Raw genomic sequence first — 44,259 nt, 5'->3', positions numbered from 1 at the left:
GTATATATGAGGAAATAGAAAAGTTGAGGAAAGAATTAAAATTTTATATTCTAAATACATGAAAGAAAATCGCGATTTGAATCTAAGAAAAATGGTCATACAGAAAGGAAAAAGAGGTATGGAAACGAAAGTTAAAAAAGGTTATGGAAAAGGCTGGGCGCTGATTCTTTATGGTTTTCTTGCATATTTTACTGCTACAGCTGTAGGTAGTGCGATGAATGCAGCATCTGGAACATTATCAGAGTTGAGAGGATGGAATGCAGCAATGTTGACCAGTTTTATTTCTCTTGGCGCAATCGCAAATGTAGTTGCCGGATTTGTATTTGGTAAGTTATCTACAAAGACATCCGCTAAAAAGTTAAGTATTATTTGTGGTATTATCTGGATCGCAGGCGTTGTTGGAATGGGTGTAACAACAAACCTTTGGTTGTTTGCAGTTTGCCTGATTGTTGCAAATGGTATTTCATGTGCACTTGGTTATCAGTTGGCACCGGTTATGATTGCAAGATGGTTTCCGAAGAGAAAAGGTATTATTATGGGAATTGTAACAATGGGTATTCCGCTTTGTTCCGGTGTTGCTACGATGATGTATCAGGCTGGTTATGCAGCTATGGGATCTCTCGGTGGTTTTGTTCCGTTTATCGCAGTATTTGTTGTAGCATTGATTATTCTGGTTATATTTCTTGCAGATAATCCGGCTGAAAAAGGATTTGTTCCGGATAATGGAATGCATATTGAAGGGGAAGAAGAAAAAGGATTTAATAAAGAAAGTATCTGGACAACAAAAAAACTTCTTGCGACTCCTCAGGTTTGGATTCACGGTGTGACATTGGGATTACAGCTTTTGTTTGCCAGCGGATTGATGGTACAGTTATTCCCAAGACTTCTTGAGATTGGATTCGATCCGGCAACAGCAGGAATGATGATGCTTGCATCCGGTCTTCTTGCTTTGCCTGGTTCTTATCTTTGTGGTGTACTTGACTCTAAGATCGGAGCAAGAAAAGCCGCTTATACATCTTATGTATTTGGAATTCTTGCAATGGTTCTGAACTTGACAGGTAATACTGTTTGTGTATGGCTTTCACTGGTATGTATCGGTATGGTTGTAGGTGGTGCAGCAAACTGGCCGGCATCTCTGTGTATCGAAGAATTTGGTGACAGCTTTGCAAATGGATATGGTATTATTCAGCCAATGATTCAAACAGTTGGAGCAGTTGGACCTGCATTCTTTGCTATCTTCTATGGAATGACAGGAAGCTACAGAATTCCGTATATCTGTGGTGCGGTGCTGATGTTAGTAGGATTGATCGCATTTGCACTTCTTGCAAAACCGGGATTTGTAAAAGCTGAAGAAGAGAAGTGCAGAAAATAAAGGGACAGGATTATGAACGCTTATAAAGTATTTACGGTAAACCCTGGTTCCACCTCTACAAAGATTGCACTGTTCGAGGGAGAGAAAAAGCTGTATTCTGCAAATGTCAGTCATGATGCTGAAGTGCTGGCACAATATAAGTCACTGGGAGAGCAGCTTACATACAGAAAAGAAACGATTGAAAATTTACTGAAGGAAAATCAGGTGGATCTGGAAGGCCTGGATGCATGTGTGGGGCGAGGTGGCGGTTTGCTCGCCATGGATGGCGGTACTTACGAGATTGACGAACTTGTGTTGGAACACTCTATCCGTGCAGCCAATGGAGTAATCCACCCGGCATGTCTGGGACCGAGCATTGCCCATGAGTTTGCAGAGACGTATGGTGCGAAGGCCTATGTAGTGAATCCACCGGATGTCGATGAACTTCAGGATCTGGCGCGGTTGACCGGTATCAAAGGAGTATATCGGGGAGTACATCTTCACGCATTAAATCTGAAGGAAACAGCGATTCGTCATGCAGAAACGATGGGAAAGAAGTACGAAGAATGCAATTTTGTAGTCTGTCATATCGGTGGAGGAATCTCTGTATCTGCTCATCGAAAAGGCAAGATGGTGGATGGATTTGATATTGTGGGAGGAGAAGGACCAATGGCTCCGACCAGATGCGGAAGTATTGCAGTTGCGGATCTTTTGAAATACTGTGCGGATAAAGATATCAAAACAGTGAAACAGCTTTGCACAAGAAACGGTGGGTTTGTCAATCACCTTGGAATCTCTGACGCAATTGAGCTTACGAAGCGGGCGGAAAACGGAGATCGGTATGCGGAGATGCTGTGGAATACCATGATCTATCAGATTGAAAAATGTATCGGCTCCATGGCAACCGTATTGCATGGTAAGGTAGAAGGCATTCTGCTTGGCGGAGGAATGGTGTATAATGAAGGGCTGGTTGCCCAGATCAAAGATACCTGCGAATGGATCGCACCTGTCAGTGCGTATCCGGGTGAGTTTGAGATGGAGGCTATGGCTTCCGGTGCAGCCCGTGTACTGGATGGAAAAGAAACTGTAAAAAAATATACAGGAGTCTGCAATTTCCAGGGATTTGATTTTGAAAAATAAATAGTGATTCATTGCAGAAGCGGGTGCCTCTAAAAAGAGAACCCGCTTTACTGCGTTGTGAGTTGTTTTTTATGTTTCCGAAAAGAAATCGATAATTTCGGTCTTTGTTTTTAACATCTGAAGGACTTCCATATCAATCGTATCATTGTAGAATGTATGTAAAAGTCGGAATAACAAAGAAGTATCATCCGGATGGAAGGCCGCCATAATGATAATTCGGATTTTATGAGAATTCCATATAATTCTGTGATCCAGAGTGGTGATTGATAGTTTCGTCTCTGTGGAAGGTATCAGAGAATGAAGGAACAGAATTCCGGGGTCGATGGCTCGAGTGGAAATGGATTCTCTTCTTAAAATGTCTGATAGATATTGAGGTTCTACCAGACGATTCTGTATAAAGTCAGATGCCATAAATTCAATAATGGAAAATCGGTCTGACAGAGATTCTTTTTCGTGCCAGAAAGCATGTTCTAATAATTCATTCACTGCTGTTTTTGGGGAAGAGCACATCTTTCCAATCTGCTTTTCCTGGATATATGATGACAGAGTCAGGTAGTCTTTTGGTGCCAAGAAATTGCTGATTTGTATCGTGTCTATTCCGGGATGATCCGTAATTGTTTTTCGAACGGTCGACAGAACAAGGTCGGTGTTTTGAAAGTCAAAGGCTGTTTTTGTATTAACAGGCAAAAGTGCAGTAATATCAAGATATTTATCAAATGCTCCCAGAACTTTCCTTTTTAATGCCCATGCGGCAGAAAGATTCAGATGACAGCATATAACAGTTTTCAGCTTTGCTTCCGGATGCGTCTCATATAAGAACTCCAAAGCACCGGAAATACAGTGGGCAAGATACAGAAGTTCCGTCTGGTTCATATAATATCCAAGATATTCCAGTGCCAGATCCTGAAACAGGTATGCAATTTCAAATTCTGTAAGAAGATTCTTTTTGGTAATGTTGGGATTCCCCTGCGTATTAAAAATATGTACCGGTGTCTGAAGGTAACGGAGGTATGACAGCAGCGTGATATAAAAATCATCATCGTCCGCAAAATCCAGATGAAAAACTTCCTGTATTTTTTTGAGATACGCATCGGCCATATTCAAAGTTCTTGGACCAAAATGCCGGGATAGGGAAGCTGAATCCGTGTTTGAGATATCAGGCAAATGCCCGGAAGCAATCCGCTGATAGATGTCATCTCGTTCCTCCTGATTAAATGCGCAGTGCAGCTGTCCTTCCAGTGCATCTAAAATGCTTGTGGCTGCAAGATTTGCCTGTGTATCCGGTTTGGGAACAGGAGAGGTACTGGGCAGAGGATGTCCGGAGCGGATACGGTGGTACATGATGGCAAGGGAGAGATTCAGAGAAACCAGAGTCGGATCCTCCATTGCAATGTTGTATTTGCTCAGGTGAAGAGGCACTTCATCCATAATATACTCCAGAATATCTTTATTTAAAAAATTATATCCATAATAGGTATTTCCGCTGGTATTGTAATTCCAGTCTTCGTGAAACAGGTGATTGAGAATATCACGCCGTTTTTTTTCGTTTTCTTCAAAAGAAAGATTGTCTTTTTTCTGTTCCAGTTTTATATAGGGCTCCGATAATACATATTTCATTTTTAAATGATGAAGGTCGTGTTCCAGCGTGGTATGGCTGACGAACATTTCGTCTTCCAGGTCGTACATGTTCAGTGGTTCATCTGTCAGGCACAGTCGGAATGCCAGATACCTGACACGGTCTTCTTTTGTAAAAAAAGCAGTATCTATCTGATTCATTTCCTGTATTTTTTCCGGGTTTTCAGCAGCATAGAGATAGCCTTTGCTCCGCTCAGACAGTATCTCTGCCTGATAAGGCCGGATATTGCGGTTGATTTCTACAACGTCGCTCCTGATAGTGCGCGGAGACACATTGAGCTGTTTTGCCAGTTCGCTTCCGGTAATATAGGTGGTCTGTTCCTGCATCATGTGAAGGAGCTTGCGTTGGCGAAGGGTTAAATTCAGTTTGTCCATAGCCGTAATCCTTTCTTGAAAAGTATAGATATATATTATCAAAAAGCATTGCCGTTTTAAAGAGGAAAAACCCAATTTGAGACAGAAGGGTCTGGAGATTAATATATAGATATAAAAAACAGGAGGTCATGAAAGATGAAATACGAAAATACCAGAAAAATAGTTTTAGATGCAATTTTGGACGCAGTTGATATGGGATTAATTCACGGCACATCAGGAAATATTGCCATGAGAGATGATAAAGAGGATGTAGTAGCGATCACACCAAGCGGAATTCCATACAAAGGAATGACAGCGGACCAGATTGCGATCGTAGATCTGAACGGTAAATGGCTGGACGGACCGTTCAAACCTTCATCAGAAGTTCCGATGCATACGGCAGCTATGAGAGCAAGAAAAGACATCAGAGCGACGGTACATACACACGGTATGTTTGCAACGATCGCAGCCATGAGTGGAGAACTCCTTCCAACGACTCCTCCGCAGGCAGAGTTCGTACCGGTTGGAATCGTTCCGTTTACAATGCCGGGAAGCGATGATGTGGCAGAAAAAGTGGTAGAAGCTCTTGGAGCAGAAGGAAGAGCAGTGTTGATCAAGAATCACGGAATGTTCTGCTGCGGGAAAGATATGAAAGCAGCTATGTCAGCTACGATTTACACAGAGGAAATGGCTCAGACCGCATACTACGCTAAGATCGCAGGTGTGTTCCAGCCAATGCCAGAAGAAGCAGTTAGGAAAATGAAAGAGTTGATCGCAGCAGACCAGGCAGTATAGGAGGAGCGGTATGAGTTTTAACTTTTTTGTAAAAAGCAATATAACGTTCGGAAGAGGTGCCGTAGAGAAACTTCCGGAGATTCTTGCAGGATATGGCTTGAAAAATATCATGGTTGTCTATGATCAGGGAGTAAAGGCAGCCGGCATCGCAGAGAAAGTGATGGAACAGGTGGAAAAAGCCGGTGTGAAAGCTACCATCTTTGACGGAGTCATTCCGAATCCTACCAATGAAGTGGTGGAAGAGGCAGCAGCGATTGCAAAAGAAGCACAGGTTGACGGTTTTGTGGCAGCAGGAGGCGGAAGCAGTATTGACCTGGCCAAAGCAATCAATGTTCTGATGACAAATCCCGGAACTATCGGTGAATATGGTGGAATGGGAATGGTGAAAAACCCATGTCTTCCATTGATCGCTATTCCTACGACGGCAGGAACTTCCAGTGAGATTACCAATGTAAGTGCACTGATCGATACAGAGAAAGTGATTAAATATGTTGTAATTGACAATAATATTGTGGCTTCAGACGTTATCGCTGACCCGGATTTTACAAGAACCGTTCCGGCAGGTGTTACTGCAGCAACAGGTATGGATGCAATTACACATGCGGTAGAGAGCTATATTTCCAACATGGCGACTCCGCTGACGGAGTACAATTCTCTGAAAGGGCTGGAGATTCTTCATAAAAATCTGGCAAAAGTTGTAAAAGACGGTTCTGATATGGACGCAAGAGAACAGATGATGCTTGGCTGTATTATCACAGGGTTTGGTTTCTCCAATGCGAACCTGGGACTGGTACACGGAATCGCTCATACATTGAGTGCACATTTTGGTCTTGCACACGGTATGGCAAATGCAACCGTGCTTCCATATGTTATGGAATATAATGCAGACAGTTGTCCGGAAAAAATGGTTGATCTGGCAAGAGCAATCAATCTTCCGGTAAGCGGTAACCTGGATGAGGATAAGCTTCTGCTTGCAAAAGAGTTGAAGAATCTGACTGCAGAACTTGGAATCAAGACCCTGTCAGAGCAGGGAATTGAAAAGAAAGACTTCGATATGCTGGCCGAGGATGTATTAAAAGAGCCTGTGTTGGGATTTAATCCACGTCAGAACATTACAAAAGAAGATATTCTTTCCATTCTGGAAAAGGCATTTTAGTGATAGAAGGGACAACAGCAAAGTGAGTAAAGGAAAGAAGATTAAAATAATTATTTCAATCGTGGCAATTTCATTCATTCAGGGATTACAGTACTGTGTCTCACCGGTACTGGGGCAGATACAGGAAAATTACCCGGATGTAAATATCAGTCTGATACAGATGCTGATTACGGCACCCGCACTGATGTCTATGATCGTCGCGGTATTGTCAGGATGGCTGGTCGTAAAGATCAGTAAGAAGAAACTGCTTATCTTTGGAAGTCTTGTGGCTGGCGTCACCGGTTTCCTCCCGTTCCTGTCGGATAGTTTTGGACTCCTGTTCTTTGCGCGGACATTTTACGGAGTGGGACTGGGACTGGCAACGGCTTTAAATACGGCAGTGGTGGCAGAATTCTTTGAAGGAGACGAGAGAGTATCTGTTATGGGAATTCAGGCTGCCAGTGTGGGAGCAGGCATGGTTGTGGTAACGACCGTAGGCGGAATGCTGGGAGCAGGCGGTTTCCGAAATGCATACCTGATTAATGTGATTGGATTTATTTCTATGCTATTGATTTCATTCTGCCTCCCGGATACCGGAAAAGCGAAAGTAAGCAGTACGGAAAAGATTAGGCTTAACAAAGAAGTATTCAAAATATCTGCGCTGGGAATGATTGAATTTTTATTTTTGATTACTTTTACAACGAATATTGCAATGCACTTAAGTGGAAGCCTTGCGGGAGATACCGCGGCATCAGGAAATCTGACCGGTATCTTCTCCGGTTCCCAGATTGTGGTGGGACTGATTCTTGGAATGATCACGAAGGTGACAAAGAAATATACACTTCCGGTTGCAATGCTGAGTTTCAGCGCAGGTGCTTTGCTGCTGGTTCTGTTCCCGTCTAATTTTGTGATGCTTTTGATTGGTGCGGTTTTCTGTGGCTTCTCTCAGGGAATGTTCATTCCACAGGCAATGGTAGATGTTGCAGGAGCTGTAAAGCCGGTGGCAACCGCGATGGCATCCGCATGTTTTACATGCGCAATGTGTTTTGGACAGCTCGTTTCTCCGACTGTCCTGAATACGGTTTCAAAGATTGTTTTTGGAGATATCACAACAACGAATGTATATCTGATTTCCGCAGTTGGAATGACGGTGGTTGCAGTATTTACATTTATCATGAAAGCAAGAAAGGAAAAGTAGAGATGAAAAAGAAATTAGCACTTTGTACTCCAATTCCGGAAAAACAGATGGAGTTTATTAAGGAACAGTGTGATATTACAATCTGTGGGGAGTTAAAGCACGGAAAAGGTAATGTTACAGAAGAGATGACAAAAGAAGAATGTATGGGACATGAGCTGGTAGTACTCGGGGATGAGTATGCAGGTGCAGATACGATTAAGGCATGGGCCGAGTCCGGTATGAAGTTCATGGGTGTGGCAAAAGGTACACCGGCAACTGTTGATTACGATGCAATCAGTGAAGCCGGTCTGGAGTTATCCTACACACCGGGAAGAAACCGTGTTGCAGTAGCAGAGTTCAACATTGGTCTGATGATCGCAGCAGCAAGAAATCTGACACTGAGCTGTACAGGTCTTTCTAAGGGGGAGCATGTGGGTGAGCCTATGGAAGATATCTATGATGTACCGGATGTAAAGAATGTAACATTTGGTCCGTTAGACGAGAACCATCCATTTGTAGACTACGGCATTGGTTTTGAATTGTATGGAAAGAAACTGGGTATCGCAGGATATGGTGCAATCGGACGAGAGGTTGCAGTAAGGGCGATGGCATTTGGAATGGAGATTCTTGCATACGATCCATATATGCCTGCAGAAAGAATTGAGTCTGACGGAGCAAAAGCAGTTGACCTTGATACCATGCTTGCAGAGAGTGACATGATCAGTATTCACCTTCCGGTTCTTCCATCTACAAAGGGTATCGTCAATAAGGACTGGTTCTCCAAAATGAAACCGACTGCATATGTAATCAATACTGCACGTGCAGCAGTCATTGATCAGAAAGATTTTGTAGAAGCACTTATGAATAAGACCATTGCAGGGGCTGCAATCGATGTGTACTGGAAAGAACCGGTACCGGCCAATCATCCGCTTTTATCCATGAGAAATGTGGTATGTACACCACATATGGCAGGACTCACTACAGATGTAGATAACTGGTCCGGAACCATGATGGGAGAGGAAGTAACCGCTTATCTGAAAGGTGAACCAAGAAAATATATCTGGAAGGTAAGAAAATAATAGATGCATAATCAGTGGGCTGTCTGAACAGCCCATTTTCAAAAGGAGAAAGTTTATGGGAGCAAAATGTTGTAAAGGAAAAGAAAAATATCCACATCTTTTTTCCCCGATCAGAATCGGGAACATTCGTTTGAAGAACCGTATTATTGCCGCTCCGACTAGCCCGAGCATGATTACAACGGAAGGTCATTTTACACCGGAAATGATTACTTATCTGGAAGAAAAGGCAAAAGGCGGGGTGGCAGTCGTAACATATGGAGAATCCATTGTACATTCATCTACAGGAAAATCACATAACAAACAGCTTCAGCTGGATTCCTTTGGTGTTAAACAGGGAATGGCGGAGGCCGCACGTGCCATTCATAATGCAGGGGCATATTCGAATATTCAGCTGTCCCACGGTGGAAAATACGGCGGACTGGTCAGCGTAGGCGGAGATCAGGATGGTTGTGAGGTGGCATATGGACCAAGCCACGAGATGACACCTGCAGGAGAGGTGCAGGAGATGCCGAGAGAACTGATCTTTGAAATCATTGATTCTTATAGAAAAGGTGCAAAACTGTGTAAAGACTGCGGGTTCGATATGGTACAGGTACACGCGGCACATGGATGGCTGTTTTCTCAGTTCCTGTCACCGGTTATGAATCAGAGAACAGACGAATTCGGTGGTTCATTAGAGAACCGCGCAAGATTCCTTATGATGGCACTGGATGCAGTCAGAGAGGGAGTCGGACCGAGATTCCCGATTGAGATCCGTATCTCCGGTGATGATCTGACGGAAATCGGCCTGGGTATGGAAGATTGCGTGAAGGTTGCACAGATGGTAGAGAATAAAGTAGACCTTTATAACGTATCCTGTGGAAATCATGAAGATCCGGATATGTTCTGCCGTACTCATCCGTCTGCATTCTATAAGAGAGGTGTCAATGTATACCTGGCTGCAGAAATCAAAAAGCATGTAAGCAAACCGGTTGCCTGTGTTGGCTCTTTAAATGACCCGGCACAGATGGAAGAAATCATCGCAACAGGACAGGCAGATATTGTGGAGATCGGAAGAGCACTTCTGGCAGATCCGTATCTGGCAAAGAAAGCCCTGGAAGGCAATGCGGATGATATTACACCTTGCTTAAGATGTTATGAATGCTTCGGAGAGACTTCTAAGAGTGAGACGGTAAAATGTACTGTTAACCCGACCATGGGACAGCAGCTTCCGGAAAAGAACAGAACAGCAGCACCGGAACGTCTGAAGAAAGTCCTGATCGCAGGAGGAGGTCCTGCAGGTATGGAAGCAGCCATCACTGCGGCAAACAGAGGTCATGATGTTACTCTGGTAGAAAAGAATGATAAACTGGGCGGTAATCTTTACCCGGCAGGAGCACCATATTTCAAAGAAGATATTATCAAACTGTGTAAAGTTATGGTGAAGAGAGTGGAAGAAGCAGGTGTGAAGGTAGTTCTGAATACAGAAGTGACACCTGAGTATGTAGAATGCTTCAATCCGGATGCATTATTTGTTGCAATCGGTTCCAATGAACTTCGTCCGCCGATCAAAGGCATGGATCTTCCACATGTTATTATGGCGATTGACGCGGAGCTTCATCCGGAAAAACTGGGAAGAAAAGTTGCCATCATGGGTGGAGGTCTCGTTGGAGGCGAGGCAGCAGTATCTTTCCATCATGAAGGAAAAGAATGCGCTATCATCGAGATGAAGAGTAAGGTTGCCGAGGAAGTAAATTCCTTCTATAGAGGAGGACTTATGCCTGAGATTGAAAAATCAGCAACATGCTATGTAAATACAAAAGTAAAAGAGATCATTCCGACAGGAGTTCTCTGTGAGAAAGATGGCGAGGAGTTTATTGTTGAGGCAGATTCTGTTGTATGTGCTCTTGGATTCAGAGCTCCGTATGACAAGGTAGATGCTTTGTGTGATAAGGTTGATGAGTACTATATTATAGGAGACTGCAAGAACGTCGGACAGATCTATCACGCAACAAATGAAGCTTACTACGCAGCAATGAGGTTGTAATATGAATCAGAAAAGACAGATAAAACTGACAAAAAAGCGATGGTTCATCCTGCTCGCCAGCTGCTTGATTAATCTGTGTATTGGTTCTTTATATGCCTGGAGTGTATTTGCTGTTCCTGTGGCAGAGCATATTAGCTCTGCTACAGGAACAAATTTAAATACATCCAATCTGGCAATCGTATTTACAATTGCAAATTCAGTTGGTCCGGTTACACTTATCTCCGGTGGATTTACCAATGACAGACTGGGACCGAAGTGGGTCATATTTGCGGGAGGACTCCTGTTTGGTGCAGGAATGATTCTCTCGGGGATGGCATCCGGTCTTCCGATGCTGATGATTGGATATGGTCTTGGATGCGGACTGGCAATGGGGTTGGTGTACGGATGCACCATCAGCAATTCTGTGAAATTTTTTCCGGATAAACGTGGTTTGATCGGAGGAATCGCAACGGCTTCCTATGGAATCAGTTCTGTGCTGATCCCGCCTGTGGCCAATGCACTGATTCGTAGAGTTGGAGTCATGAGTACATTTAAAATTCTGGGAGTTGCTTTTATTATCGTTATCTGTGGCGGGGCTTTTCTGATTGAAAAGTGCCCGGAAGATTTTGTTCCGGTCGGATATCAGCCGGAAGTTTCAAGTGGAAAAGCTGCCGAAAAACAGGTAAGAGACAAGGAATGGAAAGAAATGCTGGCAGACCCGGTGTTTTATATTATGATTCTGATGCTCACCTGCGGAGCGGTATTTGGGCTTATGACAATCTCTCAGGCATCTCCGATTGCCCAGGAGATGATCGGTATGTCGGTTACTGCTGCTACAACGGCAGTTTCCGTGCTGGCGTTATTCAATGCTGCAGGACGTGTGGCAGCAGGATATCTTTCGGATAAAATCGGAAGGATTCAGACACTGACGATTATGTTGATTGCTGCAATGGCAGGATTGTTCCTGCTCTACAGTGCAGGAGAAGGAGACGTAGTAAAATATTATGCCGGCGTTTCAGTTGTAGGTTTATGCTTCGGTGCATTTATGGGCGTGTTCCCGGGATTTACAGCTGACCAGTTCGGTGCTAAGAACAATAGTGTAAATTATGGAATCATGTTTATTGGATTTGCATTTGCAGGTTATCTTGGACCTACGATTATGAGTGCCCTCCATGAAAGAATGAACAGTTACAGTCCGGCCTTTTTATTTGCAATGGGGCTGGCTGTACTGGGAATTCTGTTATCACTATTATATAGAAAAATGAGTATCAGACGGGAAGTCTGAACACAATACAGAAAGGAGAAAAAAGATGGATAAGTTAAATATACTTCTGGTGACAGGGTTAGTGACCGCGGAACATCAGGGACGCGTTATGAAGGAAAAGCTTCGTGATCTGCTAGAGGCAACCGGACGTTTTAATGTAGTGATTGTGGAAGAATTCCGCAACATTACTCCGGAATTTCTTGAACCGTATGATGCGATTCTGATTAACTATGACGGAAAAACATGGCCGACAGAGCATGCACGCCGCTTCGGTGAGCAGACAGAAGCTGCAGTTTACGATTTTGTTGCAAAGGGAAAGGGAATCATCTTCTATCATTCCAGTATCTGGGTTGATCCGGATTGGCCGGATGAATGGAGAAAACTTTTGGGCGGATATTGTGCAATGGATAAAGGATGCCGCCGTTGCCCGAAAGATGATCATTTTGTTGAGGTTATGGATGAAAATCATCCGATTACAAAGGATATTGACAAAAAATGGATGAATGTATTTGATGACTTGTTCACACAGGTAATTATTCATCCGGAGGCCAATGTACACGTGCTTTGTTCTATTTACGATGATGTGGAAAATTATAAAGTGCCCGGATTTCCTCCGGCACATCATCCGGTAGATATTCCGGACGGTGATCTGAATAAGATGGAGGGAGTGAATCAGTACACACCGGTAATCTGGACCAATCAATATGGGGAAGGTCGTGTGTTCGTTACTTCTATCGGACATTGGGAAGCACTGGATCGGTTCAATTTCATCACGATGCTTGTCCGTGGAGCTGAATGGGCTGCATCCGGGGAAGTTACACTGGGCAGGCCGAACCGCAGCGGTGATAATCGTCTGAAGTTATTCCCATACTATTAAGGAATATTATAACTAAAATAAATCGCAGCAGACGCAAAGTTCATTTGCGTCTGTTTTTTATTGTATACCGGAAAACGGAAGCACTGTTCCTTAGAGGATTAATAATCTAAGGAACAGCGCTTCTGAAAAAGAGGGATACTATATATTTTGGAAATTTCTCAGGTCAGCGTCCAGATTTTTATACATGCTGATGTAGAAAGGATACATTTTATCATATACCTCAGCCCACTCTTCATTGGGTTCAATCACTTCTTTTACCTGAATCAGTCTGGACATTGCTTCTGTCAGGTCCGGGAATACGCCTACGGCATTACCGGCGATCAGAGCATCTCCGAAAGGCACATCTCCGGATCTCTCATCCAGAATGTAAATCGGCATGCGAAGCATGGAGGCTTTAATCTGTGACCAGGTGCGGCTCTTTGCACCACCGCCGGTAATGCGAAGAGAAGTTGCCTGTCCACCGGCATCCTTAATTGTCTCCATGACATGGCGTAATGCAAATGCAGTTCCTTCGAAAATGGAACGAATTATTTCTTCGCGGGTGGTGTCACGGGAGATTCCGATGAACATACCCTTTGCATGAGAATTCCAAAGCGGAGCCCTTTCTCCGTAAAGGTACGGGAAGAAGATTAATCCGTTGCTTCCCGGAATCACATCTGCTGCAAGGCGGTTCAGGTGTTCGAATACGCTGATGTTGTTCGATTCGGCATATTCTTTTTCCGGTTGTCCAAGCGTATCCAGATACCACTTCAGAGATGCGCCACTGGCACTGATCGGTGCATCGAAAATAAAAGGCATTCCAACAATGGAGCCTGGTTTTGCGACCAGTGGAAGCGTGGTGGGTGTTTGGTGCATACTTCCGGCAAAGACGAGGGAAGAGGTTCCTGAGGACTCTCCGGCATCTCCAATCCGGCTTAATCCAATCGCATACATAGATGCAATTGCGTCACTTGCTCCGGCTACAACCGGAATACCACTTACCAGTCCGGTTTCTTTTGCTGCTTCTTCGGTTACCGTGCCAATGATTTCATTAATCTGCCGGGGCTTCGGAAGAAGCCGGTTCAAATCGGCTCCGATTACACGGCTGATCTCTTCAGACCATTGTAAGCTAGTCATATCCAGACACTGGGATTTACCGGCCTGGTCGATATCCATTGTCATTTTGCCGGTCAGTTTATAATTGATATAGGAACTTGCCTGCAATATCTTATAAGTTTTTGCAAAAAGTTCCGGTTCATTTTCTTTATACCACAATATTTTATTTGGAAGAAATCCCGTGTCAGGCTGCCCGCCTATAATAGATACGTATCGGTCAAAACCAATCCGGTCAATAATATATTCCAACTGTTTGCCGGAACGTCCATCCATCCAGATGATGGCATTTCTAAGGGGAGTACCTTCTGCATCTACAGGAAGCATGGTGACTGTCTGAGAACTGACGGATATGCCTCGAATTCGCTTTACAATTTCACTTCCGGATTTTTGAGTCACTTCCTGAAGGATCTCAACTGTATTTTTCCACCAGAGATTGGAATCCTGTTCGGCATTGTTAGGTTCGGGAACGATAAGGGTGTTGGCTCTCGATGCTGATGCGGCTACATTGCCGTATTCATCCATGATCATTGCTTTCACATTGGTTGTCCCCAAATCCATACCAAGGAGATAATTATCTGCAATATTCATATTCTTTTCCTCCGTAATACTTCTTTGAATCATATAGTAGCAAAGTAGAACAGGCTGCTCAAAATCAGATTTGCCGTTATAAAGCGGAAATAAAAGAATTGTGAATATGCGGGAGAAAATTTATACTAACGGTGACAACAGGAGAATAAGGTGTTCTGTTTTAAACAGGAGCATTATTTTAATATTTCATGTATAAGGACAAGGAGGACAAATAATGAACAGAGAGGAACTTATGGCAAAGATTATCGAATTTGCAGCTATGGCTTTTAATAAAGATGCTGCAGCAATTAATGAGAACACAAACATTGCGGAAGAGCTTGGAGTTGCATCTTCCCAGCGTGTAGCAATGAGTGCTTCTATTGAGAATGACTTTGATGTAATGATTCCGGTTGCAAGATTTGGAAAATTCGAGACAATCGGAGATCTTGTTGATTTTGTAATGGATGAGATGTAAGGAGGACAACATGTTACACAACGTAAAACTTGGAAAAAATATGAGAAGTGTTTCCATCGTTGGAATTGGTGCAACACCTTTCTTCAATGGAGTACAAAACGAGACTTACAAAGGTCTTACAAATGGTGAGCTTTTTGGATATGCAGCACTGGACGCAATGAAGGATGCAGGAATCGAGCCAAGGGACGTACAGTATTTCTTCCATGGATCTGCAAACCCACATGTCCTGAATAACTGTATTACTCCGAACCTTCAGGTAGCAGACTGGTTTGGTATGAGAGGAAAAGGTTCTCTCTCTCACTCAGAAGGATGCTGTACCGGTTATATTGCGCTGGAGGAAGCAGTATTTGCGGTTGCCAGCGGTGCTTATGATATTGTTCTTACCGGATGTAGTGAACAGGGAACAGGTATGCCGGACGGCAATACTCCGGACCACATGCGTGTACCGTTGACTTCCGAAGTATTATTCCCGGATCTGGATTCTATTTTTGACCGTGCATACGGACGATATCTTGGCGGTGGCCCGGGTATGAATCATGATGATTGGATTAACTACTATGCAAAAGAAAACGGACTGACACCGGATCAGATTGATGATGTTCTGGCACATCAGGCATATCATTTCCGCCGTGCAGCAACACTTTGCCCGCGTGCAATTCGCCGTACACCATTTGAAGAGATGGCAAAAGAAGCAGGATATGATGATGTATGGGAATACATGAAATCCAGCCATAATCCGAAGATGACACAGTACTTAAGAACAGCAAGTGACTCCTGCGTAGCTGACGGGGCAGCAGCATGTATCGTAGTTCCGACAGAGATCGCACACAAATTTACAGACAAGCCAATCGAAGTGCTTGGTGTGGGTGCATCTGTATTAGACGCAATCGTTCCGCATCTTGAGAAGAAAGCAACTGCCGAAGCTGCACGCCAGGTGTTTGAACAGACAGGACTTACTGCTGATGATATGGATCTTTTATATGTAAATGACTTTATCGGATCTTCTGCATTCCTTGCAGCTGAGGAAATCGGATACCTTCCAAAGGGAGAAGGATGGAAATATGTGCTTGATGGAAGAATCGCATTTGACGGTGATAAACCTATGAACACAAATGGCGGCAGAACTTCTTACGGACACGCATTTGGAGCTTCCGGTATGGCAGATGTATTCGAGGCAGTTACACAGATGCGTGGAGAGGCCGGAGAACGTCAGGTTAAGAAACTTCCAAAATACACTTTCCTCAGAGGATTTGGCGGTGCGCAGAACGTTCGTGCAATCATTCTGAAGAGAAATTATTAAAAAGGAAAAAGTGGATTCGTAAATGAGGAGGTTTAACAATGAGTGCTGAGACAATGAAAGCAGAAGAAATATGGAATCCGGAACATATTGTTGAAAAATTCTGGAATGGATTAAAAGAAGGTGTTGTATATGCAAGAAAGTGTAAGGAGTGCGGAGCAATTGAGTTCCCGCCACATATCGCATGCAACAGCTGTGGATATCATGAAACAGAGTGGACAACTCTTACAGGTAAAGGTGAATTAAAGAGTTTTGTATTTACCGGTGTTTTAAATGCAAGACTGGAGCTGGAAGACCGTGGACTTAAGTATGTCTGCGGAGAAGTCCAGCTGGATGAAGGTCCGTCAATTAATGCGGTAATCCTTGGTGTGAATAAGAAAAAAGCCCGTGAGATCGATGGAAAACTTCCGGTACGTGTACGCCCGGTATTCTATGATATGGGAAGATACACAACCCTGTTCTTTGAACTGGATGAAGAATAAATTGTTGAGTGATCATAGTATGTATGGAGGAAAAACTCATGAATGTACTTGAGCAGATTTATGCGAAGGCAAAAGAAAATCCGCAGAAGGTAGCATTTCCGGAGGCTGCAAATGAGAAAATGATGCAGGCAGCTTATGAGACTGGAAAAGAAGGATACATCATTCCGTTACTTGTGGGCAATGCAGAAGAACTGAAAAAGCTTGCCAAAGAAAGAGGATACGACCCATCTGTATTTACTTTTGTGGATATCCATGATGAAGAGTATACGAATAAAATCATCAGTGAATATGTGAAACAGCCGGGAACCATTTTCAAAGAGAAGGCGCTTGGAAGGCGTATGCAGGATCCATTGTATTATGCAATGGCTATGCAGAGAGTTGGCGAAGCAGATGTTACATTTGCAGGAATCGACAATACAACAGGTGACGTGCTTTTGGCAGGTCAGATGATTATTGGCATGAAACCGGGAATCAGTACAATTTCCAGTATCGGACTTGCTGATATTCCGGGATATGAAGGAAGTGAAGGTTCTCTTCTGGCGGTAGGTGACAGTGCAGTCTGCACGAATCCAAGTGCCGAGCAGCTGGCCAGTATTGCCATCTCTGCGTGTGATACCGTGCAGGAGCTTCTGGGATGGGAACCAAGATGTGCAATGGTTTGCTATTCTACACTTGGCAGCGGTCAGGGCGAACTGATTGACAAGGTTACAGAGGCGTTAAAGATTGCAAATGAGCTTCGTCCGGATCTGGCGATCGATGGAGAATTCCAGCTGGATGCAGCAATCGTCCCTGCAGTTGCAGAGAAGAAAGTAAAGCGTGAAAGCAAAGTTGCCGGAAAAGCTAATGTATTGATCTGGCCGGATCTGAATGTTGGAAATACAGCAGTGAAGCTGATTCAGCAATTTGGTCATGCGAATGCATACGGACCAATGCTCCAGGGATTTAACAGTATTGTATGTGATTGTTCCAGAGGAGCACCGGTATCTGAGATTAAAGGAAATGTCGTTATCTCTGCAGTTCGTGCAGCTGAGAGCAAGAAACGAGCTTAATGGGCTCTCCGTTATCTTCATAGCAGACGGACAAAATCTGTCCATGTGACAATTGCGTCTGATAGCAGGAAACGGAGGAGTCTGAACAGATGACAGACAATTCATCCTTATCGTTAATAAAGGAAAAAGAGAAATCTGTAAGGTTGGTATCGACACCAATTCCGATTTTTTTCACATATGCTTCTTTCAATGTCCATAGGCGATAAAACCATTCCTGTTTTTGGGGAATGTCATCACCGTTGGAGTGAAGGAAGCATTTTTCCCTTTCAGATAATGCGCGGTTAATCAAAACTTCGGGGAAATATCCAGGGCATTCAGCGTCAATGCCAATTGGTCTGTTGTGGAATGCGCATGCGACCAGTTGATTACAGTGAGTGATGTTGAAACAGATTTCTGGATAATCCGGAAGATAGGGTTTGCCGTTGATATCTGGTGTTAGAATTGTATTGATTTCATCGCGCGTCAGAGGAATCTGAAAGAGATCTCGAATCCCTTGAATAAGAAGTGTTCGCCCAAGTTCGTGTTCCTGCCTGTTGACGTCAGAGATGGAATCAGAGATTGGTGTATAGTATGAGTAGTAGATGGCAGGCATGTGTTTTCCTCCTTTGGATGTTGGTTCTGTGTGTATTATAGACCTTTGGAAGAAAAAAATATAGTAGTATAATTTTTAGATGTGAAATGGCGGTGAATTGACATGTATTTGCAAAGAGATTATGGAAAACTTTTTTATGAAATTTACGGGGAAGGAGAGCCGTTATTACTTATTCATGGTGTGATCGTTGATGCAGAATTATATGAACAGACTGCGAAAATATTATCTCGATATTATCAGGTAATCTGTTATGATCGAAGAGGATATTCGAGAAGTAAATGTGAAGAATGTCCGGAATTTCATATGGAGGATCAGGCAGAGGATATTCTGGGACTTCTGGATGCCCTGGGTATTGAGAAAGTTACGATAGCAGGGGCAAGTGCAGGAGCAGTCATAGGACAGTACTTCCTGCAGGAATATCCTGAAAGAGTCAGACACTTAATTATGTATGAACCTGCAATGATAGGGCATATGCTAAGGGAAGATATTGAATTTCGAAATTGGGTAACGGAGACATCACATTTGATTGAAAGAAAGAAATACAATATGGTGTTGCTTCGTTTTTCTGAGCATATAGGTTCGCCGGATCCGAGAAGTCCGAAGAAATCAGAGAAAGTATCTCTTCGCGAATTGGATAATGTTGAATATGCATTTACAAAGGAAGTCCCGGGCTTACTTCAGTATCAGCCTGATTTAGAGAAGATGCATGAAAAGGCAGACAGGATTACACTGGCAGTCGGAGAAAGAAGTGGGAATACCGTATATGTGCAAGAGACATACCGTCTGGCAGAGCAGATAGAAAAGCATGTTGTCATATATCCGGGAGGTCACAATCTTCCGTATGATCTGCCTCTGGAGTTCGCAATCTGTGTTCTGGGAACTTTAAAAATAACAGCGGATTAAGGTTCGTACTTATATCTTCATGAATAGAATGTCATTGCATATTGGCATTGATCTGGAGCTGGAGTATTATATTTACGCAGTCGTGATTTCCCCTGCCAGCTCGAATCCTTTCTTTGCCGCAATCACAGCAATAATCTCATTGATGACGGCTGCAGCTGCGATGGTTCCTTTCACGATGACTGCAAGTTCGGGCTCGGAGACAGCCAGGACGGAGCAGATAATTCCGGTGAAGACCAGAGATACTCCGGAATGGGGCAACAAGGATCGGATGGAACCAGTCGACCAGATTCTGAAGCTGCTTTTCTGGGATCATATTAGAGAATACGGCAGAGAAAGATACACCCATCAGCATATAGTTTAAAGTAATATTCGTAAATACTGTTGTATTGCAGAAGAGGCCGATTGCAGCTGTGGCGGTGATGCCAAGTAAAAGGCTGATCAGGGTTCCTGCTTTTCCGGGATTCTTCTTCAGGAAAAGTCCGGCAATCCATCCAGTGGCAATTCCGATGATGATTGGTAAGAAGATCATGACTGGAATCATATACAGTGGAACAGAACCACCGGAGACCGCACGGGCGATGAAGGAATTGACGGTGAAGAAGACGGCAATTCCAACGATATCATCCAGGACTGCCATTGGAAGCAATGTGTCTGTTACAGCTCCGTGTGTGTGGAATTCCTGTACGATAGAAAGTGCAGGTGCAGGAGCTGTTGCAAGGGCGATGCCTCCGAATGCAAATGCCAGATAGACGGGTACTCCGGAGAGCGAGAATACAATGGCAAACAGGAAGGAGACAAAAGCAAATGTTCCGAGGGACTGTGTCAGAGTTGTGACAATCAATGCTTTTCCGTATGCTTTGATTTTTGCCCAGATCAGTTCGGTTCCAAGCATCAGCCCAAAAGCGCACTGCATCCAGGTAATGATTAATTTATACCATTCGGAATTCATGACTTCCTGTGGCAGAAGACCGGCGGCATTTGGACCGAGAAGCATTCCAGTGATCAGCCATCCTAAGATAGAGGGCATTCGAAGTTTTGTAATTAATTTTCCAGCAAGAAACGCAACTGCCAGTGTGCAGATCCATCTTAATATATAGAGAGATAAGTTCATTTCCATTCCTCCTGTCATTTCTATGATTGATTATTATCTAATATCTAATACGCCGTATAGCAGAATATCCAACTGACGACGGCATGTTTCTTCGTGTTCTCGAAGAATATCATCTTGTTCATAAGTCCCATGAGAATCTATTTTGTAGTGCAGGTTAAAGTAATCCATATACATTCGGAAATCATCTGCCACCAGATCCACAGAAAGACCCGGGCGCAGGGGCTCACTTTTGAGGAGCTCCGTAAGTACTGCAATATTCAGCGAATCAAAAGGCTGACGTATCTGGGCAATCTGAGGCCTGAGCTTTTCTGGAGAACGAAAAGAGGCATCAATAAAGATCCCGAGCTGTTCTGGGTTGTCTGAGAAGAACCGAAGTCTGGCATTAAAATATTCCTGAAAACGTTCGCTAGCTGTGCCGGTCAGATTATCTGCTGTAGATTGCAGGAAAGAGGTAAATCTGCGAAAGCAAGCTTCCACGCAGAACAGGTACAGCTCATCTTTATCCTTAAAATGATGATAAATAATTCCTTTGGAGATGCCTTTTTTTGCCCAGACAGTATTTAGGGATGCGCCTTCATAGCCTTTTTGGGAAAACTCTTCTGTAGCAGCATCCAGAATTCGCTGCCTGGATAAGGCGCTTTTTTCTTCGCGTTTCATATATCCTGACCTCCTGTTAGGCTTAATATTCAAGCATATTGAGAATGTTATTTACTAATGGGTTTAAAAACAAACCAATAAGTCTGTTTTATAGAATATCACAAACAGACCAGATGGTCAATATGATTGACCGAGTAGTGAAAAGAGAATTTGCTATTTTACAGAAGACCTGAATAGGTGTATTGTTATGATATCAGTGAAAATCAACGTAACGTTTTCATCAGCATCGGGAGGATAGATTTATGTCGGAGACAGGAGAAATGTTAATTCAGGGAGCGATAGATCTGCATGTGCACACAGCTCCGGATCTTGTACCAAGAAAGTATACCGACATCCAGCTGGCAAAGAAGTATCAGGCAGCAGGAATGGATGGATTTGTCTGTAAATGTCATCAAGGGGATACTGCAGCAAGGGCAGCTACTGTATCGGAAGAGTTCCCTTCGATAAAGGTTTATGGAGGAATTGTGCTGAATCACGCAGTCGGAGGATTGAATGAAGCTGCGGTCTATGCCTGTGGAAAGATGGGCGGTCGGATTGTCTGGTTCCCGACGGTTGATGCGTATCAGGACGCAGATTATCAGAGGTCGCACCAGAAAGGACATCTGGGTGTAGAGAATGAGCAACGGAATTGTCGTGAGAAGATTCGGATCCTAAATGAGAGTCAGGAATTGATACCGGAAGTATATCCGGTATTGCAACAGATTCGGGAGCAGGATATGATTCTTGCAACGGGGCATCTTGCGCCATTTGAAAGTCTTGCTCTGTTAAGAGCAGCATCGAATATGGGAATTCGCAGATCCATTGTAAGTCATGTATCTTTCCCTGTTACGAGGGCAGAGTTAGAACTGCAGAGAGAATATCTGGCTTGTGGTGCCATGCTGGAGCATTGTTACTATACGCCTTATTATCATCTCTGTGACTGGGAAGAGATTCTGGAAAGTATCCGTCATGCAGGCGCGGGGCATATACTCTTGTCTTCGGATCTGGGCCAGATACAAAGCCCGGATCCGGAAGAAGGAATGAAGCAGTTTGTTGAAAAACTGCATGAATCTGGTATCTCTGCCGGGGATATCCGGCAGATGATTGTGGCAAATCCCAGAGAACTGTTGGAATAATCCAGTTGATGCTTGGATGAATTCAGTGGATTAGTAATTTCCAGAATGGTTGCGGCTTTTATCAATGCGATTGTGTTGAACTAGCAAGCCAGGTGAATAACTAAATTGAGGATAACAATAGGGGCATCGGTCAAAAAACGGATGCCCTGGTTTTTGAGAATTGTCTGAAATTAATATATTTTTTATAAAGTTAAGTGAACTTTTCGTTTTGCTTTTCAGGATTTGTGATATGTAATATCTAGAAGATATTTTGATTGATTTTGAAGGGTTAAGGTGAAGAGATTATCATGAGCAAAGTAATAGGAATCGACTTGGGAACTACCAATAGTTGTGTGGCTGTCATTGAGAATGGACAGCCCGTCATTATTCCGAACAGTTCGGGAAGCCGGACAACACCGAGCGTGGTCGCATTTGCCAAAAATGGAGAGTGGCTTGTAGGGGATACGGCCAGGCGGCAGGCGGCTACGAATCCGGATCGTACTATCAGTTCTGTGAAAAGACACATGGGAACCGACTGGTGCACAAAGATAGACGGAATGGTCTATAAGCCACAGACAATCAGTGCGATGGTACTGATGCAGCTGAAAAAAGATGCGGAAGCATTTCTGGGAGAAGAGGTTGCAGGGGCAGTCATTACGGTTCCTGCGTATTTTAATGATATTCAAAGGCAGGCTACCAAGGACGCAGGGAAGATTGCTGGGCTAGATGTGAAGCGAATCATCAATGAGCCTACCAGTGCAGCCCTGTCTTATGGATTGAATCATGGTGAGGCACAGAAGGTCATGGTCTACGATCTGGGCGGCGGAACCTTTGATGTCTCTATCATTGAGATTGGTGACGGAATCATCGAAGTCCTTGCCACGGCAGGAGATAATCATCTGGGTGGAGATGATTTTGATGAAAGGATTACCCGTTGGCTGGCCGAAGAATTCAAGCGGCAGAATCGGATTGACTTGAGCAGAGATTTTGCGGCAATGCAGAGGATCCGTGAAGCGGCAGAGCAGGCAAAGAAAGAACTGTCAACAGCGGAGATTACGAATATTGTACTGCCTTATCTGACCCAGGCAAAGGGAGAGCCGGTCCATCTGGAGATGCCACTTTCACGTGCGAAATTCCAGGAACTGGTCGGTGACCTGATTGAATGTACTGCAGGACCGGTACAGAATGCTCTGAGGGATGCGAAGATCTCTGCATCGGATCTTAGCCGTGTCCTGCTGGTGGGAGGTTCGACAAGAATCCCGGCAGTGCAGGAGAAGGTGCGGCTCCTCACTGGAAAGGAACCTTCGAAAAATATCAACCCGGATGAATGTGTCGCTATGGGTGCGGCTATTCTCGGAAGTACTTTGCAGGGGAATTCTCTGGTAGCAGCAGGCACAGGAAAAGATCTGCTCCTTCTGGATGTTACGCCGCTTAGCCTTTCCATAGAAACGGTAGGAGGTGTGGCAACAAAGCTGGTAGAACGGAATTCTACTCTGCCGACCCGTTATTCCCGTATCTTTTCAACGGCAGCACCGTACCAGAGAGATGTAGAGATTCATGTCCTTCAGGGAGAACGTCCGATGGCAAAGGATAATAAATCCATCGGAAAATTCCGTCTGAAGGGAATCCGCCGCGCTCCGGCCGGAGTTCCTCAGATTGAAGTAACATTTGATATTGATGCCAACGGTATCCTGAAGGTATCTGCGAAGGATCTGGACACCGGTAAGGAACAGTCCATTACCATCACGGCAGACGACCGTATGTCAGATGCTGAGATTGAGCAGGCAATGCGCGATGCACAGCAATATGCAGGACAGGATAACCTGCGAAAGGAAGCCCTTGAACTGTCAGGAGATGCCCAGAAGCTTCTGGGAGAGACTCAAAGAGCGTTGAAAGCCGGAGGTAAGCAGATTGAGAAAGCACAGAAGAAGCAGATAAAGGGTGACATGAACGCACTTTCCAAATTATTGTCAAATCTTAGAGTGGACAAAGTAACAGAAACAGAAGTGGTCAATATTCGCCAGGCTAAAGAGAACCTGGAACGCTCCAGCGCAGGCATTCTGCATTATGGAAATTGATCCTGGCGAGAGACTTTTCATTCCCGATGATTTCTGCTATGATGAAGGTGTCTATGGAGACGATCTGAAAGACACGGAACCGTAATCTTAGCAGAAGGAGTGGATGTCTGTGAACAGAAGAAAATTGCAGGTTCTTCAATTGGCAGAGAAGTTGGAGGGTGAGAGCCGACTTGGTATGGAACGAAGATACTATCAGCATGGAGTAACAACGATTTTTCAGCATAGTATCAATGTTGCCTGTGTAAGCTGTAAGATTGCAGAAAAATATCATCTCGATGTAGATTACTATGCCCTGATCAGAGGTGCATTGCTGCATGATTATTTCTTATATGACTGGCATGTAAAGGACAGAAGTCATCGGTTTCATGGATTTACACATCCCAGGAGAGCCCTGGAAAATGCAGACAAGGAATTTCAGCTTACGGAAACAGAAAGAAATATGATCTACTGTCATATGTTTCCTCTGACTCCAATACCACCTAGTACTAAAGAAGCTTGGATCGTGTGTGCCGCTGATAAGATCTGTGCGCTTAGTGAGACGATGATGCCTCTGTTATGTAGATTAAAGGTATATAAAACATTATAGTAAGGATAAGGTTTTACAATGGATTTACAGAGATTAACAATCGGACAGATGGCACAATTGAATCATATATCTGAGCAGACCCTGCGCTTGTATGACAGGGAGGGGCTGCTCAAAGCACAGGAGGTGGATCCGGAAAGCGGATATCGTTATTATCACATCCTGCAGTCGGCAAGAATCGACCTGATCCAGAATATGAAACGGTACGGACTGACATTAAAGCAGATCAAGGATATGCTGGAAAATGATGATGCGGATGTGATCCGGCAGAAACTGGAGATGCAGTCGAAGGACATTGAAGAGCGTCTTCAGCAGCTGACCAGGGTAAAGAGCTCCCTGAACCGGGTACTGGATAACTATAAGCGATACGAAGCGCTGCCGAAGAACGGACAGATATTCCTGGAGTATCAGTCAGAAAGGCAGATCTACAGGTGTGAATGTGAACAGGATTTTTTTGAGCAGGATGAGGCAGGATATGAGTATATGCTGCGCCAGTTAAAACAGCATCTTGTAAGCCACGATATTCCGCTGTCATTATTCTGCAATATCGGAACGATTATCCGTAAAGAGGATCTGAAGTTTGGGAGGCTTACCTCTAAGGAAGTGTTTCTGTTTGTGGATGAACGTATAGATATAAAAGATTGCGAAAGGGTTCCGGCTGCGACTTATGTATGTATGTGTTCCAGTGATTTTTCCCAGGAAGCGGAAAACGCAAGGACATTGCTCGCATATATAGAAGATATGGGATATCAGATCGTCGGAGATTATCTTTGCGAGGCAATCATAGATTTCCCGGTTCTGGAAGAAAAAAAGCGACACATATTCAGTAAGATTCAGATTCCGGTTATTTTATAGCTGAATTTTTAATGAAAAAGTATTGACTTTATACCAACAATAACCACTATGATAATAATATAACAAAGGAACGAAAAATGAGATTATCATAGGAGGTATCAGTATGAATCGTAAAGTTAAGTATGTACAGTATGGATGTGGAAGAATGAGCCGCTGGCTTATGCGCTATGCGATGGAAAAGGGATGTGAACTGCTGGCAGCATTCGATATGAATCCGGCAGTGTTTGGCAAGGATGTCAGTGAGATCATTGGAAATGGATATCCAGCTGTTGGAGTAAGCGTTTCTCCGGCAGCAGATGCTGATCGAATCATTGGAGAGTTAAAGCCGGATGTATGCATCATTGCCACCCGCAGCACGGTGGCAGAGCTGGAAGATATCTTTACCATCTGTGCAAAGCACGGGGTAAATGCAATTACAACCTGTGAAGAAGCATTATATCCGTGGAATTCTTCACCTGCATTGACGAAGAAGCTGGATGCACTTGCAAAAGAAGGTGGATGTACACTTACAGGTGTTGGCTACTGTGACCTTTTCTGGGGCACCATGGTCACGAATCTGATGGGTTCTTCTTTCCAGGTAAAGAAGATTGTAGGCAGCAGCTGGTATGATGTAGAAGATTATGGAATAGCACTGGCAGAGGGCCATGGAGCAGGACTTCCTCTGGATGAGTTTGAAGAGAAGATTGCAACTTGTAATAAGTGGTCATCTGAGGAGATTAAGGAAAAGGTTGAAAGTGGAGAATACGTTCCGTCGTATATGTGGAACCAGAATGGATGGCTTGCAAGCAAGCTTGGACTTACCATTACTTCTCAGACGCAGAAATGTGTTCCATGCACATGGCCGACAGACCTGGAATCTAAGACACTGGGCGCTACGATCAAAGCCGGTGATGCGACAGGAATGCGTGCGATTGTAACGACAGAGACAGCAGAGGGAATTACTCTGGAGACGGAATGTGTCGGCAAGGTATATGCACCGGAAGAATATGATAAGAATGAATGGACGTTGTATGGAGAACCGAATACAACAAGTATCGTCAATCGTCCGGCGACCGTTGAACTTACCTGTGCAACACTGGTCAACCGCATTGCACAGCTGATCGATGCACCGGCAGGTTATGTTACAACAGATCAGTTCCCATATAACGAATATATGCTGAGACCAATCAATGAGTATGTAAAGACAAAGTAAATACAGAATGAAATAAAGGGTCGTTGCACCATAGATGATATTCATCCATAGTGCAATGGCCTTTTTTTATGTAGATATCATGATGATTTACACTTCCTTTTTGGTTATCAGGAAATGCTTGAAAATCCGGCAATTCCAAAAGCTGCAGGACCGCCATGGGTTGTAATAACGCCCTGTGCCTGAATCCAGTGTATTTCTTTAAATCCGCATGCTTTGGCCGTCTCTTCGGCAGCGGCACGTATCTCATCCTGCAGGCCGATCGTATATACATCCACAGAACGTCGCGCTCCAGACGGTAGCTGTCGGAATAGTCTTCAATAAGTTGTCGGACTACTTTTTTCATCTTTCCCCGGTACTTTTTCGTGGCTACGAGTTTGCCATCCAGGATTTCAATACATGGATGAATGTTTAAGATGCGGCTTCCAAGACAGACAGCGTTGCTGACACGGCCGCCGGCACGCAGGAATTCCAGATTATCTGGAAGGAAACACATTTTTGCCCGTGAAAGAAGTTCTCTGGCAGCATCTGCAGCCTCTTCAATAGTCATCTCGGGATGTTCCTTGAGAAGCTTAGCGACAGCAGTCACGACAGCAGCTTGTCCGATGGATACTTGCTTGGTATCGATTGCAGTGACGTAATCACGGTCTTGCGCAGCAATGAGTGCACTTTGATAGGAACAAGTGGTCACTGCAGAATATGCAAGATATAGAATCTGAGAGTCTGGATATTGCTCGTGAATCTCATCAAAAGTTGTAATAAAATCTTCCGGTGAACATCCGCTGGTTCTGGGAAGCTTACGAGTATCATGGTAGTAATCGCAGATTTTCTCAACAGGAAATGATCCGTCATCGAGGGTCTCTGTGTCAAAAGAGACGTGCATCGGAACAATTTTGATATTATATTGAGAGGCAAGTTCTGGTGTCAGATCAGAACCGGTCTCTGCAACAAGAATGATTGGATTCATTGGGAATCTCCTCTCGGGTGTATAATATTAATGCTTTAAAATAATACAATCAATAACATGATACATAGTTTTTACAACTAGGTCAAGAGTCTGCGAATATTATGACAAATAAATTGGAATGGTTCAGTCATAATTGTTTTTATGTTATAATAATCAGAGGAATGTATGTCCAAAGTAACTGATAGGAGAGTAAATTTGCAGATGAGAAAGGATTCCAGACTTGAAGATTGTACTTTGTGTCCTAGGCAATGTCATGTGAATCGTGTAATGGGACAAAAAGGTTATTGTAAAGAAACGGCAGATGTTGTTGTGGCAAGGGCAGCCCTGCATATGTGGGAAGAGGCCTGTATCTCAGGGAAAGATGGATCAGGAACAGTTTTTTTCGCTGGATGTAATATGGGATGCGTTTTTTGTCAGAATTATCATATTGCAAGAAATGAGGTCGGAAAGAAGATCAGTGTGGAACGTCTGGCAGAGATATTTCTGGAGCTTCAGGGGCAAGGTGCGAATAATATTAACCTGGTGACACCAACGCATTATGTTCCACAGATCATAGATGCTTTAGATCTGGCAAAAGAGCGAGGGCTTAGACTTCCCGTAGTGTATAATACCAGTGGATACGAGAAAGTAGAGACACTTCAGATGTTGAAAGGGTACGTGGATATCTACTTGCCTGATTTTAAGTATATGGAGCCGGAACTGGCACAGGAATATTCTCATGCATTGGATTATCCTGAATATGCCAAAGAAGCGTTACAAGAGATGGTGAGACAGGTAGGAAGCCCTGATGTGGATGAGATTACCGGATTGATGAAAAAGGGTGTGATAGTTCGGCATCTGGTGCTTCCGGGGCATGTTAGAGATTCAAAAAAAGTAATCCGATATTTATATGAAACGTATGGAGATCAGATTATGATCAGTATCATGAATCAGTATACCCCAATGCCTCAAGTGGCAGAAGATTCCCTTTTAAAGCGAAAGGTTACAAAACGTGAATATGAAAAAGTAGTGGATTATGCACTCGAGATCGGTGTTGAATACGGATTTATACAGGAAGGTGAAGTGGCGTCGGACAGCTTTATCCCTGAATTTGATGAGACGGGCGTATAATCATACAGGCGAAAAACCAGAGATGATTTTTCGCCTGTTATTCTATTCTATAAAAACTCTGTTTATGAATTTTAACGCATGAACTGATTGATGACATGCAGAACTCCATCTTCATCATTGGATTTGGTAATGTAATCTGCAATTTCCAATACATCCGGTTGTGCATTTGCCATGGCAACGCCAAGACCTGCAACTTCAATCATAGTCAGGTCATTGTAGCCATCGCCGCAGCAGATCATCTCATCTGTAGTTAGACCGATACTCGTCAGTAGCCGCAGCAGAGAGTGCGCTTTATCAATTCCACGTGGCATAATTTCCAAAAAGAAAGGGTCCGAGCAATAGATACTCAGATAGGAGTGGAAATAATCGCATACTTCATCCTTGACTCTTTGAATTATGGAAGGTTCTCCCGTGATCAGAATCTTATTCGTTGGTTCTGTAATGTGTGAAGGAAAATCTTCAACCCTTTCAATCGGCATATGATTAATGTGTGATTCTAGTTCACTGTATTGATTCGGTCTGATACCAGAGAGTAAACGATCTGGAGTGTAGCCGATAATATCTATTCCGGCATATTTTTTTGCAATATGGAATATTGGCTCCGCAACGTTATCGGGTAAGACTTTATTGTAGACTATTTCCTTGCTGCGGCAATCCGTAATACGACCTCCATTAAAAGACAGAATATAGCTGCCGTAATCTGCCAGATGAAGCTGTTCTGCCAGTGGAAGAACGCCATTTGTAGGGCGTCCGCTGGCAAGAACTACTTTTTTTCCGGCTTTTTGTATCTCAATCAATGCATCTAAGGTTGGTTTTGTAATCTCTTTTTTGGAATTGGTTAGTGTGCCATCTAAGTCCAATGCAAGAATCTGATAACTCATAATAGTACTCCTGCTATATGTTTTTTAAGGCATCTACAATCTCAGGGAAATTCATGCCATGGGATGCCTTTACAAGAATGTTGTCACCATCTTTTATGATGTCCCTGATTGCATTCAAAAAGTCTGCTTTCGTAGCAAACCATAATCCTTCTGTGGAAGAAGCAGTTTTTAAAGCGCCATCGACCAGTTCTTTCGAAAGGTCTCCGATTCCACACACCAGATCGATTCCGTGAGAAGCTGCATATTCTCCGACTTCACGGTGAAGTTCTCCTGCTTTCTCGCCTAGCTCACCCATATCACCAAGCACAGCAATCTTGCGGCCAATGGCCATATCCAATACATCAATGGATGCTTTCATGGATATCGGGTTAGCATTGTAACAGTCGTCCAGAATAATCATCCGGTCTGTCTTGATGATATTATTGCGCCCTGGGATAGAAGGAAGACCTTCAATTCCGGCTTTGATTTCTTCCGGAGTAAGTCCTAATGTATATCCAACGGCAGTTCCGGCAAGAGCATTGAAGATCATATGCTTTCCGGGAAGCGGAACGATACATTCAAAAGAAGTATCGTCTGGGAGATGAATTGTACAAGAAGTTCCTCGTAATCCCAATGGCTGAATCTGGTCAGCATAGAATTGATTATCCTCATCAAGACCAAAGAATATAGGTGCTACCCCCTTGATTGGTCCTACTCGAGACAGGAGATCGTCATCTCCATTGAGAATGATCGTACCGCCATCTTTCATGTCCTGAATCATCTGTGATTTTTCCTGAAGGATTCCTTCTCTTGTCTTGAAGAATTCCAGATGTGCGACTCCGATATTGGTAATCACGCAGATATCCGGGCTTGCAACAGAAGAAAGACGGCGCATCTCTCCAAAGTGATTGACTCCCATTTCCAGAATTGCTACCTGATGACTTTCATTCATCTCGAAAATTGTGATAGGAAGTCCCCACTCATTGTTAAAATTGCCAATCGTTTTGTGAACGTTGTACTTTTGAGCTACAACAGAAGCAATCATTTCTTTTGTGCTGGTCTTTCCCACACTTCCGGTGATACCAATTACTTTTACATCAAAAGAATCACGGTATAACTTGGCAATGTCCAGTAGTGCCTGTCCGGTAGATTCAACCAGTATATAAGGATAGTCTGTGTCTCCAAGATCTTCATGGGAAACGACACAAAGTGCCCCCTTTTCGATGGTATCAGGAATGAATTTATGAGCATTGACTCTTTCACCATCAATAGCAACGAACAGATAATTGGGCTGAACTTTACGGCTGTCAATCACAACACCGTCTACTTCCTGATCTAGAATGGAAGTATCTCCGTGATAAGTTCCCTGACAAGCTTTGGTAATATTTCTTAAAGTGAGGTTTTTCATAGTGCATCTCCTCGTTTCTAGTTGTTATAACGTGCTTTGAAAGATTCTTCGATGATCTTCATACACAAGTCACTATATTCGATGCCGGCAGCTTTGGCAGCTTTTGGTAGAAGGCTGGCAGGAGTCATTCCCGGAAGACCATTCATCTCAAGACAATAGAATTTACCATCTGCATCATCGATAATAAAATCAGCACGGGCATATACATCCATACGTAGTGCTTCGAATGCTTTTTCGCCGGCACGCTGTATCTGTGCCTGTGTATCCTCATCAATAGATATCGGTGGACAGATCTCTTGAGCACCACCGGTCTGATATTTATTTTCATAATTGAAGACACCATCTTTTGGAATGATTTCGACTAACGGGAGAGCTTTGCCGGCAAGAATTCCACAGGCAAATTCACGCCCCTTGATATAAGGTTCAACGATGACTTCATCCTCATGAGCAACATCAAAAGACTGATGAATTGCATCGAGATATTCTTCTTCTGTATGAACGATGTATACACCGATGCTGGAACCATTGGAACATGGTTTTATCACCAGTGGAAGATAATATCCTAACTTATCCAAAGGCGTATCTTTGGTCTTTGGAGTAAGAGAGGTCCCGCGAGGGGTCGGAACTTTGGCAGTCTTGTAGATCTCTTTGGTGAGCAGTTTATCCATAGATACAGCACATCCAAGGGAGTTCGGGCCAGTATATTTGATGCCCAGAATATCAAAAGTTGCCTGCAATTTTCCATTTTCCCCAACAGAACCGTGAAGTCCCATAAATGTGATGTCTGCCATGCGGCATAACTCAATGACGTTTGGACCAAGATAACAATCAGACTGGTCAGGACGTGATTTTCTTAAAGCTTCCAGATCAGGAGCAGTGGTCTTGATACCTTCTGCAATTTCAAGACCTGCTCCAGGAAGATCAAAGACTTCCTCGAGTTTCTGAGGATCATAAGGATATCCAAAATATACATCCAGTAAGAATGCCTGATGTCCTTGTTCTCTTAAAGTTTTGCAGATCCCTGCACCAGATATTAATGATACATCGCGTTCAGGACTAAGTCCGCCTGCTAATACAATAATCTTCATAAAAATTGGTCTCCTTTTTTACTGTCATTTTTATTCTGTCATATTCATTTGATCCAATAAAGATTTCTTGACTTCATAGAGTCGCGGAGATAAATCCACGTAAACTCTGTGAGGGTAAAAGAGACGTTTTGTCTCTTCCCAAAGTGTCTTTTTCTCCCGTTTACAATATTCTGCAATCTCCTTCACAGAAGGTGACTTATAGACACATTCACCATTCTTAAAGACTGGAACAAGAATCTCTCTCAGGGTGTAGGAACCGCCAGGAAGTTTCGTCTTTTTCCAAGTCTCAATTGGATCGAACAAAAGCATATCTTCATTGGTGTTGAAGGTCTCTCCGACAAAGCAGATGAGATCAGCCTTTACTTTTCCAGTTGTTTTATCATAGATTCGATAGATTGTCTTGTTACCAGGATTAGTAATTTTTTCCGTATTTTCTGAGATTTTAATCTTTGGTACAAATTCGCCTTCTTCATTCTGAATCGCAGCGAGTTTGTATACACCGCCAAAAGAAGGATTGTCTTTGGAGGTAATCAGGTTCGTACCGACACCCCAGGAGTTAATAGCGGCTCCCTGCATCTTCAGATCGTGCAGCAGATACTCGTCCAGATCATTGGAAGCACAGATGGTTGCGTCCGTGAATCCTGCAGCATCCAGCATCTTGCGTGCTTCTTTCGATAAGTAGGCCAAGTCACCACTGTCCAGGCGAATGCCATATTTCTTAAAAGGCTTACCTGCATCACGGAATTCCCGGAATACGCGAATTGCATTCGGAACACCGGATTTTAAGGTATCATAAGTATCTACCAGCAGTGTACAATTATCTGGATACATCTCTGCATAAGTTTTAAAAGCAGTGTACTCATCTGGAAAGCTCATGATCCAGCTGTGAGCATGAGTTCCCATGACTGGAACGTCAAAAAGCTTTCCTGCCAGAACATTGGAAGTTCCGACACATCCGCCAATGATTGCGGCTCTTGCACCATACAGACCAGCATCTGGTCCTTGCGCTCTTCGCAGTCCAAATTCCATGATCCCGTCACCGTTTGCAGCGAATACAACACGGGATGCCTTTGTAGCAATCAGAGACTGGTGATTAATGATATTCAGAATAGCAGTCTCCACAAGCTGAGCTTCCATGATAGGTGCAACGACTTTTAACAGAGGTTCCTTTGGAAATACAACTGTTCCCTCAGGAATTGCATAGATATCGCCGCTGAAATGAAAACCGCTTAAGTAGTGGAGAAAGTCTTCGCTGAATATTCCAAGACCTCTCAGATAATCTACATCATCATAAGTGAAGTTCAGATTTTTTACGTAATCAATGACCTGATCTAATCCGGCACAAACAGAATAACCATTGTTGCAAGGGTTCTGGCGGAAAAATACGTCAAAGATAACTTTTTCATTTTGCCCTTTTGCATAATATCCCTGCATCATTGTAAGTTCATACAGGTCTGTCAGCAAAGTTAGATCTTGTCTGTTCATTCTTTTTCATACTCCTTTTTTTCAAACCGTTATGAATAATATATTCCGCTATATTATAGCACCAGATGAAGAAAATGTAAAAGAAAAAGTAGTCCTTGTGGAAATTGCGGATTCATACTATAATGGTAGACAAGTATTAATATGAACGAAGATATAAGGAGAAGTCAAATATGACCCCAGTTTATGAAGTAAGAACCAAACATACCGATCAAGTGTTAAAAGATTTCATTACATTTCGCGAAGCGGCAAGGAACATCCATATTACTTTTCGACTTGTAGTGCTTTCCATCTGCAGTCTGACACTTGCAGCATTAGGAAAAGGAACGGTACTGACCTATATTTTTGCCGTAATTGCCGTGATTATATTAGCTTTTACGGCAGTAAGAAAGAGAATCGCATTTTCTAAGCTGGCAAAGGCGGATGTCAATTATCAAAAGAAGAGTGAGATTCATTTTATCTTTGGGGAGAGTGAATTCCGGGTAGATAATCCAGATGCAGGAGATGAGCAGAGGATTAAGTATGGAGAAGTCGAATTCATGTATGCAGATGATAATTATTTTTATATTAATGTAAATAATGATGATCTTCATATGATTCCAAAGGGCGATTTTACTTTGGGAGATGCAGAAGGGTTTTACGATTTCTTTATGCACAAGACTGGGAAGATCTTCCAGCCACTGAAGTTGTCATGGAAGATGAAAGCCGATATATTTAAACAGGCATTGGCAGAGACCCGCGAAGAGAACAGTAAAAAATACGGAAAGTAGATGAACCAAAAAACCAGACGCTATACAAGCGCCTGGTTTTTATTAATTGTTTCCTGGATAATATTCTGACAATATTCTCCGATATGCTTTTTGGTTTCTTTATCCATATCTTTCATATAGATTGGTTTGCCATATTCTAACACTACATGTGTCTTCCGAATAAATGGGAGATGAGCCTCAAAGATAGAGACAGTGTTGTTCAGACTCATCGGAACAATGGCACAGCCAGATTTTTCTGCAATTTTAAAAGAACCATTGTGGAATGGAAGCATGCTTAGTTCCTCGCCATCATTGCGAGTCCCCTCTGGAAAGATGCAGATAGAGATTCCGTTTTTTTCATAGTCAATAGCTTGAAGAATTGTCTTCAGACCTTCCTTTGGATTCTCCCGATCCAGAAAGAGGCAATATAAGCGTTTCATCCAGTCGCGCAGAAGCGGGTAACGGAGCATCTCTTTTTTGGCAACATATCCGGTCAGGCGCCTGCATCGGGAATAGGTAAGAAGAATATCGAAATAACTTCTGTGGTTCCCGATAAAAAGTACGGGCTCATCCGGTACGTTTTCTTCCCCGATTACGGTTACTTCTACACCGGAGATCTTTAGAATTACATTAAATGCCCATTGAACCAGACGAAGGCTCTGGTAGTCACTCAAGTTTTTGTTGAACTTTCCAATGATCCATTCAATGCCCAGTACCGGGATTCCCAAAAATAAATACAGGAATAAAAATAATACTACAAGTAGAAACCTTATCATCTGTATGAACCTCCCAATTTGATGCGTGTTTCATTAATATCTTCCATATAAATGTGTCATTTCTTTCAGGTCATCTGCTAATTCCTGACTCAGTACCCCTTCTTTATACCGCCAACTCCAGTTGCCGGACGCTTTACCTGGTGTATTCATTCGGGCGGATGAGCCATATCCAAGAACATCCTGCATTGGAAAGATTGCATAGCGTGCAATGCTTCCAAGCGCTGTGCGGATCAGATCATGGCTGATATAAGCAACATCTCTATTCCGTGTGTATTGACATACTTTTTTCTGACAGTCCGGATTCAGAGTCAGATACCACCCAAGCGTAGTGTCGTTGTCGTGGGTTCCGGTGTAGCAGACACAGTCAGGAGAAGTGAACTGATGCGGAAGGTAAGAACCCTCTCCCAGAGAATCAAAGGCAAATTGAAGTACTTTCATTCCAGGGAAATGGAATGCATCTCGAAGTGCTTCTACTTCTTCAGTTATAATTCCCAGATCTTCTGCAATAATTGGAAGATCATCACCTAAAGCCTCTTGGATTGCATGGAATAATTCATATCCTGGTGCAAGGATCCATTCTCCGTTGATAGCCGTCTCTTCTCCATAAGGAACCGCCCAGAAAGCCTGAAAACCACGGAAATGGTCAATTCTTAAGATGTCCAGAGAATGAAGCTGATGACGGATCCTAGATATCCACCAGGTAAAACCGTCTTCTAAATGAGCATCCCAGGCATATAGCGGATTGCCCCACAGTTGACCGGTCGCGGAGAAATAATCCGGCGGAACTCCGGCGACCTTCAATGGATAGCCGTTAGAGTCCAGCTGAAACAAGTGCTGATTCGCCCATACATCGGCACTGTCCATGGATACAAAGATCGGAATGTCCCCAATAATCTGAATATCACGTTCATTGGCATAAGACTTCAGTGACAGCCATTCTTTAAAAAATAAAAACTGTAAAAATTGATAATACTGTATCTGATGATGCAAAGTGCTTTGAAGGTGTTGTCTGAATTCCTCGGTCGGAATTCGGTATTCTTCTGCCCAGTCCAGCCAGCATGCTCCGTTGTGTACGTCTTTACAGGCCATAAACAGTGCATAGTCATTCAGCCATTCATTCTGTTCTTCTATAAATTGTTTAAAGTCAGAGAGAAACTGTTCATCGTGAAAAGTTCCATCTGTAAAATGTTCATAAGCAATTCTGAATAATTGCTGCTTCCATGGAATGACACTTCCATAATCAATGTGCTCAGGATCTGAGACCGGACAATCTGTCAGATCTGCCTCTGTGATCAGTCCAAGTTTTAACAGATGAGAAGGGGCGATTAAAAGCGGCTGTCCGGCAAATGCTGAAAAACTCTGATAAGGAGAGTCTCCATATCCGGTAGGTGTTAATGGAAGAATCTGCCACAGATGCTGCCCTCCTTCTGCAAGAAAATCTACAAACTCATAGGCAACTTCTCCCAGATCTCCAATTCCGTAAGGAGAAGGAAAAGAAGTGGGATGCAGCAAGATTCCAGATAGTCTTTTGTTGTTTTTCATAGTTGTTCTCCTTCGATAGTGTTCCATATTAATACTCACTATTATACTATAAAATTGGAATTTTTTCTAGCGTTGTTGTGTATGATGTTAGAGAAGATATGCTGTTAAGAGGGCATTATGAAAAAAATATGTAAGATACTTCTGCTGTCACTGGGATTGTTGGTTCTGACGGCATGTTCTGTAAAAAAAACGGAAGAAGAGAGACTCCGAGATGTTGAGTTTACTGTGCTTGATCACGACGAGATACCAGAAGAATTTCTGGCTGAGATTGAAGCATCAAAAGAAGAACCGATGATGCTGACTTATGGGGATAAAGGATACCTGTATGCAGCTAGAGGTTATGGAGTTCAGGATACCACTGGATATAGTGTGAAGGTAGAGCAGTGTTATGAGACTGAGAATGGAATCCGTGTAGTGACCAGTCTTCTCGGACCAGAAAAAGAAGAAAAGATTCTAAAGAAGAAGACATGTCCTTATGTAGTGATAAAAATGGAATATACGGATAAAGAAGTAGAATTCAGATAGGAGGCTTGACCATGGAATATGTGACAAAACAAATGCAGACATACCAGACAGGAAAATCAATTACAGATCAATTCTATATTGATGATGATTATAATGTACCAGATGCAAAGGGTGATGTGAAGCGAGTGATACTAGGGGAAGGAACCTTACATGTAGAAGACATGAAGGTAGTGGAAAATTATATAAGGGCATCCGGCAAACTGAATTTTAAGGTACTGTATGTGACGGACGAGGGAGAAAATCGGCTTTCATGCCTTGAAGGAAGAATACCATTTGAAGAAATGATCTATCTTGAGCAGGAGCCGATCGGGAATCTATTTGTCCAATCTTCGAGTGTGGATCTGACAGTTACGGTTATTCATTCCAGAAAGCTGAATCTGAAAACACTGGCAGAACTTACCATCTGTTCGGAAGGAAAGAAAGAAAATGAGCTTACCGTAGATATAGAGAGTGATACTCCACTGTATAAAAGATATGAGAATCGGGAGCTTCTTCGGGCATTCCTGACGAAAAAAGATACATACCGTATTAAGGAAGAGGCCGCATTAAGTGGAACAAAGGAAAATATCGGCACACTGCTCTGGACAGAACTTTCCAGCAGAAAATTAGATACTCGACTTGAGACAGATGAATTGAAGATGCAAGGAGAACTACTGCTGTTTTGCCTTTATGAGACTGTGGATGGGAAGACAGACTGGGTGGAACAGGCTATCCCCTATGAAGGACGAATTGAATGTTATGGAGCAGAAGATTCCATGTATCATCAGATATATCCAGAATTGACGGATGTGAATATTGATGTTCGTATGGATGAAGATGGAGAGATGAGGCTGATTGGAGTAGAAGCGACATTGGAAGTGCGACTGATTGTCTATGAAGAGGAAAAAATGGACATTCTTACGGATACATATTCCCTGGAGAAGACTTGTGTGCCAAAACTGTCAGAAGAGATCTTCGAACGCCTTCTGATGCAGAACCATTCGAAATGTAAAGTGACCGAGCAACTCTCGCTCCCAGAGATCAAAGATAATATCCTTCAGATCTGCCATAGCAACGCCAGAATTCAAGTAGAGCATACGGAGGTAACAGAAGGAGGAATTCAGATTGAAGGTGTGCTTCATATCTGTTTTCTGTATGTCAAAACAGATGATGAGATTCCATTTGATACATGGCAGGGTATGATTCCGTTTTCATATCTTCTGGAGAGCAATGAGACTTCCGAAGATATGACCTATGGACTCACCTATGCGGTGGAACAACTTTCCGTTAGCCTTTTGGGAACTGATGAGATTGAGATTAAGGCAGTGCTTGCATTCAACAGCTTCTTGAAGAGCCCGGTAATGATTCAGAATATAGAAGAAATAGAGTTTCAACCTATTGATATGGAAGAAATGGAGAAACGCCCGGGAATTACAGGCTATACAGTCCGTGACGGGGATATTCTGTGGGATCTGGCGAAACGTTATCATACAACAGTGCAAGGAATTATGGAAGTCAATGATTTGGAGACTGAGGAGATAAAATCAGGGGATAAGATATTGATTTTTAAAGAAAATATGAGTATACTATAAGAACACTGTATACAAGATACAAGGAGAAAACATATGGATAAATTAGAGTTAAAGGCACTGGGAAAGATTAATCTGGGGCTTGATGTTCTGGGGCGGAGAGATAATGGATATCATGATGTAAGGATGGTTATGCAGACGGTCTATCTCTATGATCAGATTAAGATAGAAAGGACGAAAGAGCCAGGGATTCAATTGTCGACCAATCTTTTTTATCTCCCGGTAAATGAGAATAATCTTGCATATCAGGCAGCAAACTTATTAATGGAAGAATTTCAGATTTCAGAGGGTGTGAAGATTACGCTGGATAAGCATATTCCGGTTGCAGCAGGAATGGCCGGCGGCAGTTCCAATGCAGCGACAGTTTTATTCGGGATCAATCAGATGTTTTCTCTGGGATTATCGCAGAAAGAGTTGATGGAACGTGGTGTGACGCTGGGAGCAGATGTTCCCTACTGTATTATGCGGGGAACCGTGCTGGCGGAAGGAATCGGAGAAATCCTGACCCCGCTTCCAGATATGCCGAAATGTTATATATTGATTGCAAAACCACCGATTAGTGTATCTACAAAGATGGTATATGAGAAGTTAGATGCTCATGAGATTCAGGAACATCCAGATATCGATGGAATTCTTCATGGACTGGAGAATCAGGATTTGCAGCAGATCGCTTCTTGTATGGGAAATGTGTTAGAGAAAGTGACCATAGAAGAATATCCGGTCATAGAAGAAATCAAGAGTGTGATGAAGGATAATGGTGCGTTGAATGCTATGATGAGTGGAAGTGGCCCGACTGTTTTTGGAATATACGATGATAAGCAACGGGCGAAAAATGCAGCATCTAAGATAAAAGAATTACAATTGGCAAAGCAGGTGTATGTGACGAATATACACAATGCAAGGAGGAAATAGAAGATGGATACGAATTTTCAAGTCAATATGAATGAATATCTCCCGTTAAGGGATGTTGTGTTCAATACGTTACGGCAGGCAATTCTGCGGGGTGAGTTAAAGCCGGGAGAACGCTTGATGGAGATTCAGCTTGCGAATAAACTTGGAGTCAGCCGTACTCCGATTCGAGAAGCAATCCGTAAGCTGGAGCTGGAAGGCCTGGTGCTCATGATTCCAAGAAAAGGAGCAGAAGTTGCAGATATCACGGAAAAGAGTCTCCGGGATGTATTGGAAGTGCGCAAAGCTCTGGAAGAACTGGCTGTTCAGTTGACTTGTGATAAGATAACTAAGGAGCAGATCAGAGAATTAGAGCAGGCAGCAGAACAATTTAAGAAGACTCTTAAGAGCAATGATATAACAGAAATAGCGGAGGCAGATGTACGTTTCCACGATATCATATATCTTGCTACGGATAATCAGAAATTAATACTGTTGTTGAATAATCTTAGAGAACAGATGTATCGGTATCGAATTGAGTATCTGAAGAGAGCCGATAAATATTCCCAGCTGCTTGCGGAACATGAAGAGATTATCCGCCGTATTGAGAAGAAACAGAAGAAAGAAGCGGCAGAGATCGTATGTAAACACATTGACAACCAGGTTGCAGCGGTAATGGATCTGATTCGCACAAAAAATAATTAATATCTGAATAAATGAAGATTCATATGTTAACACTTCTGATAACATAGAAGGAGGTCTGATACATATGAATCTTCACAGAGAATTTTATCCGAAATATAGAATCAAGCAGTGGATCTGTACAATATTGGGAATCTGTATTGCATTCATTATAACCGTTACATTTTCCTGTCATAGAATGGAGCAGGTGAATGCTAAGGTATCTCAGACACAGGAACAGCTTGCGAAAGAAGTGTTCCGTTTTCATGTATTGGCGAACAGTGACAGTGAAGAAGATCAGAAGGTGAAATTGCAAGTCAGAGATGCGGTGTTGGAATATATGAAAGAGAGTATGTCTGATAAGACGGAAGGAGAAATGAGTGCACAGAAAACAAAGGAGTGGGCGCAGCAACATCTGACAGAATTGGAAGAGGTTGCCGATAAAGTACTTGAAAAAGAAGGATATGATTACCTTGCAAAGGCAGAGGTGACAACATGCTATTTCCCAGATAAGCGTTATGGCGATGTCCTCTTTCCGGAAGGGTGGTATGAGGCTCTTCGCATCAGATTGGGCGAGGCAGAAGGTCATAACTGGTGGTGCGTTCTATATCCTAATTTATGTTTTACCAATGCAACATGTGCAGTAGTCAGTGAAGATGGGAAAAAAGAATTAAAGAAGGCGCTGACGGCTGAGGAATATGAGATGGTCACGGCCACTTCAGACTTTAAGATAAAATGGTTTTTCTTCGGAGATGCCTCAGAAGAAAAATAGAAGAAACACGGAGGCAGTTATATGACTGAGTTTTTAGTAAGACATTTTGTAAAGAATTACGAAGAGACGGAAAAGGTGTCTGTCCGTACCGCCTATGGTGTGTTGGCGAGTGTGGTAGGCATCTTTTGTAATGTTTTTTTATTTGCGGTGAAATGGATGATCGGATTCTTCCTGCATAGTATCGCAGTTATGGCGGATGCATTTAATAATCTGTCAGATGCAGGGTCCTCGATCATCGGACTGGTCGGGGTGAAGATGGCCAGTAAGCCAGCAGATGAAGACCATCCTTTTGGACATGGAAGAATCGAATATATTGCGGCATTGATTGTTGCATTTTTGGTACTTCAGGTTGGATTTACATTTTTTAAGGATTCGATTGGAAAGATACGCGAACCAGAAGAGTTAAAATTTCAGCTGGTATCGATTATTATCCTGATCTTGTCCATTGGGGTAAAATTATGGATGGGGTATTTTAATAGAACATTAGGCAACAAGATCAATTCCAAAGTTATGTTGGCAACGGCGGCAGATGCCATGGGAGATGTTATCACCACATCTGCGACCATTCTGGCGATTCTGTTTTGGAAAGTTACGGGCATTAATATTGACGGCTTTGTGGGAATTGGCGTGTCATTGGTTGTTATGTGGGCCGGAGTTGGAATTGCGAGAGATACATTGGAACCATTGATCGGAGAAGCGGTAGATCCGGAAGAATATGAGAGAATTACGAATTTCGTAGAGGGTTATGATGAAATTGTCGGAAGTCATGATCTGATCGTACATAATTATGGACCGGGGAGAAGTATGGCATCTATTCATGCAGAAGTACCGAACGATGTGGATATTGAAGTGTCGCATGAGATTATTGACCGGATTGAGAGAGATGCAATCAAGAATCTGGGAATCTTTCTGGTCATCCATATGGATCCGATTGAGACAAAGGATACGTATGTATTACAAGTCCGGGAGCAGGTAGAACAGACGCTGGAAGCTTTGGATCCTGCGGTTTCTATTCATGATTTCCGTATGGTTGATGGAAAAGAACAGGTGAATCTGATCTTCGACATGGTTGTACCATTTGAATATGACAAGAAGAAGCAGGATGAATTGCGTATGACATTGATTAAGCTTCTGCAGATTGTTGATCACAGATATCAGTGTGTCATTACGTTGGAAAGGAGTTATGTAGCCAGTGCAAAAGAATCATAAGTATACATTTGAAAGCAGAATCCGATTCAGTGAAGTAGATCATACGAAGCGGATTACATTGCCGGGAATTATTAATTATTTTCAGGATTGCAGTACCTTTCATTCGGAGAGTCTCGGGGTAGGGATTGATTACTGTGCAAAACATAAACGAGCATGGATTCTATCGGCCTGGCAAGTGATTGTAGAGCGTTATCCGATGATGGGAGAGCCAGTAAGTGTCAGCACCTGGGCGACCGAGTTTCAGGGGCTGTATGGGATTCGTAATTTTTGTATGCAGGATGCAGGAAAGCAGAATGTGGCATATGCGAATTCTGTATGGGTGTACATGGATATGGAGAAAGGCAGGCCTGTAAAGCCGGATGAACAAGAAATCGCACTCTATGGATCAGAGGAGCCATTAGAAATGGAATATGCGCCGAGGAAGATCAATCTTCCGAAAGAGACAATAGAGAATACACCATTTCCGGTAAGAAAATATCATATTGATACCAATGAGCATGTGAACAACTGTCAGTATGTGCAGATGGCACTGGAAGTACTGAAGGAACCAATGGAAGTTCGGCAGCTCAGAGTAGAATATAAGAAGTCTGCGGTATATGGAGATGTAATCTGTCCAAGGACAGCTTATGAAGAAGATCGTACCGTGATTGAATTATGCAATGAAAAAGGGAAACCTTATGCAGTAGTGGAATTAAAATAAAATACGGAAGGAATCAGTCTTTGATGGAAAAGGTGGATGTAATAGATAATTATTTGACCAGGCAAAAGCGACGAGTCTTATATCCTCAAATGGGAGGAATGGGGCTCCAGTTAGTACCCTATACAATGTATCAGATCTTTGAAGATGGGGATAAACAGAAGGGAATATTGACCCGGTGAAAACGATGCTTCAGGGTACACCTGAAGAAGTCCGAAGAAAAACCGAAGAGTTGCTGGACAGTATGGAGGGGCATAAAAACTTTATGCCGTCTTTCGGATGTGATTGTCCAATCAATACTCCAATAGAGAACCTGAATATGGTAATAGACATTGTGAAAGGTTGGAAGATAAAGGAATGAGAACAACAGATACAATTGAGGAGTTTATGGAACGTATACACCTGCCTTCGGGTGCAGTTGATGAAGTATTGCGGTTTCAGATGACAGAAGAGGAGCTGGCAGAGTGGGAGAAACGGTTCCAAAATGACAGAGATGATTTTTTTTCACAGTTGGAACTGCGAGAAGATCAGAAATTAAGAACATTATATCTATATATTAGATTTGCACTGAAGATGAAACCTGTTTTTTTAGAAAATAATATTTCAGAAAAAATATATTATGATACATTTTATGACCTGACTATCTGGTGTAAGTGGTGTAAAAAATATTATGGTATCTATGGAATGGTCGAGGCAAGATGGTATGAGCGATTATATGAGATGAAAGTATTCCGTCTGGGAAGACTTGAATTTGAAAAGATTATTCTGGAAGAAGATATCCAGTATTCTGGCGGCGTTGTGAAAAAGGGAGAAAAGGTGATAGGAGTCCATATTCCGGAAGGTGGACCACTTTTGCCGGAAGCGTGTGATGAATCTTTTGCACTTGCGGAAAAATTCTTCCCGGAAGAATACAAATTATATACTTGTTCTTCATGGCTGACATCTCCGGCATTATATGAATTGTTGGATGAAACGAGTAACATCCTGAAGTTCCAGAAAAGATTTGAGATCCTGGATATTCAATATATGTTCCCATTAGCAGAACAAAGGGTATATGGAATCATAAAGGAAGATAAAAACGAGTATTCGGAAGATACT

The 44,259-nt window shown here is 43.0% G+C and carries 42 protein-coding genes (1 of these 42 cut by a window edge); 30 read left to right on the top strand and 12 right to left on the bottom strand.

Annotated features, from left to right (window positions below; all coding sequences use genetic code 11):
* The first annotated feature begins 118 nt into the window (after positions 1-118).
* Entirely contained in the window at positions 119-1,372 is a 1,254-nt protein-coding gene (locus tag JQM81_RS04910; protein ID WP_235232421.1) for a CynX/NimT family MFS transporter, read from the top strand.
* Between the two features lie 12 nt (positions 1,373-1,384).
* Positions 1,385-2,491, top strand: coding sequence for a butyrate kinase (gene buk / locus JQM81_RS04905; protein ID WP_235232420.1), 1,107 nt, complete (start codon positions 1,385-1,387; stop codon positions 2,489-2,491).
* Positions 2,492-2,560: 69 nt separating this feature from the next.
* Here buk and JQM81_RS04900 read toward each other — a convergent pair whose 3' ends face one another.
* Positions 2,561-4,501, bottom strand: a complete 1,941-nt coding sequence (locus JQM81_RS04900) for a BglG family transcription antiterminator (RefSeq protein ID WP_235232419.1) — start codon at positions 4,499-4,501, stop codon at positions 2,561-2,563.
* A gap of 135 nt (positions 4,502-4,636) precedes the next feature.
* Here JQM81_RS04900 and JQM81_RS04895 point away from each other — a divergent pair, with 135 nt between their 5' ends.
* The 7 genes from JQM81_RS04895 to JQM81_RS04865 are packed head-to-tail and all read left to right on the top strand — an operon-like array spanning position 4,637 to position 12,812.
* The gene (locus JQM81_RS04895; protein ID WP_235232418.1) at positions 4,637-5,275 is read left to right on the top strand and encodes a class II aldolase/adducin family protein; all 639 of its coding nucleotides are present in this window, start codon (positions 4,637-4,639) and stop codon (positions 5,273-5,275) included.
* 10 nt (positions 5,276-5,285) lie between these two features.
* Positions 5,286-6,431, top strand: coding sequence for an iron-containing alcohol dehydrogenase family protein (locus tag JQM81_RS04890; protein ID WP_235232417.1), 1,146 nt, complete (start codon positions 5,286-5,288; stop codon positions 6,429-6,431).
* Positions 6,432-6,453: 22 nt separating this feature from the next.
* A complete protein-coding gene (locus JQM81_RS04885) occupies positions 6,454-7,608 on the top strand; it encodes an MFS transporter (RefSeq protein WP_235232416.1) in 1,155 nt (384 codons plus the stop codon).
* 2 nt (positions 7,609-7,610) lie between these two features.
* The gene (locus JQM81_RS04880) at positions 7,611-8,666 is read left to right on the top strand and encodes an NAD(P)-dependent oxidoreductase (RefSeq protein WP_235232415.1); all 1,056 of its coding nucleotides are present in this window, start codon (positions 7,611-7,613) and stop codon (positions 8,664-8,666) included.
* Between the two features lie 55 nt (positions 8,667-8,721).
* The gene (locus JQM81_RS04875) at positions 8,722-10,692 is read left to right on the top strand and encodes an FAD-dependent oxidoreductase (protein ID WP_235232414.1); all 1,971 of its coding nucleotides are present in this window, start codon (positions 8,722-8,724) and stop codon (positions 10,690-10,692) included.
* A 1-nt stretch (position 10,693) separates the two neighbouring features.
* Positions 10,694-11,956 (top strand): OFA family MFS transporter, encoded by a 1,263-nt coding sequence (locus JQM81_RS04870; RefSeq protein ID WP_235232413.1) that lies wholly within the window; start codon positions 10,694-10,696, stop codon positions 11,954-11,956.
* A 25-nt stretch (positions 11,957-11,981) separates the two neighbouring features.
* A complete protein-coding gene (locus JQM81_RS04865) occupies positions 11,982-12,812 on the top strand; it encodes a ThuA domain-containing protein (RefSeq protein ID WP_235232412.1) in 831 nt (276 codons plus the stop codon).
* A gap of 138 nt (positions 12,813-12,950) precedes the next feature.
* Here the strand turns inward: JQM81_RS04865 and JQM81_RS04860 are convergent, their stop codons facing one another.
* The gene (locus JQM81_RS04860) at positions 12,951-14,495 is read right to left on the bottom strand and encodes a xylulokinase (protein WP_235232411.1); all 1,545 of its coding nucleotides are present in this window, start codon (positions 14,493-14,495) and stop codon (positions 12,951-12,953) included.
* 214 nt (positions 14,496-14,709) lie between these two features.
* Between JQM81_RS04860 and JQM81_RS04855 the strand changes: the two genes are divergently transcribed.
* From JQM81_RS04855 to JQM81_RS04840, 4 genes are read left to right on the top strand one after another with little or no spacing between them, the layout of a single operon-like run.
* Entirely contained in the window at positions 14,710-14,949 is a 240-nt protein-coding gene (locus JQM81_RS04855; protein WP_235232410.1) for an acyl carrier protein, read from the top strand.
* A gap of 10 nt (positions 14,950-14,959) precedes the next feature.
* The gene (locus JQM81_RS04850; protein ID WP_235232409.1) at positions 14,960-16,249 is read left to right on the top strand and encodes a thiolase family protein; all 1,290 of its coding nucleotides are present in this window, start codon (positions 14,960-14,962) and stop codon (positions 16,247-16,249) included.
* Positions 16,250-16,287: 38 nt separating this feature from the next.
* The gene (locus JQM81_RS04845; protein ID WP_235232408.1) at positions 16,288-16,728 is read left to right on the top strand and encodes a Zn-ribbon domain-containing OB-fold protein; all 441 of its coding nucleotides are present in this window, start codon (positions 16,288-16,290) and stop codon (positions 16,726-16,728) included.
* A gap of 38 nt (positions 16,729-16,766) precedes the next feature.
* Positions 16,767-17,777, top strand: coding sequence for a phosphate acyltransferase (locus JQM81_RS04840; RefSeq protein WP_235232407.1), 1,011 nt, complete (start codon positions 16,767-16,769; stop codon positions 17,775-17,777).
* Here JQM81_RS04840 and JQM81_RS04835 read toward each other — a convergent pair.
* Positions 17,734-18,369 carry a 4'-phosphopantetheinyl transferase family protein gene (locus JQM81_RS04835; RefSeq protein ID WP_235232406.1) on the bottom strand — a complete coding sequence of 212 codons (636 nt, stop codon included), beginning with the start codon at positions 18,367-18,369 and terminating at the stop codon, positions 17,734-17,736. The two genes, JQM81_RS04840 and JQM81_RS04835, sit on opposite strands and share 44 nt — an antisense overlap.
* Before the next feature lie 102 nt (positions 18,370-18,471).
* Here JQM81_RS04835 and JQM81_RS04830 point away from each other — a divergent pair, with 102 nt between their 5' ends.
* Complete coding sequence (locus JQM81_RS04830) at positions 18,472-19,272, top strand: alpha/beta fold hydrolase (protein ID WP_235232405.1); 801 nt, start codon at positions 18,472-18,474, stop codon at positions 19,270-19,272.
* A gap of 136 nt (positions 19,273-19,408) precedes the next feature.
* Here JQM81_RS04830 and JQM81_RS04825 read toward each other — a convergent pair whose 3' ends face one another.
* Positions 19,409-20,383, bottom strand: coding sequence for a cation:proton antiporter (locus JQM81_RS04825; RefSeq protein WP_328282591.1), 975 nt, complete (start codon positions 20,381-20,383; stop codon positions 19,409-19,411).
* 33 nt (positions 20,384-20,416) lie between these two features.
* Entirely contained in the window at positions 20,417-21,040 is a 624-nt protein-coding gene (locus tag JQM81_RS04820) for a TetR/AcrR family transcriptional regulator (RefSeq protein ID WP_235232404.1), read from the bottom strand.
* A gap of 242 nt (positions 21,041-21,282) precedes the next feature.
* Here JQM81_RS04820 and JQM81_RS04815 point away from each other — a divergent pair, with 242 nt between their 5' ends.
* The 5 genes from JQM81_RS04815 to JQM81_RS04795 all read left to right on the top strand — a co-directional run bounded on the left by JQM81_RS04815 (position 21,283) and on the right by JQM81_RS04795 (position 26,842).
* Entirely contained in the window at positions 21,283-22,155 is an 873-nt protein-coding gene (locus JQM81_RS04815) for a DUF6282 family protein (RefSeq protein ID WP_235232403.1), read from the top strand.
* A gap of 287 nt (positions 22,156-22,442) precedes the next feature.
* Positions 22,443-24,212 carry a molecular chaperone DnaK gene (gene dnaK / locus JQM81_RS04810; RefSeq protein WP_235232402.1) on the top strand — a complete coding sequence of 590 codons (1,770 nt, stop codon included), beginning with the start codon at positions 22,443-22,445 and terminating at the stop codon, positions 24,210-24,212.
* 103 nt (positions 24,213-24,315) lie between these two features.
* A complete protein-coding gene (locus JQM81_RS04805) occupies positions 24,316-24,798 on the top strand; it encodes an HD domain-containing protein (RefSeq protein WP_235232401.1) in 483 nt (160 codons plus the stop codon).
* 18 nt (positions 24,799-24,816) lie between these two features.
* A complete protein-coding gene (locus JQM81_RS04800; protein ID WP_235232400.1) occupies positions 24,817-25,650 on the top strand; it encodes a MerR family transcriptional regulator in 834 nt (277 codons plus the stop codon).
* Between the two features lie 103 nt (positions 25,651-25,753).
* Positions 25,754-26,842, top strand: a complete 1,089-nt coding sequence (locus tag JQM81_RS04795; protein WP_235232399.1) for a dihydrodipicolinate reductase — start codon at positions 25,754-25,756, stop codon at positions 26,840-26,842.
* On the opposite strand, the gene JQM81_RS04790 is transcribed toward JQM81_RS04795, so the two are convergent.
* On the bottom strand, positions 26,817-27,806 hold the full coding sequence (locus JQM81_RS04790) for a DegV family protein (protein ID WP_235232398.1): 990 nt from the start codon (positions 27,804-27,806) through the stop codon (positions 26,817-26,819). The two genes, JQM81_RS04795 and JQM81_RS04790, sit on opposite strands and share 26 nt — an antisense overlap.
* A gap of 201 nt (positions 27,807-28,007) precedes the next feature.
* On the opposite strand from JQM81_RS04790, the gene JQM81_RS04785 reads away from it, so the two are divergent.
* Entirely contained in the window at positions 28,008-28,916 is a 909-nt protein-coding gene (locus tag JQM81_RS04785; protein ID WP_235232425.1) for a radical SAM protein, read from the top strand.
* Between the two features lie 71 nt (positions 28,917-28,987).
* Here JQM81_RS04785 and JQM81_RS04780 read toward each other — a convergent pair whose 3' ends face one another.
* The 4 genes from JQM81_RS04780 to JQM81_RS04765 are packed head-to-tail and all read right to left on the bottom strand — an operon-like array spanning position 28,988 to position 33,757.
* Complete coding sequence (locus JQM81_RS04780; RefSeq protein WP_235232397.1) at positions 28,988-29,797, bottom strand: Cof-type HAD-IIB family hydrolase; 810 nt, start codon at positions 29,795-29,797, stop codon at positions 28,988-28,990.
* Positions 29,798-29,810: 13 nt separating this feature from the next.
* Positions 29,811-31,184, bottom strand: a complete 1,374-nt coding sequence (locus tag JQM81_RS04775; RefSeq protein ID WP_235232396.1) for a UDP-N-acetylmuramoyl-tripeptide--D-alanyl-D-alanine ligase — start codon at positions 31,182-31,184, stop codon at positions 29,811-29,813.
* Between the two features lie 17 nt (positions 31,185-31,201).
* The gene (locus tag JQM81_RS04770) at positions 31,202-32,272 is read right to left on the bottom strand and encodes a D-alanine--D-alanine ligase family protein (protein ID WP_235232395.1); all 1,071 of its coding nucleotides are present in this window, start codon (positions 32,270-32,272) and stop codon (positions 31,202-31,204) included.
* 30 nt (positions 32,273-32,302) lie between these two features.
* Positions 32,303-33,757 (bottom strand): nicotinate phosphoribosyltransferase, encoded by a 1,455-nt coding sequence (locus tag JQM81_RS04765; protein ID WP_235232394.1) that lies wholly within the window; start codon positions 33,755-33,757, stop codon positions 32,303-32,305.
* 170 nt (positions 33,758-33,927) lie between these two features.
* Here JQM81_RS04765 and JQM81_RS04760 point away from each other — a divergent pair, with 170 nt between their 5' ends.
* Entirely contained in the window at positions 33,928-34,524 is a 597-nt protein-coding gene (locus JQM81_RS04760) for a YcxB family protein (RefSeq protein ID WP_235232393.1), read from the top strand.
* A 20-nt stretch (positions 34,525-34,544) separates the two neighbouring features.
* On the opposite strand, the gene JQM81_RS04755 is transcribed toward JQM81_RS04760, so the two are convergent.
* Both JQM81_RS04755 and malQ read right to left on the bottom strand, forming a co-directional pair.
* Positions 34,545-35,279, bottom strand: coding sequence for a lysophospholipid acyltransferase family protein (locus tag JQM81_RS04755; RefSeq protein WP_235232392.1), 735 nt, complete (start codon positions 35,277-35,279; stop codon positions 34,545-34,547).
* 33 nt (positions 35,280-35,312) lie between these two features.
* Positions 35,313-36,821: a 4-alpha-glucanotransferase gene (gene malQ, locus JQM81_RS04750; RefSeq protein WP_235232391.1), complete on the bottom strand. Its 1,509-nt coding sequence runs from the start codon at positions 36,819-36,821 to the stop codon at positions 35,313-35,315.
* Positions 36,822-36,938: 117 nt separating this feature from the next.
* Between malQ and JQM81_RS04745 the strand changes: the two genes are divergently transcribed.
* The 9 genes from JQM81_RS04745 to JQM81_RS04705 form a co-directional block, all read left to right on the top strand.
* On the top strand, positions 36,939-37,346 hold the full coding sequence (locus JQM81_RS04745; RefSeq protein WP_235232390.1) for a protease complex subunit PrcB family protein: 408 nt from the start codon (positions 36,939-36,941) through the stop codon (positions 37,344-37,346).
* An 11-nt stretch (positions 37,347-37,357) separates the two neighbouring features.
* Entirely contained in the window at positions 37,358-38,917 is a 1,560-nt protein-coding gene (locus JQM81_RS04740) for a DUF3794 and LysM peptidoglycan-binding domain-containing protein (protein ID WP_235232389.1), read from the top strand.
* A 33-nt stretch (positions 38,918-38,950) separates the two neighbouring features.
* Positions 38,951-39,826, top strand: a complete 876-nt coding sequence (ispE, locus tag JQM81_RS04735; protein ID WP_235232388.1) for a 4-(cytidine 5'-diphospho)-2-C-methyl-D-erythritol kinase — start codon at positions 38,951-38,953, stop codon at positions 39,824-39,826.
* Between the two features lie 3 nt (positions 39,827-39,829).
* Entirely contained in the window at positions 39,830-40,507 is a 678-nt protein-coding gene (locus tag JQM81_RS04730; protein WP_235232387.1) for a GntR family transcriptional regulator, read from the top strand.
* Between the two features lie 64 nt (positions 40,508-40,571).
* Entirely contained in the window at positions 40,572-41,255 is a 684-nt protein-coding gene (spoIIR, locus tag JQM81_RS04725; protein ID WP_235232386.1) for a stage II sporulation protein R, read from the top strand.
* A 21-nt stretch (positions 41,256-41,276) separates the two neighbouring features.
* Positions 41,277-42,464, top strand: coding sequence for a cation diffusion facilitator family transporter (locus tag JQM81_RS04720; RefSeq protein ID WP_235232385.1), 1,188 nt, complete (start codon positions 41,277-41,279; stop codon positions 42,462-42,464).
* Positions 42,448-43,164: an acyl-[acyl-carrier-protein] thioesterase gene (locus JQM81_RS04715; RefSeq protein WP_235232384.1), complete on the top strand. Its 717-nt coding sequence runs from the start codon at positions 42,448-42,450 to the stop codon at positions 43,162-43,164. The genes JQM81_RS04720 and JQM81_RS04715 overlap by 17 nt, the downstream gene beginning before the upstream one ends.
* 166 nt (positions 43,165-43,330) lie before the next feature.
* The gene (locus JQM81_RS04710) at positions 43,331-43,522 is read left to right on the top strand and encodes a uroporphyrinogen decarboxylase family protein (protein WP_328282594.1); all 192 of its coding nucleotides are present in this window, start codon (positions 43,331-43,333) and stop codon (positions 43,520-43,522) included.
* On the top strand, positions 43,519-44,259 hold the 5' portion of the coding sequence (locus tag JQM81_RS04705; RefSeq protein WP_235232383.1) for an acyltransferase domain-containing protein. Its footprint extends 84 nt past the window's final position; the window shows 741 of its 825 coding nt (coding positions 1-741); the start codon lies at positions 43,519-43,521; its stop codon lies off the right edge, out of view. Before JQM81_RS04710 ends, JQM81_RS04705 begins: the two co-directional genes overlap by 4 nt.

It is taken from the genome of Faecalicatena contorta (assembly GCF_021531895.1).
GTDB lineage: Bacteria > Bacillota > Clostridia > Lachnospirales > Lachnospiraceae > JAFBIX01.
The sequence above is the reverse complement of the archived record's forward strand: the minus strand, read 5'-3'. Positions and strand labels throughout refer to the sequence as shown.

What these genes read in the sequence shown, in the direction of transcription:
- JQM81_RS04830 (WP_235232405.1), top strand. Translation starts at nt 18,472, where the DNA reads ATGTATTTGCAAAGAGATTATGGAAAACTTTTTTATGAAATTTACGGG.
- JQM81_RS04730 (WP_235232387.1), top strand. Translation starts at nt 39,830, where the DNA reads ATGGATACGAATTTTCAAGTCAATATGAATGAATATCTCCCGTTAAGG.
- JQM81_RS04825 (WP_328282591.1), bottom strand. Translation starts at nt 20,383, where the DNA reads ATGAACTTATCTCTCTATATATTAAGATGGATCTGCACACTGGCAGTT.
- JQM81_RS04760 (WP_235232393.1), top strand. Translation starts at nt 33,928, where the DNA reads ATGACCCCAGTTTATGAAGTAAGAACCAAACATACCGATCAAGTGTTA.
- spoIIR (WP_235232386.1), top strand. Translation starts at nt 40,572, where the DNA reads ATGAATCTTCACAGAGAATTTTATCCGAAATATAGAATCAAGCAGTGG.
- JQM81_RS04890 (WP_235232417.1), top strand. Translation starts at nt 5,286, where the DNA reads ATGAGTTTTAACTTTTTTGTAAAAAGCAATATAACGTTCGGAAGAGGT.
- JQM81_RS04900 (WP_235232419.1), bottom strand. Translation starts at nt 4,501, where the DNA reads ATGGACAAACTGAATTTAACCCTTCGCCAACGCAAGCTCCTTCACATG.
- JQM81_RS04790 (WP_235232398.1), bottom strand. Translation starts at nt 27,806, where the DNA reads ATGAATCCAATCATTCTTGTTGCAGAGACCGGTTCTGATCTGACACCA.
- JQM81_RS04755 (WP_235232392.1), bottom strand. Translation starts at nt 35,279, where the DNA reads ATGATAAGGTTTCTACTTGTAGTATTATTTTTATTCCTGTATTTATTT.
- JQM81_RS04855 (WP_235232410.1), top strand. Translation starts at nt 14,710, where the DNA reads ATGAACAGAGAGGAACTTATGGCAAAGATTATCGAATTTGCAGCTATG.
- JQM81_RS04850 (WP_235232409.1), top strand. Translation starts at nt 14,960, where the DNA reads ATGTTACACAACGTAAAACTTGGAAAAAATATGAGAAGTGTTTCCATC.
- JQM81_RS04820 (WP_235232404.1), bottom strand. Translation starts at nt 21,040, where the DNA reads ATGAAACGCGAAGAAAAAAGCGCCTTATCCAGGCAGCGAATTCTGGAT.
- JQM81_RS04765 (WP_235232394.1), bottom strand. Translation starts at nt 33,757, where the DNA reads ATGAACAGACAAGATCTAACTTTGCTGACAGACCTGTATGAACTTACA.
- JQM81_RS04880 (WP_235232415.1), top strand. Translation starts at nt 7,611, where the DNA reads ATGAAAAAGAAATTAGCACTTTGTACTCCAATTCCGGAAAAACAGATG.
- JQM81_RS04875 (WP_235232414.1), top strand. Translation starts at nt 8,722, where the DNA reads ATGGGAGCAAAATGTTGTAAAGGAAAAGAAAAATATCCACATCTTTTT.
- JQM81_RS04770 (WP_235232395.1), bottom strand. Translation starts at nt 32,272, where the DNA reads ATGAAGATTATTGTATTAGCAGGCGGACTTAGTCCTGAACGCGATGTA.
- buk (WP_235232420.1), top strand. Translation starts at nt 1,385, where the DNA reads ATGAACGCTTATAAAGTATTTACGGTAAACCCTGGTTCCACCTCTACA.
- JQM81_RS04745 (WP_235232390.1), top strand. Translation starts at nt 36,939, where the DNA reads ATGAAAAAAATATGTAAGATACTTCTGCTGTCACTGGGATTGTTGGTT.
- JQM81_RS04860 (WP_235232411.1), bottom strand. Translation starts at nt 14,495, where the DNA reads ATGAATATTGCAGATAATTATCTCCTTGGTATGGATTTGGGGACAACC.
- JQM81_RS04800 (WP_235232400.1), top strand. Translation starts at nt 24,817, where the DNA reads ATGGATTTACAGAGATTAACAATCGGACAGATGGCACAATTGAATCAT.
- JQM81_RS04845 (WP_235232408.1), top strand. Translation starts at nt 16,288, where the DNA reads ATGAGTGCTGAGACAATGAAAGCAGAAGAAATATGGAATCCGGAACAT.
- JQM81_RS04785 (WP_235232425.1), top strand. Translation starts at nt 28,008, where the DNA reads ATGAGAAAGGATTCCAGACTTGAAGATTGTACTTTGTGTCCTAGGCAA.
- JQM81_RS04910 (WP_235232421.1), top strand. Translation starts at nt 119, where the DNA reads ATGGAAACGAAAGTTAAAAAAGGTTATGGAAAAGGCTGGGCGCTGATT.
- JQM81_RS04840 (WP_235232407.1), top strand. Translation starts at nt 16,767, where the DNA reads ATGAATGTACTTGAGCAGATTTATGCGAAGGCAAAAGAAAATCCGCAG.
- dnaK (WP_235232402.1), top strand. Translation starts at nt 22,443, where the DNA reads ATGAGCAAAGTAATAGGAATCGACTTGGGAACTACCAATAGTTGTGTG.
- JQM81_RS04870 (WP_235232413.1), top strand. Translation starts at nt 10,694, where the DNA reads ATGAATCAGAAAAGACAGATAAAACTGACAAAAAAGCGATGGTTCATC.
- JQM81_RS04775 (WP_235232396.1), bottom strand. Translation starts at nt 31,184, where the DNA reads ATGAAAAACCTCACTTTAAGAAATATTACCAAAGCTTGTCAGGGAACT.
- JQM81_RS04795 (WP_235232399.1), top strand. Translation starts at nt 25,754, where the DNA reads ATGAATCGTAAAGTTAAGTATGTACAGTATGGATGTGGAAGAATGAGC.
- JQM81_RS04865 (WP_235232412.1), top strand. Translation starts at nt 11,982, where the DNA reads ATGGATAAGTTAAATATACTTCTGGTGACAGGGTTAGTGACCGCGGAA.
- malQ (WP_235232391.1), bottom strand. Translation starts at nt 36,821, where the DNA reads ATGAAAAACAACAAAAGACTATCTGGAATCTTGCTGCATCCCACTTCT.
- JQM81_RS04740 (WP_235232389.1), top strand. Translation starts at nt 37,358, where the DNA reads ATGGAATATGTGACAAAACAAATGCAGACATACCAGACAGGAAAATCA.
- JQM81_RS04780 (WP_235232397.1), bottom strand. Translation starts at nt 29,797, where the DNA reads ATGAGTTATCAGATTCTTGCATTGGACTTAGATGGCACACTAACCAAT.
- JQM81_RS04835 (WP_235232406.1), bottom strand. Translation starts at nt 18,369, where the DNA reads ATGCCTGCCATCTACTACTCATACTATACACCAATCTCTGATTCCATC.
- JQM81_RS04720 (WP_235232385.1), top strand. Translation starts at nt 41,277, where the DNA reads ATGACTGAGTTTTTAGTAAGACATTTTGTAAAGAATTACGAAGAGACG.
- JQM81_RS04815 (WP_235232403.1), top strand. Translation starts at nt 21,283, where the DNA reads ATGTCGGAGACAGGAGAAATGTTAATTCAGGGAGCGATAGATCTGCAT.
- JQM81_RS04805 (WP_235232401.1), top strand. Translation starts at nt 24,316, where the DNA reads ATGTCTGTGAACAGAAGAAAATTGCAGGTTCTTCAATTGGCAGAGAAG.
- ispE (WP_235232388.1), top strand. Translation starts at nt 38,951, where the DNA reads ATGGATAAATTAGAGTTAAAGGCACTGGGAAAGATTAATCTGGGGCTT.
- JQM81_RS04895 (WP_235232418.1), top strand. Translation starts at nt 4,637, where the DNA reads ATGAAATACGAAAATACCAGAAAAATAGTTTTAGATGCAATTTTGGAC.